The organism is Methylobacter sp. (genome assembly GCF_036845245.1).
Lineage (GTDB): Bacteria > Pseudomonadota > Gammaproteobacteria > Methylococcales > Methylomonadaceae > Methylobacter_A.
Genome location: NZ_DAIUEH010000002.1, coordinates 111708 through 168900, shown reverse-complemented (window position 1 = coordinate 168900; position 57193 = coordinate 111708). Strand labels below are relative to the sequence as shown.

The following is a 57193-nucleotide window of genomic DNA, read 5'->3' as shown; positions in this document are numbered from 1 at the left end:
AACAAGAGGTTATTGTTTCAATTGAAGAGTGGCAATTATTAAGAACTGCGCGTAATTTAGCCGCACATGACTATGAAATAGATTATTTTCAAATCGCTGAGCATTTCAATACTTTGAATGAATTAACAACGGTTTTATATGTTGCCGCAAATAAATTTATATCTTTTTGTGAAAATCAATTAGCCATTAGACCAATAACGCCAGACTTTACTAAAGAATTTTTGGCTGTTATTGCCAGTTATCAATGCCCTAAAAATTAAAAATCTTTTTACGCTTGCACAAACCGGGTCGTTCTTGGTTGGCATTAGTCATATACCCGGATCGCCGTACCGAAAAAGCAGCCAGCATCGAATTTGTACCGTTTATGAATTTGCCGCAATTACACCGAGTTTATCTCGAAGACTATCAAAACCAATCAGGATTAACGCCAACATTAGAATTGATACGCTTGATTGCCAGCCATAAACAACAGACAATAACTCTGGCGCGAGAATTATCAGGTCGACGCGATGAGATAGGCATGGAATGTCTGGATTTTATTGAAACTATTCTGGTCTACAAATTGCCGCATTTAAGCCGTGAGGAGATTAAAGCCATGTTAGCCTTAAACGATATTGAACTAAAACAAACCCGTTTTTATCAGGAAATTGCTGAAGAAGAACGACAAGAAGGCCTGCAAGAAGGCAGAAAAGAAGGCAGAAAAGAAGGCAGAAAAGAAGAATGCGTTGCGTTACTCACTCGTCAATTGCGTCGCAAATTCGGCGTACAACCGCAACTTGAGACCGCCTTGCAGCGTCTGCCCGAACTGCCGCTGGAACGATTGGAAGATTTGGCCGATGCGTTGCTGGATTTTACTAAAACTGATGAATTGCACGAATGGCTGCAAGGTATGCCCGACCTAAACAAACGGGCCTGCCCTCTTTATTTTGCATACTGACAATGCCTGAAATATCGCGTTTTTTGGGAATTATCATTTACATGAACTGGGCTGATCATCCCTTGCCGCATTTTCATGCTCGCTACGGTAATTACGAAATTTCGGTTGAAATCGAATCGGGTGTTGTTCGTGGCGAATTTCCCAAACGCGCCCTTCGCGCCGTATTGGAATGGGCTGATTTGCATCAAGAGCAATTGATGCAGGATTGGAATCTGGCCACTCAGCGCAAACCTTTAATGCCTATTGAGCCACTGGAGTAAATAATGACTTTTTTGCATACAGTTTCTGTTGAGCCACAAGAAAACTACCGTTTGCGTATCGCGTTTAATAACGGCGTAGCGGGTGAAATTAATTTGATTGACGAACTTTGGGGTGAAGTATTTGAACCACTGCAAGATTCTCAGATGTTCAAAACCGCACATCAGCACGCTGAATTAGGCACCGTTGTTTGGGCAAATGGTGCCGATTTAGCGCCGGAATTTTTATTCGATTTACTACAAAAGCAAGCAACGTTTGCCAATAAAGCCACAGACACTGAAAAGTAATATGAGTGCACAAAAATTTTATCGCATTTCAAAAATAGTCTAATGAAAAACACTATGACTCAAATAATCTGCATGATCGGCCTAGGCTACATCGGCTTGCCAACCGCCACCCTTTTCGCCGCTAAACAATGCCAGGTCCTGGATATCGATGTCTAAAGGCGAACTGGAGCGAGAGTTTTACCTGCGTGCTACTGCAAAATTTGGTTGGACCAAAAGCGTGTTGCAGCACCAAGTCGATAATAAGAGTTACGAAAAATATTTCCTCAATCAGACCAATTTCGATCAAGCCTTAGCGGCCGAACTACATACTCAAGCGGTTCTGGCGGTCAAAGATCACTACACCTTTGATTTTCTCGACTTGGCAGAAAAGCACAGCGATCGCCAATTAGAGCAGGCATTGGTGCAAAATTTGCGCAGCTTTCTTGCCGACATGGGCGGGACATTTGCATTTATCGGTCACCAGCACCGTCTTGAAGTTGGCGGACAAGAGTATTTTATCGATCTCCTGTTTTTTCACCGCCGCCTGCGTTGCCTGCTGGCGATTGAACTAAAAGTGGGTGATTTCAAGCCCGAACACAAAGGCAAGATGGAGTTTTATCTGGAAGCGTTGGATAAGCAAAAACGGCTCCCAGGGCTCCCAGAAGAAAGCGCCCCCATCGGCATCATCATTTGCCGCAGCAAAAACAAAACAGTAGTCGAATACGCACTCCGCAACGCCGTGCGTCCATTGGGCGTGGCCACCTACGCTGTCGTTCCGCAATTGCCCGACGACTACAAGGCTGAATTGCCGAGTCCTGAGTTGATTGCCGAACGACTGCGTCTTTGGGACAAAATAGACGATGAGGATAAAGGGGCGAACCATGCTTAACACATTCCGCAGTCTCCTGCGCCGCTGGACTGGCCGTCCGACCCACGGTCACGCTACGCCAATGCCTGCGCCGAGTCCCTACGCCGCGCCGGAAAAAACGCCCCCCCGTCCCTTCAAGTTTCCCGAACAAATACATCTGCACTGGCATGTTAGCGACATAACGCAAATACCCGCGCAATTAACTTGGCATTCTCCTTGGTCGGTTGAGTTTAATGGGTTAAAATCGTCGCCCCAACCGACTACCCAAAGCCCTGCTTATGATCCCCACCTGCTCGACAACTCCCGCACCCAATGGCAGTTTGGCGACTGGGACAGCTTGGTTAAATTGCAGCGCGACAGCCTCGAACAGCACCCCGAACGCGCTAAACTCGCCTTGTTGGCCGCAGCCGGACATCAGCAAGTGGGCGATATGAACGCAGCACGCGACTTTGTGCAACTAGCGCGGGACTGGGGTTGTGATAAACAGCTGATCAGTCGGGTGTTGGTGGCTGGGGTTTATAATACTTTGGGTAAGGCGGCGGCGATTGGAGGGCAAGAGCAGCGAGCAATCAATCATTTTGAAAACGCAATCGCTGTGGCGCTACCTAAATCTGACATTCGCCTCCTGGGGCAGACGCGTATTATTCGTGAAACAGCCAAACTTGGTTTACTGCCACAAGCCGCACGTTTAATGGGTAAAGAATTGAAAGTGCTGAAGAGCTCTCCAAATCTAAACGCATCTCGACTCAAAATATTTGAAACCGAGCTGGAACTGCTTCACAGTGAACTTTCACTCGCACAACAACGGCAACAGTTGTTTCACCCCTCGTCGGCAGTAATCAACACAACTACAGCCGAAGGTACCCCGGCTTGGATTGCAAGCCTTAAAAAAAAATCGGTCTCACAGCTTGGACAGGATTTATGGGTGCTGGAAAAAACCGGTTACAAGCGCAACGGCTATTTTGTTGAGTTCGGAGCCACCGACGGCGTATTGCTGAGCAATACCTGGTTGTTAGAAAAAGAATTCGGCTGGAAAGGTATCTGCGCGGAGCCAAACCCTAAGTTTTTCGCCAAGCTTAAAACAAATCGCCAATGCACAGTATCCGAGCAATGCATTTCGGGAGAAACTGGCAAGCCGGTCGAATTTGTCTTTGCTGATGCGTATGGCGGCAGCCAGGAATATGCCAAGGAAGACATGCACGGTGAAAAACGTGCCGCCTATCGCACAGTCGGGCAAGTTGCTACCCTACCTACCATCTCGCTCGACGATTTTCTAATAGAACTGGGGGCGCCACGCGAAATCGATTACCTCAGTGTTGATACCGAGGGCAGTGAATTCGAAATTCTTAATGCGTTTCCATTTGAAAAATGGCACATACGATTGCTGACTATTGAACACAACTTTACCGCCCGCCGCGCCGACATCCGTATATTAATGGAACGGCACGGCTACCGTTGTATTGAACAGCAGTGGGATGATTGGTATGAGCTAGGGTGGCTGAAATGATGTACGTCAACCTTGGAATCATTGAGGGCTGTCTCAGTATTCTCCTTAGTAATGAGCATGTTTTAACTTATGCAAGTTTACATTTGAGATGACCGATACAAAAGGAGTCAGCGTTTTAAGCGGCCTAAGTTATTTCATGCACGTTCCTTATCTGAATAAAAATCATGTTAATCGCAACATCAATTAATCCGCAAACAAGAATTCAGCATCAGATCGACTGCTATCGAAAATGGAAAAAACTCGGATATCAGTACCTTACTTTCAATTCTATAGAAGAGGTTGGTGAGCTGAAGAAGATGGGAGTAGATGATACAGATATCTACATTATTGAAGATGAATCTACTGCTCAAAAAATTCATGGTTTTAAAGCTCCACGGATCAAGTCAGTTTTAGACATATTAGTGAATAAGGTATCCCCAAACTTCTTAATACTGACAAACTCTGATATTTATCCAAATGCCCGTAAGCTGATGGACATGCTGCCAAATGTTGTTTTGTGCGCTGCATTTACCAGGCGAGAAATATTTTCTATTGATTTATGTGATTTTGGGCCAATAAAACAATATCGTGGTGGCCTGGACATATTTTCATTTGGTTTGACTCAACTGAAAAAACTATGGGCACTTATCAAAGATGACGTTCTGGCGGATAGAATGGCTTTTGGTGTCCCTGGTTGGGATTTCTATCTAGGCGGATTGATTTTGTCGGATGCAATGCAAGGAAAAATTCTCGATGGAACCGTATTTTGTCATGTATCACATTTGACAACTTATCGTCACGTTAAGGAGTTTGAACATTACGTGGCAAGAATGAAGGGCATGGGGGTGGTCGAGTTTTCCGTTCATCAAGATGCTGTGGCCGAATTTGCGGCTCGTATTGAGCAGGAGTGCAAACTAAACCACAGGCTGTCAACTTTATTGCATCTTATCTATCATGACAATTCGAAAAAAGATGGTCTGAATATTGAGTCAAGTGATATTGAATTCAATATGGCGGACTTGCTTAATGCGAATATTTTTCATAGGATGTCCGACGCCAGCCAATTGGTCAGAGAAGCCTTGACAGAAGAAATAAATCTTGTTGCCTTCAGATCATATTTTTGTAAAAGCCCATCTATCGAAATTCAATTTAGCCAGTATCTGGGCTGCCTGTATTTCTTGCTGTTTATAAAGAATAAAACTAAAACTCTGAAATTGACTTCAAAATATCCGCCTAATAATGCCCACAAAGCTGCAGTGAACAATGTACTCAAGTTGGTAAACCCATTGGAAGCTCGCTATTACTTAGTAGATATTTTTTGTACTGAAGTAATTGATAGTGGAATCTTTAACAAAAATCTTCTAAAAGCTGTCGCGCTCTCCTGCATTAATGATAGGGAGAGGTGGCTTGCTGCAGAAATCTCCAAATTAATCATGGAATATAGCTATGTTCGAACCGCTTAACCTTATGGCAAGACTTCCTTGGGAGTCCGATCTTTCAATAACTAGAGCTAATACAAACCTGCCTGGAGTTTCAATCGTTATCCCCATTTTTAATGCTGGAAATTTTCTAGAAAAGACATTGAGAAGTCTTCTTTGTAATGATTTGACGGGTTGTGAAGTGATCTTGATGGACGGCGGAAGTACCGATAATACTTCGAGTATACTCGGATACTATAAGGACATGTTCGACGTCTGTATTTCAGAAAGAGACGAAGGTCAATCTGATGCAATTAATAGGGGATTCGAGCTCGCTACTAAACCAATATTATATTGGTTAAATGGTGATGATATTATTCTTCCTAATGTTTTGACAGAAATGCGCGGCTATTTCGCAACCCATCCAGAGGCAGATGTTGTTGTTGGCAACGCATTCATGACTGAAATTGACTTTAAGCCGATTAAGCACTTCATATTTTGTGCAGAAAAGTTGAAATTCGAATATTTGATCGACTATGCATCCAATCACTTAATACAGCCTAGTGTCTTTTTTACAAAAGTGGCGTGGGAAAAATCAGGACCTTTGAAAAAAGAATTGCATTATGCGATGGATGCCGATCTTTTTATCGGCATGTCGAAGAACTTTACCTTTCATTATCTCGATTGTGATATTGCATACAGCGTTTACCACGAAGACTGTAAGACCCGAGGAAAGAGAGCGGAATCCATTACAGAGTTGGCGCTTGTACAGGCGCAACATGGTAGTTTTCAGTCAGCCCAAAAGACTCTTGATATATTAGTGGATATTTATCATCAGCTGGAAAGCTTAACACAATCAAGCGGCCAGGCTGGGGAATGCAAAAAATGTATTGTGATTGATGGTAAGCGAAAAGCACTTGACTTGGAATATAAAAAGAATCTGAACTTAGCTCTAATGGCAGAAATTGAAATACAATGAAATCTCATACCAAGATTGCCATATTATCCAGTGCCTCTGGTGGTGGGGCTGGTATCGCAGCTAAACGGATGTGTGACGCTTTGAGCCAACTAGAGGAATACAGTGCTGATTTTATTGATATAGCTGCTACTTGTGAGGTATTGCCAGATACTGTAACGCTAACGGAAAGTGCTTCAAATCGTGTTTTTACAGATACACATTTTACTGCTGAAAACACGGGGTTCGTTCGTGGTTGGATTGTTTCTCTGCTTAGTAATTACGATGTGATCAACGTACATTGGGCATCTTATCTTGTTACAACTTCAGAACTAATTGCATTGGCTAAAAAAGGAAAGAAGATTCTAATAACGATGCATGATTTTTATTACAGTACAGGCGGATGTCATTACCAAGCGGGCTGTACGGGGCAATTATTTTCATGTATTGGTTGTCCTCAGGTCGATACAAGATACTTTCCCTACACTTCGGTCATGGCAGCCTATAGGGAAAAGGTTGAACTGTTGAGCTATGGAAATGTTCACATCTCCGCGCCAAGCAAGTATCTTCTTGATGCGGTAGTGAACACAGGTATTATTCATCCAGCAAGTACTCATTTGATACGGAATATTTATACTGCAGAAGACCAGGATTTTACTGATAAGCAAGCGGTGAAATCACACATTATTCTTATTGCTGATTCGTTATCTGAAAAGCGTAAAGGTATGAGTTTGGCGATTGCCGCACTGGCTTTGGCTAACTCAAAGTACGATGGAGAAATTATTGTACATCTTGTGGGTCATGCTAATGATGATCTTAGACGACTTTGCACTGAGTTCAGAATTAATGCAATATTTCATGGTAGGATTGTTGAGCATGGGCAGTTAGTTGCACTCTACCGCAATGCTGGTATGTTGTTAACTTGTTCATATGAAGATAATTGGCCAAATATACTTGTTGAAGCTGGAGCTTATGGCGTGGTGCCAGTAGTTGGCAGCGGCCATGGATGTGAGGAATTTTGCAGATTTTTTAATATCGGTAGCATAGTAGACAACTACACGCCAAACTCATTCGCTGCTGAAATTCTAAATTGTATTGAGCTATATCCTAGCAATGAGATTTTGCATCAATTTTCCGTTGCTGTTCGAAATACGCATAGAGCGACGGACGTTATAAGTACATACACTGATGTGATTTCAAAAATTCCAACAAGCGAATGCTCGTTTATAAAACTAAATGATTTCTGTAAAGATATGAGTGTATTTTCAGAGAATTTTAAAGAATTTTCCCGTCTCCATGGTATCGTGAGACTTGAGCCAATTAAAGCTGGCCCTTTTTCGAGTCAATCACTTGAGTTCTCGGGCTACGGGTTCGCTTCCTTAACAACCACTCAGGTTACGAAATTGTAATTGTTAGTGCGAATTTTTTAAGCCTTTGATATTGTGGATTTAAGTAGATGCAAGATTATTCAGAAAACAAAAATTATTGGGACAATTTCTATGCCTCCACAAGAGCCAGTGAATTGAAGCCGCCATCGCAATTCGCAGCATTTGTTATTGGTGAGATACCCAAGGAGCAGGTGCTTATTGTAGACATTGGTTGCGGCACGGGTCGAGACACGCTCTTTTTTTCCAGTCAAGGAATCCCCGTAGTTGGCATAGATGGCTCCAAATCAGCAATAAACCACTGCGAGCAAGTAGCTAACTCCCTGAGGCTTCCAGCTATGTTTATCCATAGGAACGTTCACGACGCCGACCTCTGTCAACAAGTACAAGCTTTACCGGAATATCAGCTTGCTCAAACAGTAGTGATTTATGCTCGTTTTTTTATTCACGCTATTACAGAGGAAGATGAGAATTTTCTTTTTGCACTTGTGAAAAATGTTGGGCCTCAACTAAAGACATTATTTGCGGCAGAGTTTAGAACCCATCGAGATGCAACAATGCCAAAAGAAACAGCCATTCACTATCGAAGATTTATAGATCCACATGAGTTTCTGGTAAGGTCGATTAACCTAGGCCTCAATGTTGAATATTATGTTGAGGGATTTGGCCTCGCAAAATATAAGAGTGATGATGCTCACGTTGCCAGATATTTGCTTTCAATATGACTTTTACAGGCCTTAGGCAGTTCTTTGAGGTTTTGCGGATAACCCGCGTTCATTTATTTCCTGATATTTTTTTTCGTGGACATCGTTCGCAGCGGCCGCTTAGGTTAGCCCTTCCAAGTATGCCAGCAGTGTACGTTAGATTGTCGACCGTGGCTGATATAGTAATCAATTTGGAAACTATAGAAGTATTTTCTCAGATTGACGGGGATCTACGTAACGTCTCTATCGACGCGGATCTATCAATTTCCTCAATTTACCCAGGTACTGAATCACTAGTAGATTCAAAGAAATTTCTTGACCCCACTAACCAAACTCTAGGTATACATACTGAGAATTCAAGTAAGGAATGGATTTGCCTAAACTTACATGACGAGTTCTTCCTTTCAGAAATAATTTTATATAATCGAGATGATGTTTGTGCGTCACGTGCTTGGCAATTAATTATAGAAATTTCAGTCGATGGAGAAGATTGGACGCCAATCTATAGCCATCTTGGTAGATTGCAGCAATATTTTGAATGTGTTGCCCATGCAATACGTCATAATTCAATACCCTCATCAGACCGTCCCTTGGTTAATGCATGCTTGGATATTCTTAAGTCGTTGTTATTTCAGGAATATTATGAGGCAATTCGTTTATTAAGCTGTATTGAAGGGCTTCAAATCAATACTCTTAATGAAATCCGGAGTGGTTTTACACGAGAACTTTTGGTTCTAACCCAAAACCAATGGTCTGGGCACGGGATTAGCAGGTCTTTCAGATATTGGACTCTAGACGAAAAAAAAGATTATCTAACCCAATCCATGAATTTGATAGATGACCTTCGGATCTTAACACCCCATATTTGCTTAGGTTTCGGGTTTGTTCTAGCTTACGTTCGAGATGGTGATTTAATACCACATGATGATGACATTGACATAATACTAACGTTTAATAAAGTTGACTGCCCATCAATAAGTATGGCATTGGACATTGTCTGTGAATATTTAGAAAAACTAGGTTACACCGTTAGTAGTAAATATTTTAGTCATTGCTGGATAACTAAACCAGGGGGTAATGGGGTTGATGTTTTTGTTGGATTGGATGAGGGAGGGCTAACTTCATGGTATCCAAGCAGTCGTAATATTCTGGAAATGTCCGATATATTTCCTCCATTAGAGGTTGAATTATTTTCTGTAAAATGTTTAATACCTAGGAACCCCTTAAAGTATCTTGAACGCAAATATGGCGCAGAGTGGCGAAGTCCCGACAAGAACTTTTCACATCCGTGGAACGAATTAGAGTATGAAGACATAAGGTAACCATCAGAACTGAATTCGATCTATTGACATAAATTTTTGCTATTAATTTAAATGAGGATATCAATGGCTACCCAGATTGATCCATCTCGACTCGAACCAATGGGAATAAATTGTGAGTTGGGGTTTTTGCTCTTAGCTCTTGGATGTAACCAAGGATCACTTTTTAGATGGACATATTGCTCTTTTGACGCCGCACTCAGTTTGCTTAGAAATGATCTTAATAACATTTTTGATGATATCACTCTAGCAAAACATAATAAAAGCATGGTGCTAAATAAGAAAGTTGGAATTTATTTTCACGCATCGGAGCTAGCTAAAGTTATAGAAGAAAACCCTTACTTGGAGTCAAGTTTAGACATAACAAAAGTCACTGAATATGATGCTGAGGTAAAAAAATACTCTCACTTACGACAAAAGTTTTTAGAAAGAATATCTGATAATAAAACGATTCACTTTCTCACAGACCCAACAGGCTCTATAGAGCATGATGAAATTAAGCTTCTTGTTACTAACTTACGTAGGCTTGGAAAGCCAGAAAGTTCTTATACTCTCATAGTTAAACAATCTTTTGATCCCGATTTGATCGGCACTGTAAACATTCATGATGACAACGTATTGCTTGCTTATATTGATAGATTTGCTCCACCTGCATATGCAGATCAAATTAGTTTAGACAGTTGGAAGTTAACGCTTGAAACTGTTAACCAGTTAATACTAAAAAATCAAAAGGCGGATCCAACTATGAATCTTGACTTTTTTACCGGAAAATCCAAATTAATCATGAAAGAAAATACGGACAAGTTAAGTCAAATTCGCATTCATTACAAATTGTCCTTTAAGGCTGGTTTCAACATTGAAAGATACCTTCTAGATGGTTGGTCTGCACAAGAAGACATACATCGATGGACTGATGGAGGATGTGCGGGGCTGCAATTCCATCTGTCTGAGTTAGGCACTAAGAATATAATTATGCGTCTAGAGTGTTCGGCATATCTTGCTATTCCCAATGGAGAACTACATCATCAAACAGTTGAAGTGCTAGTAAATGAAAAAAAAGTAGCAATCTGGGAGATCAGACAAAAAGATTGGTATGAGGCAGTTATTCCAAATGGATTGGTTAAAAATGGTAGTATGATCGCCAAATTTTTGATAAGCAATCCAAGTGCTCCTATTGATTGTAATCTATCCGCCGATACTAGAAAATTAGGACTCCGCGTTTTTAATTTAGAACTCATAGATTCCAAATACCAGTGTCAATCACTCGTAACCTGAAAAAAAATGCAATCAATGGGGTCCAATCAATGGGGTCCAATCAATGGGGTCCAATCAATGGGGTCCCAATCAATGGGGTCAGATTAGATTGATTTTCAATTAAAAACCAGCTAAACTGCATCTAATTGTTTTTAGGATCAATTTTATGGCACGCCTCCCCAGAATCATCATTCCCGGCCAACCGCAGCATGTTATCGTTCGCGGTAACAATCGTTCCGAGATTTTTTGTTGTGAGGCGGATTACCATTTTTATTTGGAAAAACTTCAGGTAGCCTGCAAAAAACATGATTGCCATGTACATGCTTATGTGCTGATGACTAATCATGTGCATTTGTTGATAACCCCTTTTACAGACACCAGCTTAAGCAAAACTTTACAAATGCTGGGGCGGTATTATGTGCAATACTTTAATTACTGTTATCGCCGAACCGGTACGCTCTGGGAAGGCAGGTACAAGGCGGCGCTGATCGATAGCGAATCGTACTTGCTAACCTGTATGCGCTATATCGAATTAAACCCGGTGCGGGCGGGAATGGTTACCGATCCGGCTGACTATCCGTGGTCCAGCTATCGCTTTAACGCCTTGGGACAAACTGATAGTTTGGTCACGCCTCATTTTGAATGGCAACGATTGAGTAGTGACGATAGCAAGCGTCAAGCAGCCTATAGGTACTTATTCAAACACGCGCTTTCTGAGGTTCAGATAAATGATATTAGGGATGCCACCAACAAAGCTTGGGTATTGGGAGAGGGTATGTTTAAAGAAAGGATTCAATTGCAGTTGGCACGGCGAGTAGAACCCGCTGCCAAAGGAGGCGACAGAAAGTCGGCCCAATTTAAAATCAATCAAGTCTGACACCATTGATGCGCTACAGTTATGAATGAACCGCCCTTGGGAAACCGGGGGCGGTTTTTTATGACTGGATGGTAGAATTACGGCTTTAAATTCAAGGTCTCAAAACGAGGAAATATCATGATCAGCAGATACTTCAATCCGTACACAGATTTTGGCTTTAAAAAATTGTTTGGTGAAGAAGCGAGCAAAGACCAGTTAATTGATTTTTTAAATCAGCTGTTGCCGTTGCAACATCAAATCGCGGAATTGAGCTTTAAAAATCCAGAGAATATGTCGGACACCCTCGACGAGCGTAAATCTATTTTCGATATTTATTGCCAAAACAAAACGGGAGAGCGTTTTATTGTAGAAATGCAAAAAGCGAAAACGCAGTTTTTTAAAGACTGGTCGCTGTTTTATTCGACTTTTCCGATTCGTGACCAAGGCAAAAAGGGACTGTGGGATTTTTATTTACTTCCGGTTTATTTCATTGCGATTTTGGATTTTAAATACGACGAAAAGGAAGATGAGCGTAAATTTCGCCGCGATGTGTGTTTAAAAGACCAAGATGGCGATGTGTTTTATAACAAATTGCATTTCAAGTTTCTGCAAATGCCGCTGTTTAATAAGCAAGAACATGAATTGGTAACCCATTTTGACAAGTGGGTTTATTTTTTGAAACATTTGGAAGACTTCGATCATATTCCAGCGATTTTAAATGAGCCGATTTTTCAAAAAGGCTTTGACATTGCCGAGGTGTCTCACTTGAATAGCGATCAATACGATGCGTATTTGAAAAGCATTTTGTCATATAACGAAGCGAAGGCGGTGACGGATACGGCTTTTGACGAGGGCAAGCTTGAAGGTAAGATTGAAGGTAAGATTGAAGCGATGCACAGTGTTGCAAAGACACTAAAAGCTCAAGGCATTACTGTTTCAATCATTGCTTTATCAACAGGACTCACTGAACAAGAAATTGAGGAATTAAAATGAGCAACGAAATTTACAAGAGAAACCGCCAATGAAAAAAGCACTGATTACCGGCATTACCGGCCAGGATGGTTCCTATCTGGCCGAATTCCTGTTAGAAAAAGGTTATGAAGTTCACGGCATCAAGCGTCGTGCTTCTTCATTTAATACGCAACGGGTGGATCATATTTATGAAGATCCTCATGTTAATAATCAACATTTTATTCTGCATTACGGTGATTTAACCGATTCATCCAACCTAACTCGTATCATACAGCAGGTGCAGCCGGATGAGGTCTATAACCTTGGCGCACAAAGTCATGTTGCAGTGAGTTTTGAATCGCCGGAATACACAGCCGATGTCGATGCCATGGGTACTTTGCGCCTGCTTGAAGCCATCCGCCTGTTGGGGTTGGAAAAAAAGACGCGCTTTTACCAGGCTTCAACCTCGGAGCTCTACGGCTTGGTGCAGGAAACTCCGCAAAAAGAAACCACTCCATTCTATCCCCGCAGTCCGTATGCAGCAGCCAAGCTCTATGCTTACTGGATCACGGTCAATTACCGTGAAGCTTATGGCATGTATGCTTGCAATGGTATTTTGTTTAACCATGAGTCGCCGCGCCGTGGCGAAACGTTTGTAACGCGCAAAATTACTCGTGGGCTGGCCAATATTGCCCAAGGGCTGGAGCAGTGTCTGTATATGGGCAATATGGATGCGTTGCGTGATTGGGGGCATGCTAAAGATTATGTCCGCATGCAGTGGATGATGTTGCAAAATGAACAGCCGGAAGACTTTGTGATTGCCACCGGCGTGCAGTATTCGGTGCGTCAGTTTATTGAATGGTCGGCGGCGGAGCTGGGTGTCACGCTACGCTTTGAGGGACAAGGTGTCGCTGAGCAGGGTGTAGTTGCAGCGATTGAGGGTGACAAAGCGTCCGCGCTGAAGGTGGGCGATGTGGTGGTGATGATCGATCCGCGTTATTTCCGTCCTACTGAGGTAGAGACATTGTTGGGCGATCCAAGTAAGGCCAAGGAAAAGCTGGGATGGGTGCCGGAGATTACTGTACAACAGATGTGCGCTGAAATGGTGGCGACAGATCTTAGTGAGGCTAGACGAATTGCTTTACTTGAGAAAAACGGCTTTCACGTTCCCGTCTCTGTGGAGAATTAATGATGCCTCAACATCTGGAACAAGTTGTTTTTGTAGCTGGGCACCGTGGCATGGTGGGGTCGGCTATCGTACGTCGTTTGCAGGCATTGGGTTACAGTAACATCCTGACGGCCGAACGAAATGAACTTGAGCTTATTCGCCAGACGGAAGTGGAGTCTTTTTTCAAGAAACATGCAATCGGGCAGGTATATCTTGCCGCTGCAAAAGTAGGAGGGATCCATGCCAATAATACCTATCCGGCGGAGTTCATCTACGAGAATATGATGATCGAGGCCAACCTTATTCATTCTGCTCATCTTGCAGGGGTGAAAAAGCTGCTGTTTCTGGGGTCTTCTTGCATCTACCCAAAGCTTGCCGAACAGCCGATGAAGGAAGATGCGTTGCTTACTGGAACATTGGAGGCAACCAATGAGCCTTACGCAATCGCCAAGATTGCCGGCATCAAGCTGTGCGAGAGCTTTAACCGTCAATATGGGCGCGATTATCGTAGTGTAATGCCGACCAATCTTTACGGTCCGAACGACAACTTTCACCCCGAGAACAGCCACGTCATTCCAGCAATGATGCGGCGCTTTCATGAGGCGGTGCTGGCTCAAACCGATGAGGTGGTGATCTGGGGCAGTGGCACTCCAATGCGGGAGTTTCTGCATGTGGATGACATGGCGGCAGCCAGCGTGCATGTCATGAATCTGCCTTTGGAAACCTATCAGGCACATACTGAGCCTATGCTTTCTCATATTAATGTGGGGACAGGCGTGGATTGTACGATTCGCGAATTGGCGGAAAAGATGGCTAAGGTGACGGGCTTTACCGGTAAACTGGTTTTCGATGCTACCAAGCTGGATGGTACACCGCGTAAATTGATGGATGTTTCACGGCTCAACAGGTTGGACTGGCAAGCACGGATAGGATTGGAAGACGGCTTGCGAGAAACCTATGCCTGGTTCTTGGCTAATCAGGATCGTTACCGGCAGGCTTGAGAGTGCAGAAACTCCCGCTTGTTTCAGTGGTGATGCCTTCGCTTAATCAAGCGAGGTTTATCGACGCCGCAGTCGATAGCGTTCTGAATCAGGACTATCCGAACATCGAACTAATCGTTGCCGATGGTGGATCTGACGATGGTACTATCGATTGGCTGAAGAATCGACAGGCGATTGATGGTCGCATCCGTTGGTTTTCCCAGAAAGATAATGGACCGGCGGAGGCCGTCAATGCTGCGTTGTCCCAGGTACGGGGCACGATTGTGGGGTGGCTGAATTCGGATGACCTCTATGCACAAGATGCTGTAAGCAGGGCTGTTGATGCTCTGCAAGAGAATCCGGAGTGGCTGATGGTGTATGGTCATGGTCTACATGTGGATGGCGACGGTAAGTCGTTAAGTGATTATCCAACCTTGCCGCCGACAACGCCGCTCACCCAATTTGCCGAGGGATGTTTTATTTGTCAGCCGACGGTATTTTTTCGGCGCTCGATGTACTTATTGCTGGGCAAACTGGATGAGAATTTGAAGGCGGCATTCGATTTTGATTATTGGCTACGGGCGTTTCTTGTATTTCAGTATCGGATCGGTTTTGTGTGTGAGGTGCAGGCGTATTCGCGGTTGCACGAAGATTGCATCACGCTACGCATGCGGCGTACCGTTGCGCTGGAGGGAATGCAGGTATTAGCGCGGCATTTGGGTAGTGCGCCAAAGGAATGGTTGCTGACGTATGTGAATGAGTTGCGGGCTATGCAACCTAGCCAACAGGGTGTTGGCGATTTGAAGAAGCATGTTATTGATACGCTTGTCGTGGCCAGGCTATGGCTAAAGCAGGATGATTTACGGGAGCTGGAATTGAGACTTGATGAGATGCTGAAATGATTAGCCGAGACGATGTAATTTATGCCTACCGCCTCTTGTTTGGACGTGAGCCGGAAAGTGAAGAGGTTGTGATGCACTACGCTACGGAAGTCAGTGATCTTCGTGCATTGAGGGAGTTGTTTATCAATTCGGCGGAGTTTCATTCAAGTTTAGAGCGAATCCAAAGTCCCCGTCCACCCCGTCCACCCTTCAATGGGCCGCCGATGGAGGTGGAATTGATTGCGCCGGCAGAGAAGCTATCCGCCTTGTTCGCCAAGGTCAGCGCCCAATGGCATCATTTGGGCGAGACCGAGCCGCACTGGTCGGTGCTGACCAACGAGAGCTATTTTCAGCAGAATTTTCATATGAACCACGAGGCGTTTTACGCCAGCGGAGAATCTGAATTGAAAATATTTGATGCCACGCTGGCACGGGTTGGAATTGATCGGAGCGGGTTGCATCGTTGTCTCGAACTTGGCTGCGGTGTCGGACGGGTGACAGGATCTTTGGCAACGCGCTTTGCTGAAGTCAGTGCGGTGGATATCTCCGCTGCCCATTTGCGGGTGGCCGAAGACCGTTTACGCACCGATGGTATCGGCAATGTTAAGTTTCAGCACCTTGATTCAATTGATGATGTCGCCGGTTTGGGCAGCTTCGATGTGCTGTATTCGCGTATCGTGTTGCAGCATAATCCACCGCCGGTAATAGCGCGGATACTTGGTGATTTGTTGGCCCAACTGCAAGTGGGTGGGATTGCGTTTTTCCAGGTTCCAACTTACAAGGCTGGGTATCGTTTTCGAATAGATGAATACCTTGGTCACCAAAACTTGACCGATATGGAGATGCACTATTTTCCGCAAGCGGCACTGCTGGATCTTATTGCGCAACACGATTGCCGAGTTTTAGAAATTCGAGAGGATGATTCGATTGGGCTGTCAGCGATTGCGGTATCAAACACTTTATTAGTACAAAAATACTGAGTTGGATGAAAATAAAGGGGCATACCCGAGAGTGTCATTGATTGGGAATAATGCCGCGTACTCGCAAGACCGCCAGTACCTGCTCTACGCATTCATCCAGAGGCAAACTACCTGTGTTAATGGTCAAATCCGGATTGATAGGTATTTCATAAGGCGACGATATTCCAGTAAACTCTTTCACTTCACCTGCGCGTGCACGTGCGTATAGCCCTTTTACATCACGCTGCTCACATACTTCCAGCGGTGCGTCACAAAAAATTTCGATGAAATCATCATGAAGAAACAAATTGCGGGTGCGCTCCCGGTCTTGGCGATATGGGGAGATAAAGGCCGTTAACACGATGACTCCAGCTTCGACCAGCAGCTTGGAGACCTCGCCAATGCGCCGGATATTTTCGGAACGATCTTCCAACGAAAACCCTAGATCGGCGCACAAACCATGTCGAATGTTATCGCCATCTAATACGAAAGTTCGACAGCCATGCCCATACAGGCATTCTTCTACTGCATGCGCAAGCGTTGATTTACCGGACCCAGAAAGACCGGTAAACCATAGAACCACAGAGCGATGTGCATTCATTTGTTCACGTCTGACACGGGTAACCGTAGCATGGTGCCAGACAGTGTCGATGCTTTTTTTCATGCTTTTCTCATTAAATTAATTTATTGCCGGGCCATTCGAGCCAGTAGTGTGCAAATATTCTATCATAAACAATTTACGTCGTTTTTCGGTGTCGGCTATGAACTTTTTCGATCAAGACAAGATCTGGACTCTGTTTGTGGAAAGTGTATCTAATCTATAACTTGGCTTTCTATATTGTTATTGCTGTTTTTTGTGCTTGTTTGAATAGATCGTTACCTCACAAACGTATAAATATGTTGGTGTCGTCTGAAATCTGACCAGGAGTTTAGCTGTGCAGCCCACTACGCAGCATTGAATTAAGTCGATCGGACGGAGATGGTTGCTCTTTCCTGTCATGAGTAAGATTTAAGCGCTTTATTACCCAATTTCAAACCTAAATTGTTATTATAGGCAGACCTGATTAGTTAAAAAATCTTAAACTGCTCAAAATTAACTCATTATCAAGTTCTAGAAAATTGATTTTAAAGATATTTTTAAAAAGTCGAATACGAGTAGCTCTGATGATTACAACACAGCTTGATAAAAAAAATATATGAGTACTGTCATCTCAGCAATCATCGTCAATTATAACGCGGGTGAGTTGCTGCATAACTGTGTCGATTCGTTACTGAAGTGTCCACAGGAAATCGAAATTATCCTGATTGATAACGCCTCGACGGATGGCAGTCTGGATGCTGTTCAGGGATTATCGGGGGTACAGATAATTAAAAATCCGGTTAATGTGGGTTTTGCGGCGGCTTGTAATATTGGTGCGCGTGTTGCTTCCGCACCGTACTTGTTGTTCCTTAATCCGGACTGTTTCTTCAAACCGGGTACTCTGCTTAGTCTGTTGGAGGCTATGAGTGGGGATGAAAGTGTGGGCATGGCGGGAGGTTTGCTGACTAATTCGGACGGAACCGAACAGGCGGGCGGTCGACGGGCTGTTCCCACTCCGTGGCGTTCTTTTGTGCGCGCATTCGGGCTTGTACGTTTTTCGGACTGTTGGCCGCGCCTGTTTTTTGATTTTTACTTGCATAAGCAACCGTTGCCGGATCACGCGATTGAGGTGGAGGCGATTTCCGGAGCTTGCATGATGGTCAAGCGCGAGGCGATGCAGGATGTCGGGGAATGGGACGAAGGCTATTTTTTACATTGCGAAGATCTGGACTGGTGCATGCGCTTCCGGCAAAAAGGCTGGAAGATTCTGTTCGTTCCATCGGCGCAAATCATCCATGCATTAGGCGTTTGCGGTAGAGGTCGGCCTGTGTTTGTCGAATGGCACAAGCATAAGGGGATGATACGGTTTTACCAAAAGTTCTTTCGACACCAGTATCCGGGAGCGATGATGGGCTTGGTTACGGTTGGAGTCTGGCTGCGGTTTGGCCTTGTAGCCATTTATTACTCGGCCAAACGTGCCGGTCGGGCGTTGGGGATTGGGCATGGCTGACGATACGGATTTTCTCGTCTCAACACCTCTCCCGGAGGGCAAAAACCTTGTCGGTGTTTTCGGTGCGACCAGTTTGGTAGGAACGTGTTTACTGCCGATGTTGACTGAGGCAGGATGGCGGGTGAGGGCGTTCTCCCGGAAAGTAGTTGATCCGCTTGATGATAAGGTGGCTTGGCAGCTTATCTCCTCTTCCTCTTTTCCTCTGGAGGAGAGTGTTTCGTATTGGATTTATCTCGCGCCTATTTGGGTGTTGCCGGATTATTTTGCGTTGCTTGAAACGCAGGGCGTGAAGCGCTTGGTTGTGGTGTCTTCTACCAGCCGCTTTACCAAGGATGATTCGACCGACCCGGAAGAGCAGGCCATAGCGCTTCGGATTGCCGATGCGGAAGCGCGTGTTCAGGAGTGGGCAAAAAACCGTGGTGTGGAATGGGTGATTCTGCGGCCTACGCTGATTTATGGCTTGGGCTTGGATAAAAATATCTCCGAGATTGCGCGCTTCATCCGCCGTTTTGGTTTCTTTCCGTTGTTTGGCAAAGCAAATGGCCTGCGTCAGCCTATTCACGTGGCGGATGTAGCTGGCGCCTGCCTGGCCGCTTTGCAGGCTCCTTGTGCGGCGAACCGGGCGTACAATATTTCCGGTGGTGAGATTCTGGCTTATCGCGACATGGTCTCCTGTGTTTTTTCCGCCCTGGGTCGTCGTCTGTGCTTGCCGATTGTACCGCTCTGGGCTTTTCGGCTGGCGGTGACTGTATTGCGGTGTTTGCCGCGTTACCGGAAGTGGTCTACTGCGATGGCTGAGCGTATGAACCGGGATATGGTGTTTGATCACGCTGAGGCGGCGCGAGATTTTGATTTTAAGCCTAGGGCATTCGTTTTGTCGGCAGAGGATGTGGCAACTGAACACTCGTCTTGATAGCGGCACGCTGAACGGTTGCATTGACTGTAGCAAAATCCAATCATCGGGTAACGCGGCTTTAACTTGTGACTCGTTATGTTACCTGCCGGATGATATTTCCTCTGCTATCGCTGGTCTCGGGACAAATAAAAATACCACTCTGACTTTTTGGGTTGATTTACTTAAATTTATTTATAATTTATTCGGTTAATGAATGTTTGGTTATATTTGGAATAATAGGAAGCGATAAAACTTGATGAAAATCCTTATCGTTAGCCAATATTTTCGGCCTGAGTCTTTTCGTATCAATGATCTTGCTTTGACTCTTAAAGAATCCGGGCATGAGGTATCTGTTTTAACAGGAAAACCGAATTATCCCGAAGGCAACATTTTTCAAGGCTATCATGCCTGGGGATGCAGTACTGAAGATTGGTCCGGTATCAAAATTTATCGCGTGCCGCTTATTGCCAGAGGCAATAGAAGTGCAATTAAACTGGCATTGAATTATCTGTCGTTTATTGTTTCAGGGCTGTTGTTCGCACCGTGGTTATTGCGTCAGGAAAGCTATGACGTGATTTTTGTTTATGCGCCATCCCCGATTTTTCAGGCGATTCCGGCATCATTTCTGGGCTGGCTGAAACGCTGCCCTGTGGCTTTATGGGTGCAGGATTTATGGCCGGAAAGCGCACAAGCGACAGGTTACATCCACAACCCTTGGCTATTGAAATTACTTGGGCATATGGTGCGCTTTGTTTATCGCCATACCGATTTATTGCTGGTTCAATCAAGAGCTTTCCAAACGCCTGTTGCTGAGTTAGCGGGTGGTAAACCGATTGTGTATTACCCCAATTCGGTTGAGTCTGCATTCTATAATCCTCCCGACATACCCTTGCCGAATATTGCCGGTTTGGCGGGTGGGTTTTCCGTACTTTTTGCGGGCAATGTCGGCGTCGGGCAGGCAGTCGAGGTTATTGTTGGGGCCGCAGAACTATTGCGCGATTATCCCGATATCAATTTTGTGGTGTTGGGAACCGGCAGCCGGTGGGATTGGATGCGCGAGCAAGTTGAAACACGCGGCCTGAGCAATCTTCATCTGGCGGGAAGACACCCGGTAGAAACTATGCCGGGTTTAATGAGGCAGGCGGCCGCATTGTTGGTGACATTGGCCGATCAGCCTATTTTTGCTGCGACGATCCCAAGCAAGGTGCAAGCTTATATGGCGGTCGGTAGGCCGATTTTGGCATGCCTGAATGGCGAAGGCGCGAGGATAGTTTGCGAAGCCGATGCCGGGCTGGCTATTCCGGCTGAAGATGCCGCCGCCCTCGCCGAAGGGATATTGCGTCTATACAGGATGTCCGCACAAGAACGGGAAAAAATCGGGCAGAATGGACGCGCCTATTTCCGTGAACATTTCGATCATGACCGGCTGGTGGATCAATTAGTCGGTCATCTGCATGAATTAACGTTGTCTTTTGGGAAAGTGTAATGAGGATTTTGGTGTTGGGGGCGAGCGGCATGTTGGGCAGCACGACCTTCCGTGTATTAAGTGAACGGCATGATTGGGACGTCTATGGGTCGGTGCGCTCGGGAAGCGCAAAGCAGTTTTTCCCTCCTCAGCTTGCTGAGCGGCTGGTAGCCAATGTCGATGTAACTAACTACGACGCACTGGTGGATATTTTTGCCAAGGTGCACCCTGATGTGGTGATCAATTGCATCGGCGCCACAAAACATAAAGCCGACGGCAATGACCCATTAATGGCTATATCGCTTAATGCCTTGTTGCCCCAGCGGTTGGCAAGGCTGTGTGCTGCAGTGAATGCGCGTCTGATACATGTTTCCACGGATTGCGTTTTCTCCGGCAAGCAAGGCAATTATACGGAGCAAGATCAGCCGGATTCCGATGATGTGTATGGCCGGTCCAAGGCTTTGGGCGAAGTTGATTATCCGAATGCGATTACATTGCGCACGTCGATTATCGGCCATGAGTTGCAAAGCAACTACGGTTTGCTAGACTGGTTTCTCACGCAGGAGGGCAGTTGCAAAGGATTCAAGCGCGCCATATTTTCCGGCCTGCCCACGATCGAACTGGCGCGCGTGATGCGCGACGTCGTGATTCCGCAACCTGATTTGTATGGCCTCTACCATGTTGTCGGTCCGGCTATCGCCAAATATGACCTGTTGAAATTGGTCGCACAGGTTTATGGAAAAGCGATCGAGATTATTCCGGAAAATGAGTTTATTGTTGATCGTTCGCTAAATGGCGACCGCTTTCATGCGGCAACCGGGTACAAGTCGCCTGAATGGCCGGAGTTGATTGAATTGATGCACGCTCATCAATAGTTAATCAGGGATCGAATATGTTTAATGATAAAGTCTTATTGATTACCGGCGGGACAGGCTCATTTGGTAACGCAGTTCTTAAACGCTTCCTGGCGACAGATGTGCGCGAGATTCGCATCTTCAGCCGCGATGAGAAGAAGCAGGAGGAAATGCGCATTGCGCTGAATAACGACAAGCTGAAGTTCTACATTGGCGACGTCCGCAACTACGACAGCGTTTTCCAGGCCATGAAAGGCGTGGATTATGTGTTTCATGCGGCGGCGCTGAAGCAGGTTCCGTCATGCGAGTTCTATCCGATGGAGGCGGTGCGCACCAACGTAATCGGCACCGAACATGTAATGGATGCAGCCACCGCCAATGGCGTCAAGCGGGTCATACTGCTGAGTACCGACAAAGCGGTGTATCCGATCAACGCGATGGGCATTTCTAAAGCTATGGCTGAGAAGCTGCTGGTTGCGAAGGCACGGATGCAGCGCGAAGGCGAAACTGTTTTCTGTGCGACACGTTACGGCAATGTGATGGCTTCCCGTGGATCGGTCATCCCGTTGTTTATCTCACAACTGAAAGAAGGTAAGCCGCTGACGGTGACTGATCCGAATATGACGCGCTTTCTAATGTCGCTGGAGGATTCGGTGAATTTGGTGCTTTATGCTTATGAGCATGGTCAGCAGGGCGATATCTTTGTACAAAAGTCGCCGGCATCGACTGTTGCGGATTTGGCGCAAGCCCTGATAGAAATATTCGACGGAAAGGAAGCGCCCCGAATTATTGGTACGCGGCACGGCGAGAAACTTTTTGAATCGCTTATTTCGCGGGAAGAGATGGCGCGTGCTGAAGACAAAGGCAGCTATTACCGCATTCCTGCGGACAATCGCGACCTGAACTATGCGAAATATTTCAGTGACGGCGAGGAAAGAATTTCCGGCCTGGACGATTACACCTCTCACAATACCGAACGTTTGAATGTCGAGCAAGTGAAGTCTTTGTTGCGGAGTTTGGATTTTATTCAGGAGATAGATCGTGCTTAAGGTTATGACCATTGTCGGGACGCGCCCCGAACTTATCAAAATGAGCCGGGTAATAGTGGCGCTCGACCGGAACATGCAGCATATCCTGGTGCATACCGGACAGAATTACGATTATGAATTGAACCAGATTTTTTTTGAAGATCTGGAAATCCGCAAGCCCGATTACTTTTTGGAAGCCGTTGGGGAGAATGTCGCCCAAACTATTGCCCAAGTCATTCAAAAATCTGACGAAGTGATGGAGCGAGAGCAGCCGGATGCGGTGTTGCTGTATGGCGATACCAATTCCTGTCTGGCAGTCATCGCTGCAAAACGTCGCAAAATTCCTGTATTCCATATGGAAGCGGGCAACAGGTGCTTCGATCAACGCGTTCCGGAAGAATTAAACCGCAAGGTATTGGATCATTTGTCTGATATTAACCTGGTATTAACCGAGCATGCACGGCGTTATTTGATTGCGGAAGGCATCAGGCCTGAAACCATTATCAAGACCGGTTCGCATATGCGCGAGGTGGTGGATTATTATTTGCCGAAAATTTCGCTATCCGATGTTGTTTCCCGCCTGTCTTTGCAAGCCGGGAAATTTTTCCTGGTCAGTGTTCATCGGGAGGAGAATGTCGATTCGCCCGAGGCTTTGAAGGATTTGTTGGACACGCTGAATGCGCTTGCTGCGAAATATAACTTTCCGATCCTGGTTTCCACCCACCCGAGAACGCGCAAGCGTCTGGAAGAGCTTGATATGTCGACTATGGATCAGCGCATTATTTTTGCCAAGCCGTTCGGCTTTTTTGATTACATCAAATTACAGATGGAGGCATTTTGCATTCTTTCCGATAGCGGAACCATTACCGAAGAAACGTCTTTGTTGAATTTATGCGCGATTACTCTTCGTAATGCCCATGAGCGTCCTGAAGGGATGGATGCCGGTACTTTGATTATGAGCGGCTTGAAAAAAAACCGGGTGATCGAAGCTGTCGAGATTGTAACTTCTCAATATCAAAAAACAGCAAGCGCGGTTTTACCGATTGCGGATTATGAAAATCCTCATGTTTCGACACAGATCGTAAGGGTTGTGGCAAGTTACGTGGATTATATCAATAGGGTAGTATGGTCAAAGCCTTATGCAAATTAATATCAGTCGATATTCCCATTCTGTACTCATCACAGGCGCCAATGGTTTTGTAGGTAAACCACTTTGTGCCGAGTTGCTCAGGCAAGGGCAATCAGTTCGTGCCGCAATGCGTTTGGCGCGCGTTGAGAGTTTACCGCTCGAAAATATTGAGACTGTGCCAATCGGCGTTTTAGACGGTGAAACGGACTGGACGCAGGCATTGCAGGGTATCAATGTGGTCGTTCATCTCGCCGCACGCGTGCATGTCATGAAAGATAAAACGGCCGATTCGCTGGACGAGCTGCGCAGGGTCAATGTTGACGGTGCCTGGAATCTTGCTTTGCAGGCCGCTGAAGCAGGTGTACAGCGATTCATTTTTATCAGTTCGATCAAGGTGAACGGCGAAGGTACCTTATTGGGGCGGCCTTATACGGCCGAAGATCAGCCTGCACCGGTTGATCCTTATGGTATTTCGAAGTTTGAAGCGGAAGATGCGTTACGGCAGTTGGCTTATGATACCGGCATGGAAGTGGTGATTATTCGTCCGCCTCTGGTTTACGGGCCAGGCGTGAAAGCCAATTTCCACAGTATCATGTATTGGCTGGAGAAGGGGGTTCCGTTACCTTTGGGCGCGATTCATAATAAGCGCAGTTTTGTTGCATTGGATAATCTGGTTGATTTGATCGTAACCTGCATTGATCATCCGGCAGCTGCGAACCAGATATTTTTGGCCAGTGACGGCAAGGATATGTCTACTACCGAATTGCTGCTACGTTTGGGCGAAGCATTGAATAAGCCTGTCAAACTACTCCCCGTTCCTATCTGGGTATTAAAAACAGGCGCGATGTTGTTGGGTAAGCAAGATATGGCTCGGCGTTTATGTAATTCGCTTCAAGTTGATATTAGTAAAACATGCGATTTGCTGGGCTGGCAGCCTCCTGTGAGTGTGGATGATGCTTTAAAGAAAACCGCAGCGGATTTTCTTCAAAAATCATAGACTGTTTAATTCCGGTACTATTCAAGTTAATTCGGTTTGTTCATTCTGATGATTTCCTGCCGGAAAAGGTGGTTGGCATCCATCTCCAATAAACGTCTACATTATCGGGGGATTTTCGCTTCGGTAACTGTTCATGCGTCGTTAATTATTAACAGAGGTATAAATGATTTTTTGGTGGTTTCTTTTGCTAATGGGTGCCGTGTCTTGGGCGCTCACCGGCTTTTTGTATCGGTATGCCTTGGCGAAGAACTTAATCGATATTCCTAACGAACGCAGCTCGCACTCGGTGCCAACACCTCGCGGCGGCGGCGTTGCTATTGTGGTGGCATTTTTAGTTATTATTCCCATTTTAAACCTGTTTGATTTGCTTTCTTCTGCTGCATGCTGGGCTTTATGGGGCGCTGGAAGCGCTGTTGCGGTAACCGGTTTTTTGGATGATCACGGGCATATTGCCGCGCGCTGGCGTTTATTGGTGCATTTTGGGGCGGCAGCTTGGGGGCTTTATTGGCTTGGTGGTTTCCCCCCCCTCTCAGTTTTTGGACACATGCTGGATTTGGGATGGTTTGGTTATGTGTGCGCGACGGTTTATATAGTTTGGCTACTTAATTTGTACAATTTCATGGACGGCATTGACGGCATTGCCGGCATTGAGGCGATTACGGCCTGTTGCGGCGGCGCTTTGCTGGTTTGGCTTGTTGCCCCGGATTCAACCGCTTGGATGCTGCCGGTTTTTTTGGCTACAGCGGTTCTGGGATTTCTTTTTTGGAACTTTCCGCCGGCCCGTATTTTTATGGGCGATGCGGGCAGCGGTTTCCTGGGGATTATGTTGGCGCTGCTTTCACTGCAAGCGGCGTGGATTGAATCCCGGTTATTATGGGTCTGGCTGATTTTGCTGGGCGTGTTTATTGTTGATGCAACCGTTACCTTGTCCCGCCGCGTATTGCGGGGAGAGAAGTTTTATGAGGCGCATCGTAGCCATGCTTATCAATACGCATCTCGCATTTTGGGCGCTCATCGGCCTGTTACATGGGCAGTCTGCGCCATTAATGTTTTCTGGTTGACGCCTGTTGCAAGCCTGGTTGCGCTGGATAAGCTGGACGGTATTATCGGGCTGATGGTGGCGTATTTGCCGTTATTGTTGTTGGCATATCGTTATAAGGCAGGTGATTCGCAGGCTCAAGCCAAGCAGGACGCGTCATGAGATCAAATGCGCGGACTTGGTTTATTCTTCTGTCACGGCAAAAGAAAGCTTTTATCCTGATTAGTGCGGATATAGTTTTTGCCGTATTTGCCCTTTGGGCTGCTCTTTCTTTGCGTTGGGGATGGCTATATATCCCTAAAGGGGATGAGTGGTATCTATTTGCAGCGGCACCAATCATTGCAGTACCCATTTTTATTAAGCTGGGTTTATATCGTGCAATTATTCGTTATATAGAAGTCAGGGCGTTGTGGACCATTATTCAGGCGACTACGCTTTATGCGCTGGTTTTTGCTTTTGTCTTGTATGAGTCAGGCATCAAGGGCGTTCCCCGGACCGTGTTACCGCTAAACTGGCTTAATATCATGCTGCTGGTCGGCAGCAGCCGGTTTTTTGCGCGATGGTGGCTGGGCGAGGTTTATTTAAACTTGGGCGGAGGACGGGGGGCAAAAAGTCACAGCAAAAAAAATGTGGTGATTTATGGCGCGGGCAATGCCGGTGTACAGTTGGCGTCCGCATTAAGCTATGGGCGCGAATTCAGGCCTATCGCTTTCATTGATGATGACGTGTTGTTGCAAAAACAAAAGGTCAATGGTCTTCGGATTTATCCGCTCAGTTCCTTGAGGTACTTGATAGAAAGGCACCAGGTCTCGGATATTCTGCTGGCCATGCCGTCGGCTAACCGGGCGCGTAAAAGCGAGATTATCCGTTTGTTAGAGCCTTTTGCCGTTCACGTAATGTCTATGCCCGGCTTGTCTGACATTGCTCAAGGCAAAGTCACCGTTGATGCGCTACAGGAGGTCGATATTGCCGATCTTTTGGGGCGCGATGCCGTGGCGCCGGACCAGTCGCTTCTGCATGCCAATATTGCCGGGAAAGTGGTGATGGTAACCGGGGCCGGCGGTTCTATCGGTTCCGAGCTTTGCCGACAGATAATCCGCTTGCAGCCGAGTACGTTGATTCTTTTTGAAATAAGCGAATTTGCGCTTTATGCGATAGAAAAAGAGCTGCATCATTTATTAGCCAAACGCCTTGCCATTCCAGGCGAGATAAACAATGACGGGGAAATAAAGCTTATTGCTGTCTTAGGTTCGGTCACGAACGCTAAGCGTTGCGAAAAAGTATGCAATACTTTTAAGGTACAAACAATCTATCATGCGGCAGCTTATAAGCATGTGCCGATGGTCGAAAGAAATCCGGGCGAAGCGATCTGGAACAATATCTTCGGCACTTTATATACGGCACAGGCAGCGATAAAAGCGGAAGTTGAAACCTTTGTGCTGATTTCAACGGATAAGGCGGTCAGGCCGACTAACACCATGGGCGCGACCAAGCGCTTTGCCGAATTGATTTTACAGGCGCTCAGTTTGGATGCGGATAATAATGCCAAAACGCGTTTTACCATGGTGCGATTTGGTAATGTATTAGGATCTTCCGGGTCCGTCGTGCCATTGTTTAAAGAGCAGATCGCAAGAGGCGGGCCGGTAACGGTCACTGATGAAAGAATAATCCGCTATTTTATGACCATACCGGAAGCGTCGCAGCTGGTTATTCAGGCCGGTGCCATGGGCCATGGCGGCGATGTGTTTGTACTGGATATGGGCGAGCCTATTCGTATTGTCGATTTAGCCAAGAGAATGATCCATTTGAGTGGCCTTGAAATCAAGGATGCGGATCATCCTGACGGTGATATCGAGATTAGCTATACCGGCTTAAGGCCTGGAGAAAAGCTTTATGAAGAGCTATTGATTGGCGATAATGTTTCAAAAACCGATCACGCAAGAATTATGCGCGCACAAGAGCATGTCATTTCGTGGAGCGAGCTGGAGAAAATGCTGGCGACATTGGAACAGGCAACAGAAAACGATGATTTTGAGCGGGTCAGGGACATTCTGGCCGATGCGGTTACCGGTTTTGTTCCGCAGTGCGAAATTGAAGACGTGTTGTGGAAAGAAGATAAACGGCTTGTGAATGGATGAAGCGATTGATGTCGTCATTATGAAAGCATATTTGTTGGATACAATATAACGTATAATGTATTTATTATTTTAATTATAAGAAACAATTGGTTTCGTTAAATTAAGCCATGTTTTGCAATCCAAACTATTGAGTATAGAAAGTAGTGACCGTCAGTCATCCTTTTCCGGATTTAAAGAGAGAAGCAAATGGATAAATTAACCAGCATGAACGTTTTCGTTCGCGTGGCAAAGGCCGGAAGCTTTGCTGGTGGTGCGCGTGACCTGGATATTTCCAGAGCCATGGCAACCAAACATATCATGCATCTTGAGGGTGTGCTGGGTACACGATTATTCAACCGGACTACGCGCAGCTTGAGCCTGACCGACGTAGGCGCATCCTATCTGGAACGATGCCAGCAAGTGTTGCTTGAGGTTGAGGAAATGGAAGCCGCGGTAACGCATTTGCAGACTGAGCCCAGAGGGGTTTTACGCATCAGTGCGCCGCCGGTCATCGGTGCGACGCATATCGCCAGCGCCGTGTCTGAGTTTTTGAAAATACATCCAGATCTGACTGTCGAGATGATTTTGCAGAGCAGCCCCGGCGATTTGATCGATGAAGGGATTGATCTGGCTATTTCTTTAGGCGCACTGGATGATACAAGTATGTTCGCCCGGAAATTAGCCAGTTCGTCGCTGGTTGTGTGCGGGTCGCCCGAATATTTTGCGCAACATGGCATTCCCCAGATTCCGGAAGACTTGGAAGATCACAGCTGCCTGGTTAATTGGGCTATTGCGCCGAGGAATAAATGGCTGTTCAAAGGCGAAGCCGGTTATACCGGGATAACCGTTTCAGGGCGGATGCAGGCCAATGTTGCGGATCCGATACGAATCGCCGCACTGAACGGTTTGGGATTGGTGATGCTGCCCACTTATATTGTCGGCAGGGATATTGAAAAGGGTCGGCTGAAAGTGGTCCTGGAAGATTACACTTCGCCGCCTTTGGACGTTCATGCGGTCTATCCGCATCGAAAATATTTATCAGCCAAAGTCAGGGGGTTTATGGATTTTTTACAAGAATGGCTGGAGCATCGGGTTAGTCGGCCTGGAACGGAATAATAGCTGGACATTTCGGCGGCGGTTGCCTGATTTTTGACCGTAGCGATGGGTTATATAACGAGTTATACATAGCCGACAAAGCTTTCGCTTTTACTCAAGCACTTACCTATCCCCCTTGTAAGCAAGGGCTGAACATCAATGGTTTCCAAGAAAAACCATTGATAGTCGGATTGCTGATGGCATTGTCACGAGTTGGTTTCTTGACCGTGGCTTAGGGGATGAGATAATAGGCAACCATAAAACGGATAGATTGCTGATTTATTCGGCTTTTACGCAGATTAATAGCCCTGACGCATGGAGGCGGAGGTAGAGCAACGCAGGAAGTGCTTGTCGAAAGCGTCAAAAACGCAGATAGAGATTTAAACAATGATAGAAAATTTAGGTCCGCAACAGTCATGGGATTTATTACAAAATAATTCCGATGCGGTATTGGTGGATGTAAGAACAAAAGTTGAACATTCCTTCGTAGGACACCCTCCTGGTGCGATATCAATTCCCTGGAAGGAGGCTCCTGATTGGCAGGTTAATCCGCAGTTTGTTGCCGAAGTTAAAAAAATCGTAAATGATCGCAATGCGCCGGTTTTATTACTTTGCCGCAGCGGCCAACGTTCGCTGGATGCTGCAAAAGCGCTTGAAGAAGCCGGTTATCAGTTGTTGATTAATATTGTTGACGGTTTTGAAGGTGCCTTGGATGAGCATAAGCATCGGGGCAATCTTGGCGGCTGGCGTTTTCAGGGCTTGCCTTGGGAGCAGAGTTAATCTTATATCCAAATTGGACCAAGCAGGGTGCGTCCAACAAAATCTAAACAGCAGTCATGACGGCATGTCGTCCTTTCTTTCCCCGCAATTAACCTATTAGGGTGCATTTCGCACTCATCATGCTTAAAAGAATGCGTACAACGCATTCTACATTTATTTATTAAACCTTAGAGACCATAAAAGTGATCGAAAAATTAAGAAACATTGCAATTATTGCCCACGTTGACCATGGTAAAACGACCCTGGTTGATAAGTTATTGCAACAGTCTGGCACGTTTGCCGCTCATACTAAAGTGACTGAGCGCATTATGGACTCCAACGATATTGAAAAAGAGCGTGGCATCACCATTCTGGCCAAAAATACGGCGCTGGATTGGAACGGCTACCATATCAATATCGTTGACACCCCAGGCCATGCCGACTTTGGTGGCGAAGTGGAGCGGGTATTGTCGATGGTGGATTCGGTATTGCTGCTGGTCGATGCGGTGGACGGCCCAATGCCGCAAACCCGATTTGTGACCCAAAAAGCGTTTGCTTTGGGCTTAAAGCCGATTGTGGTTATCAATAAAATCGACCGCCCAGGTGCGCGTCCGGACTGGGTTGTCGATCAAACTTTCGATTTATTCGACCGTTTGGGCGCAACTGATGAACAACTGGATTTTCCTATTGTATTTGCGTCGGCAATCAATGGTTATGCCGGTTTAGAGCACACTGTCACCGGCGGCGATATGACCCCGCTGTTTGAGACGATTGTTTCCAAAGTAAGTCCTCCACCCGTTGATATGGACGGTCCTTTCCAGATGCAGGTTTCCAGCCTGGATTACAACACTTACACCGGCGTTATCGGTATCGGTCGGATTCAGCGCGGCACTATAAAGCCCAATATGCCGTTGGTTATCGTTAACCGGGAAGGTGTCGAGCGTAAAGGTCGTATGCTGCAAGTCTACGGCTTTCATGGTTTGGATCGCGTTGAAGTTCAAGAGGCTCGCGCCGGCGATATTATTGCTTTTGCCGGTATTGAAAAGCTGGAAATATCGGACACGATTTGCCATCCCGATGCCGTAGAAGCCATGACGCCGCTGTCAGTCGATGAGCCGACGGTTACCATGACTTTTCAGGTCAATAACTCGCCGTTTGCAGGACGCGAAGGCAAATTTGTCACGACACGCCAAATTCGCGACCGGTTAGACAAAGAATTGCAACATAACGTCGCGCTAAAAGTTGAAGACACCGGAGACCCGGATAAATTCAAAGTATCAGGTCGTGGTGAGTTGCATTTGTCGGTTTTGATTGAAAACATGCGCCGCGAAGGTTTTGAAATGGGTGTATCGCGTCCTGAAGTTATTCTTAAAGAGATTGATGGCAAAAAGTGCGAACCGTTTGAAATGGTCACCATTGAAGTGGAAGAAATCCACCAAGGTACGATCATGGAAAAATTGGGCGAGCGTAAAGGCGACCTGACCAATATGGTTCCTGACGGCAAGGGACGTATTCGTCTGGAATATATGATGCCGTCACGTGGTTTGATCGGTTTCCAAACCGAGTTTATGACGGCCACTTCCGGTTCCGGTTTGCTTTACCATGTATTTGACCATTACGGCCCGATGAAAGCCGGTGAAGTGGGCAATCGTTCACGCGGCGTGATGATTTCAATGGTTGCGGGCAAAGCCGTTACCTATTCGCTGCATCCGCTACAAGAGCGTGGCGAGTTATTGTTGGTCAATGGCGATGAAGTCTATGAAGGCATGTTAGTCGGCCTGCATTCCCGCACCAATGATTTGACAGTTAATCCGACCAAGCCTAAACCGCTGACTAACGTCCGCGCATCGGGTACGGATGAAAGCTTGGTGCTGGCAAGAATTCAAAAAATGACGCTAGAGCAAGCGTTGGAATTTATTGCTGAGGATGAGTTGGTTGAAGTCACGCCAAAATCAATACGTTTACGCAAGAAGCTGTTAACTGAAAATGAACGTAAGAGAGCGTCTAAAGGATAAGACAAAGAGGTAGTGTTATTGGCTTGCCTAATCGGGCAAGCCAATAATTATCTTGTTTAAAAAATATCAGTAAACAAGGGTGTCCGATCGGCTCACCCTTTATGTCTGCCTTTGATTGTAAAGGTAGTGTTGAATACCAAATCAGCCTGAATTCCCTTTAGGCAAATCCAATTCATAAACCTAAGAATTCAGTTGGTCTTCATCCTGCTGCAAACGTTCCTCAAGGCTTTCGGTTTTGTCCTTTTCAGCTCCTGCATCCATTTATAGATTAATAGTGTTTAGCATCCAAAATCCATCAAATCAGGTTGGTTTCCGGCGAACTTTTTATCCTTACACGCATAACGAGCCTATTTACATAGGTATATAATCGAGTCGAACTATACGCAGGAGGTTTTACAGATGAATCGATACGGTCAGGTTAAAGATAAAAAAGTTGGCGGAGGCGTGATCTCAGCGGGGGTTATTTTGATTGCTTTGGCGGGAGGTGCATGGTTTTATTTTAAGTATCTGCAAAGCAACGCGGTAACAGAACCTGAAACACGAATCTTGGTGCTTCCTTCCGGGGCCAAAGAGACGGGAGCAGTCGATCCTCTATCGATCAGTAAAGCGCTAGACGGAGCGCCTGCGACAGAAGCTACTCCTGTAACAGGGGCCGGCTCTACTGTAGAGCCACATCAGGATACTTCGGTTATTTTGCCCGATCTTGATCATAGCGATACGCTATTGCGGGAGGAAATGAGCGGTATTTCTCCAATGCTTGCAGGCTGGCTGAATACTGACCAGCTGATCAGGAAATATGTTGTTATTGCCAACGATTTTTCGCAAGGGTTGCGACTTGAAAAACATTTGCGCTTTCTTGAGCTGGACCAGCCGTTTGCAGTCGATCAGGATAATGGGGGCTTGTTTATCTCCCCTAAAAGTTATCAGCGTTACGACCGGCTGACCGCGGCAATTAATAAGCTGGATGTACAGGCAACGCTGGCAGTGTATAAAAAATTCAGGCCGTTATTGATGCAGGTTTTTAGCGAGTTCAGTTATCCGAATGAGTATGGTCTGGACGATATTTTTACAAAAGCGGCGGCGGTAATTCTTGCGGCACCTGTTAAAGACGGACAAATTGCATTGGAACGGCATTCGATACAGTATAAATTTGCCGATCCACAGCTTGAGGCATTAAATCCGATACATAAACAGATGCTGCGAATGGGACCTGATAATACCCGTATTATCCAAAATAAATTACGCTTGTTTGCTGAGGGTTTGGTTAATTTAAAAGAATAGGGTTGAACGGTTACGCCGTATGGTCGACCGTCCCGATACGAGCCAGGGATACATTCATGCGAAGAGCATTTAGGTCTGGAACCATCTTTAATGGAGTTTGCACTCTTGAGTGGAGGGTATTATCTCCAGGCGCTATCTTGTACCAAACACTACAATCGTTTTGCCGCGTGCAGTAATCAGTTTTTTATTTTCCAGTTCTTTTAAAACGCGCCCGGCCATTTCTCTTGAGCAGCTGACCATGCGGCCGATTTCCTGTCTGGATATATGCAGTTGCATACCGTCAGGGTGCGTTATTGCTTCGGGACTTTTACACAGGTCCAGTAAGGTGCGGGCAATGCGTCCTTCTACATCCATAAACGCCAGATCACGTAAATTACGGCTGGTATTTAATAATCGTGACGACAATTGTTCGCCAATCATGAATAGTATGTCATGTCCATGTTCCATAAGTTCTTTTTTCAAGACTTGACGGAATCGGTCATAGCTTATTTCAGCCAATTGACACTCGCCACGTGTTTTAACGCTGACTTTTCGTATTTCAGCCGATTTAAAAATGCCGATTTCACCGATGAATTCATTTTTATTTAAGTAAGCGAGAATCAGTTCATGCCCGCCGTCGGCGTCTTCCACGCAAACACTGACCGATCCTTTTATGATAAAATATAATCGGTCTCCTGTATCGCCAGGCCGAATAATAGTAGTCTTGGCGGGATATTTTTTGGTATGGCAAAAATGTAAAAAATGCTCCAGTGCTTCTTTATTATAGTTTTCTTGGATTTTAAGTGTCATAGCAACAATTTATTTGTTATCAGTGCTGTAGGTGATTTAACTTACAATGCAGGATTTTAACAAAAAAATCAACATTGTTGCTCTGGCAATAAGTGTTTTTATGCTACCCTATGCGTCATTTTTAACCGGGAAAAAAAATGCAAGTAACAGTTAAATGGGTCGATGGCGTGATGTTCGTCGGCGAAACCGGCAGTGGACATGCTGTAGTTATGGATGGTCCTCCAGACCACGGTGGTCGTAATATAGGCATGCGTCCGATGGAAATGCTTTTACTTGGCGTAGGCGGTTGTTCATCTTTTGATGTGGTGCATATTTTACAAAAAGGCAGAAACGATATTGTTAAATGTGTGGCTGAGGTCACCGCCGAACGGGTCGATGCAGTCCCGAGCGTATTTAGCAAGATTCATCTGCATTTTATCGTCACCGGCCATGATCTAAAGACCTCGGCTGTTGAAAGAGCGGTAAAACTATCCGCAGAGAAATATTGCTCTGCATCCATAATGCTAAGCAAAGCGGTGGAAATCACCCATGATTTTGAAGTTATCGAGGTTTAACTATTTTGAATAAATTGCAATTACACGGCTTTAACAATTTAACAAAGTCGCTCAGTTTCAATATCTATGACATCTGTTACGCACCGGCCGAACAACAGCAGGCTTATATTGAGTATATTGATGAAGCTTATAACGCCGATAAGCTGACCCAGATCCTTAAGGATGTTGCGGAAATTATTGGCGCGCAAGTTCTTAATATTGCCCGTCAGGACTATGAGCCGCAAGGCGCCAGCGTTACGATGCTGATTTCCGAGGGCGAAGCGCCGCCGCCGCCGAGCATGAACAGCCAATCGCCCGGTCCTTTGCCTGAAACGGTGTTGGCGCATCTGGATAAAAGCCACATTACGGTGCATACGTATCCTGAGAGTCATCCCGATAACGGTATCAGCACCTTTCGCGCCGATATTGACGTTTCGACCTGCGGCCGGATTTCGCCGCTGAAAGCGCTCAATTACCTGATTCACAGCTTTGAATCCGATGTGGTGACCATGGATTATAAAGTGCGCGGCTTTACCCGCGACATTTCAGGTAGAAAGCATTATATCGATCACAAAATCACCTCTATTCAGGACTACATTGCGCTGGATACGCAAGAAAGTTACCAGATGATTGATGTGAATGTGTATCAGGAAAACATTTTCCACACCAAAATGATGCTCAAGCAAACCGAGCTGGAAAACTATTTGTTCGAAAAGGAATGCGACTTGTCCGCCGAGCAAAAAGCGGAGATAGAAAGTAAGCTGCATAAGGAAGTGACCGAAATTTTTTATGGTCACAATTACCGTCAGCGTTATGAAGAAGTTAAAGCTTGATTCGGTGAGGGCGACTTTCGGTCGCCCTCAATCGTTCCGACTCGTTTAGCCGAGTTTTAATTGCCGGGCGATTAAAACAATTGGATGAAGCACTTCCAACGTTATCCCCCGTTCTCTGAGTCCCGCCGATATATGCAGGGCACAGCCGATGTTGGAGCTGACCAGATACTCTGGCCGATGTTCTAAAGCGGCTCCCAATAAATCATTTAACAACGCTTGCGCCATAAGCGGATGATCCAACATATAGCTGCCTGCCGAACCGCAGCATTGAATTGCCGCCGGCAGTGGCGTCATTTTAATATCAGGAATTTGTTGCAGCAGCTTTACCGCTCCTTGTTCTTCGCGCATGACATTTTTTAACGAGCACGGCGTATGCAGACACACCGATGCGGCCAATGGCGTCAGTTGAGTGCTGAAATCACAACCTGATTTGATTAAGAACTGGCTGATATCAACCACCTTGCCGGCAAATTCGGCCTGTTGATATTCCTGCATCTGGCTGCCGCAACCGCTGGCGATAGTCACTATCGCATCCAAGTTACTATCTGCAAAGGCGCTGCAATTGCTTGCAGCCAACTGACCGTAGGTTTGATTATCGCCGTCATGCAAATCCAACGCACCGCAACAGGTTTGCCGTTCGGGAATGGATACATTAAATCCCGCTGTAGTTAACACCTTGATCGCGGCCTTGACGGTCTCATGATCCAGCAATGAACCCATGCAGCCCACAAACAAGCCTACATTGCCCTTTACTTCGGTAGTTGCCGGATAATGCGGTGCCAACGATATTGATTCATGATAATCGGGCAACAGGCGATCGATTTTATCGAGTCTTAATAATTCGGGTAACTTTAGGAAGCGCGCCGTTTTTTGCAAAGCAGTGGTTTGATAAAGCTTTAAACCCGATTGCGCCAGACGACCGGCGGTTTTATTGTGGGACACTCTTTTGAGTAGCGACACCGCCAGCGTAGAATCCCGTTCGCCCTTTATTTGTTCACGAAAATCATTAATCAGTTGCCCATAAGGCACTACCGCAGGACAAGCCCGTTCACAGGAGCGGCATAATAGGCAGTTATCGATATGCTCGACCAGCTTTTTTGACGTTTCCAAGTGCCCGCCCGCCCAAGCTTGAATTAACGCGATGCGGCCACGGGGCGATTCGTTTTCGTTTTGGGTTTTATTGTAGGTGGGGCAGTGCGGCAAGCATAAACCGCATTTAACGCAGAGATCAGCGTCGGCTAATAAGTTATTCATGTTTTTGTGCAGCGATTGCGTCAATTATTTCCGAGTATTCATCGATCTTCGGCCGGTATAAAAATAGTCCCAGCGCCGATAGTCCGGTAAATATATATAGGGTGTTAAAACCATCGCCAAAAACAAACATGAGCAGGCCGAAAATCCCGACAACTTCAACCAACGACATCGAAACGATGATAGTCACCAGATAGCGGCTTTTTGCCTCGGCAACTGCTCCCTGCGTTGCTCTCGATTGCTGTTCCAGACGCAATTCTACCTCCCCCGTCCTTGGGGTCGTACCTCCTGCATCCATGCAGTCGTCGGCAACTGCTCCTTGCGTTGCGTGGGAGCTTGGCATGGTTTGATTCAGCCGAAGCTGAATATGCCGGATCAGGTTGGTCAGCGGAAAAGTCACAATGGCAATAACATAAAATATCGATCTAATCATTACCCGTCGGTCTTCCTGCAGCGGTTGTTGCAGTTGCTCGCCCATGACCTGACAAATGATGATATAAGCTGTCAGCATCACCAGCATCATGCCGACAATGACCCAGGGCAGGATAAGGTCAGACTGTAATTGTTCGCGTTCAACCTGGTTTCCCATGTTGTTTCCTGTAAAGTGGATTTAATTGTCTATGATACCAAACCCTGATGCCCATGGAGCTTGAATTTGTTGGTGCTGGAAATTGTTCGGTCCACAACAACATTCAATGAAATGTTAAGCTGTCGATGGCATGAAGGGCGTAATATAAAATCGAAAGGTAAAAAACAGGCTTCAAACTAAATCGTCTTTCTCTTTGATCTTAGAAAAAACAGTCGGTCCACGAAAAGCACGAAAGACACAAAATAAAGCCAGTATGCTACCCATTCATCATTTGGGCTTTTCGTGTTTTTCGCGTCTTTAGTGGACTAATTATCAGTTTTAAGTTGAGCCTTGAAATTCTTTCAATATAAAACCTTTTGACAAAATAAGACAACCGGTCGTATTATTCCGCCATGATTGAAGCCACAAAAAAACAAATAAACCGCGAAAACCTGTTAAATCAGGGTGTTGCCTTGCTTATGGAGCAGGGTTATCACGGCACCGGACTGAAAGAGATCCTGGATGCGGTGCAAATTCCAAAAGGCTCTTTTTATAATTACTTCGGCAGCAAAGAAAATTTTGGTGCGGAAGTCATCCAGCACTATATCGAACCGTTTATTAAACAATTGACCGGGCATTTGCAGCAGTCTGAAGATGACGCGCTCGGTGCATTAAAGCGTTATTTTAATGAAGGCATTGCCGATCTTGAGAAAGCTAACTTCAAAGGCGGCTGCCTGCTGGGAAATTTAATGGGTGAAATCGGCGATACCAGCGATATTTGCCAAAAATCCCTGCAATCCGCCCTTAACCGTTATCGCGATTTATTGCAGTCGGGCCTGGCCAAAGCACAGCAACAAGGCACGATAAGAACCGACAAATCGGCTGAAGACATGGCCGACCTGCTGGTGAATACCTGGCAGGGAGCTTTATTAAGGATGAAAATCGAAAAATCATCGGCACCGCTAACACAGTGTTGTCAGGATTTGTTAGGGGATTTTTTTAAAGCGAAATCTTGATCGCGCTTTAAAAATCCGCCCCATTATTTTTACAATCAACCAGGAGACACAGATGCCAAAATATATTATCGAACGCGAAATCCCAGGTGCAGGCTCATTAGCCTATCGCGAGTTACAAGACATCTCGCAGAAATCATGCGGCATTCTTAATGAAATGGGGCCCAAAATCCAGTGGGTGGAAAGCTACGTGACCGACGACAAAGTCTATTGCGTCTATATTGCACCGGATGAAGAAATGGTTAGAGAGCATGCCGAAAAAGGCGGATTTCCGGCCAACCGTATTTCCCAAATCAGATCCATGATTGACCCTACCACTGGGGAATGATCCGTTAGCCTACCCGCAGTATATCGGCCGGTCGCCTAGGTGCGGGCGACCGTCGGTTAACTTATCAAATCAGAGGTACTACGATGAAAACAAAAAATATAATAAAAGCCATCTGCTCCGTGCTGGCGTGCACAGCGCTGCTGAGCCCTTTAACGGCACAGGCGCAAATACTGGCCATGGCCAATTACGAAAGCAAGCCAGGCCAAACGCCAAGACGCGAAGGCATCGCGATAATCGATGTCGACCCGGCATCGAAAAGTTTCGGCAAAATCCTGAACGACATCCCGCTGCCGGACGATTTGGTCGCCCATCATATCTTCTATAACAAAGACCTTAGCAAAGCCTATATCACTTCGCTGGGCAACGGCGCGCTGCACGTGATGGACATGACACATGTGCCGTACCGCCCTAAAAAAATCGACATGCCAGACTGTAAAGTCGCCGAGGACGTGGTGTTCTCCAAGGACAATAAAACTTGGTTTATGACCTGCATGGGCTCCAGCAACGTGATCGTCGGCGATGCGCAAACCGACAAACAGATCAAAGTGATTGCAGCGAACGAAAAAGACGCGTTCGTCCGTTATCCGCACGGCATCACCCTCAATGACGACATCGACCGCATCATCATTACCAGCACGGTCAGCCCGGATTTGAAAGACGCCGGCGAAACCGTCACTGTCATCGAAGCGTCCACCGGCAAAGTGTTGTCCAGCCATAAACTGACCGACAAACCGTCCCCGTCCGGCGTATCCCCGGTCGAAGCGGTCTTCCTGCCCGGTTCGTACCCTCCGCTGGCTTACATCAACACGATGTTCGGCGGCGAAGTGTGGACCGGCACCTGGAACGCGGCCGACAAAAACTTCGATTTTCAGCAAGTGTTTGATTTCAATTCGGTCAAGCAAGGCGTACCGCTGGAAATCTATTTCAACGACGAAAACGACCGTATGTACATCACCACCGCGAATCCCGGTTATTTCAACATCTTCGACATCACTGACAAGCAAAAGCCGTCGTTGATCAAAGCGATCCCGACCGCGGGCGGCGCGCATCATGTCGTGATCACCCCGGACGAGCATTACGCAATCGTGCAAAACAGCTTTATAAACCTGCCGGACATGAGCGACGGTTCGATCACTGTCGTCGATTTGAAAAAGCTGGAAGTTAAAGCGACTATCGATACGTTCAAGAAGCAGGGGCTTAATCCTAACTGCATTATCATGATGCCGAAGTGGCATCATGATACCGCGCATTAGAATACGTTGCGGTTTTTTGGTAGGGCGCGCTGCGCGCGCCTTGCATTCACCACTAAGGGTACGGAGAGTACGGAGTTTTTCTTGTTTTTTTGAGGCAAAAAAGAGGCGGTATATAATCCAGATAGGGATGATATACAGTTAAATATTGCGGATTAGCGACTGAGTTTATTGTCTAATATTTCGTAATCTGGGATGATGTACTGAAACTATATAATCATTAGTTAGCACCTAAACACAAGAAGGAGAAAAGCCATGGAAATAGAAATTATTGAGTAGAGTACGGGCAAAGTTATTGCTCGCTACAAAATCAATCAAGGAAGCCTGAATTCTGAAGTAACCGAAGAAGAGTATTTTTCTGAGGCATGGCAGTGCGCAGTGGAAGATAAGATCGTTGAATATAATGAAAAGCAAAAATACAGTTTTCGGATTGCTGAATAGCTCGCTGTGTGCTTTTACAGCCGTGCTAACAAACGCATAAACACGGACCACAAAAAGCTGTGCGGCGCTCCGCCTTTTGTGTCCGGTTATGCTCATCGTTATATGCAATTTAGGAGAAAAAAATGGAACTCGATGTGTTCATAAAGGAGGCGTTGGTTCAAATATCCAATGGAATCAAGTCTGCCAATGAAGAATTAGCACCAAATCGAAAAAAAGACGATGGAACGGATTTGCCTAAGCTTTATTTGCTTTCCCCTGGAAAAAGCCAGGATCAGGGGAATGGTATTCATTTCGACGTTGCAATAACATCTCGAATGGAGGATGAGGGAAAAGGTGGTGCCAAGGTTAAACTGGCGGTCGTAGAAGTTGATCTTGGTGGAAAAATTAAAACGGCTGAGGAGGCCGTTTCACGAATCCAGTTTTCGGTATCTGTAAATCAATGGCACGGATAGGGCCGTAGGATGCGGTGACGATAGGAACAGCATTGCTCGCGAAAGATGCGCTGCACTGCGTTCACACATCCTATGCTATTTTTCCCGCTTCCTGCTTGGGAACTCTGTCCCGGAAGCTTAGCTTCTCACAGCCCTCAATTAGAAAGCGTAACGTGAAGCGGCGTTGAAGCTTGCCTGTGATCCTAAGGATTCAGTTTTCGCTTCTCAACTAAACATTGCGCGAGTCCAGGCGTTTCAGTCCAGCCGCACTGGCCGGAAGATTGCCTTTCGCAAGCCGCCGTCTTGTAACAGGCATACTCCTCCCGATACTCGCAGGTCGTTGCGATGCCTTCGCCGGACGCCTCGACGCAGAGCTGTCCGCTGCATCCTGAGACGATGCATCCACCCAGGGGAAGAATATTATTCGTGGCAAACCTGTTATCCTTGGTTAATGTAAAGGTGCCGGTATAATCGCCACCGTTAATACTGTATTCGTAACTTCCGGCTGCCAAGTCATAAACGGACAAAGGAATATTTTTATCAAAAGCGCTTACATTAGCCGTACAGATAAAAGTGTTCGGTGGCACATCAGGGTTTTCGGCATGGACAGTAACTTCAAAGCGATTAGCAATAAGTCTTTGATTAATTTGTCCTAAAGTAAGGCAGCCTCCTATCCAACCTTTAACGTTTAAAAACACCTGGATGGGAAAAGAATCCGTGACGATGAGTTTAACTTCCGTTATCGGGGCTTTTTGCAATGGGTATCGATTTGCTGTTTTAAAACTCAGCAGCTCCCAGATGCCTTGTTCGTTATTTTTAAATACCGCACTCAGGAAATTTCCAGGTTGATCAGACGTATCAATGCGTGGAATCGTCAGGATTCTGTTCTGGTAAGTCGGATAGCTGTCGTTAGAATTGTTATCAATCGATTCCGCAAAGGAGGAACCGATTGATAACAAAACGGCCGCTATTGCTAAGTAAAAAATATTGAGTAAACGCATTGAAATTCTCCTTGTTAAAATTGAAAAAAGTGGAGAGAAAATGGATGGGTTGAGTTTTTTGTCTTTGCGGCTGAGTATACTCGTTACCATTTACAAATGCCGATGTTTTTCACGCTGGTTCCCAAGCTGGAACTCTCGTCGTTATACACAAGTCTATAAAAGCACGTCATTCCGGCAGGGATTGCCGGAATCCAGAGCACAGGGATGTGAATGCTCGTCATTAGGCAATTCCCGCGTTGCATGACTTACTGCCAGCTTGGACATTGCCCATTCATGGCTTCTGGATCCCGGCAATCCCTGCCGGGATGACGTTGTCACCCAGACACTTGTGTATAACGACGAGAGCTGGAGCTTGGGAACCAGAAAAATGATGGGAGTGGATTGGGCGACTGGACCCACCCAGATTCTCGCAATTACTTCTGCAACAACGTCAGCGAATCCGAGCCGTTTTACTTGTTACTCGCAACCGTCATCATATGGCGCTGCTTAATGGCCTGCGCCAATTGATGCACAGCCATCGCATACTTATCGCTGTTATTGTATTTCTTGATCACTTTAAAATTGGGATGAACGTGCCAGTATTCACTACCTTTATTCAAGCTCAGCTCAATAGTCGATCCGTTGCTGAAGCTTTTGGTTTGATTGGCTACCGGCATACTGTTTTGCCAGCCATTACGCGAGAAATAATGCGCTACGCTGCCGATCGCATCGCACTGGTCCCACAGGTTGCGATGCCCGTCGTTGTTGAAATCGACCGCCAAGGTGCGGAAACTGCTGGGCATGAATTGACCGAGGCCCATTGCCCCGGCCCACGAGCCGACCGGTTGCAGCGGATCGTAGTCTTCCTCGCGGGTCATCAATAAGAAGTTTTCCAGTTCCGCAGTAAAAAACTTGGCGCGCCGCTGGGTATCGAATGCCAATGTCGTCAGCGCATCGAGAATACGCGTTTTGCCGACATTGCGGCCGAAGAAAGTTTCCACACCGATAATCGCAACGATATATTCCGGGTCAACACCGTAAGCGGCGCTGGCTTTTTGGATGGTATCGGCATTGTTGCTCCAAAACACGGCGCCATTATTGATATGCGCTTCGGTAAGAAATTGCTGGCGGTAGCGCGTCCAGCCTCCGACCTTGGGCACGCCGGGTTTAGGGCCCTGGTATGGCGGCGGGTTTTCCAGGCGAATCACATAATCCAGGCGCTTGGCTTGGGCGAACAGGCTGTTTAAAAAGCTTTCCGAAAATTTGTGTTCCTGCACCATATGCCGGATAAAGTTTTTTACCGGCAGCCTGTTGCTGTAAGTCCCTGTCGTTAAGTCCTGAGTTTGATATTCAGGGACATTATTAGAAATATGATCGGGGATAGCGGTGCTGTTTTGATAGGGTGCGTCGGTCTTGACTGCCGGATTGTTCGCGCATCCGGCAAGGGCCAGTGTTAAAGCCAGTTTTAATAAGCGTTTATAGCTTGTGTTGTTCACTGTTATCTCTTTAGTTAAATATATTCATCTAGGGAATTGTTCTTTATTACGAGCTTTACTTCATTTTTATCTTTAAGCCGGCACTGCAAAAAAATACGTGGTCGCAATGCTGGCCCATTAATTGGGCGGCTTTGCCTGACAGGTCGACAAATTGTCGGGCCAGGCGGTTGTCGGGAATGATGCTCAACCCGACTTCGTTATGCACTAATACGATGTCGCAAGATAACTGTAGCACTGCCTCCAGTTCTTGCAAAATTTCCGTTTCGGGAATTTGGTGATAAAGCTGGTTGTTCAGCCACATCGATACGCATTCAACCAATACCGGTCCTTGGCATTTTTGCAATACATCGAACAGTTTAACGGGTTCTTCGATAGTGACAAATAAATCTTGGCGGCGTTGTTGATGAATCAGGATTCGCGCCCGCATCTCGTCATCAAAGAACTCGGTAGTCGCCAGATAATAAGGCTTGGCGGCTGGCGCTTGCTCTAAAATATAGGCCTCCGCCAGCCGGGACTTGCCGCTTTTGATGCCGCCTATGAACAGTGTTTTCATCACAGCAAGGCTCCGGCTGTCAAAAGACTTAGAACGATCAGATTAATGCCTGTTTTCATTTGCAATGCTTGGGCTAAAGTAGATTGATCGACCGGGTTGATCGGCAAGCCCAGCGTCGGTTTATGTTTGATTTTGCCGTGATAACTGGCATCGCCGCCCAGCGCAACGCCCAAGGCGCCAGCCATTGCCGCGATGGGGTAACCGGCATTGGGGCTTTCCAGTTTATTGCCATCCCGCAATAAGCATTGCCAGGCGCGTTGTTTGTCTTCTGCCAATAACACAATCAGCAACGCGGTCAGCCGTGCAGGAATGTAATTGGCAATATCATCCACTATCGCCGCCGTTTTGCCGAAATAAAAATAGCGCCCGGTTTTATAGGCAATCATCGAATCCATGGTGTTGATGGCTTTATAAACCGCAATCCCCGGCAATCCGAGCAACAGTAGGTAAAACAGCGGCGCGATCACGCCGTCGCTGAGATTTTCCGCCCAGGTTTCCAATCCGGCTTTATAGATTTCGGTTTCGGTCATGTTTTGGGTGTCGCGGCTGACCAGATAGCTTAAGGCCTGCTTGGGTTGCTCGGCAGTCAACAATGCGGCGACGCTTTCATGCAGCATATTCATCGCCAGGCCGGTGGAAGCAAACATCGCCAAAACTATCAGCGACAGCCGGCTTGGCAAAAGGCCGCACAGATAAACCAGGGTGACGCTGATCAATAAAGCCAGCGTAATTAAGCCAATCACCAATAATGCGCCGGGAAAAATGTGGTTGTCATAAAACCGCCGTTCAAACGCAGAGATAAAGTCCCCCATTAGCACCACCGGATGTTTGCAGGGAAATTCGCCAAAAAGCATATCGAAAAGATAGGCAAAAGCCGCTAATTCAAAAAACATCAGCTCGCCTGTAGCGCTTGCAAAATGGCGGTAATATCCAGATTTTCCGCGACCATATCGGCAAAGCCCTGAATTTCGGCCTCGCGATAATCGGCATAGGTATAGCCCCGATACTGCGGATTGATGGCTTTAAAATAACCGGTGCGAAACGCCTCATGATCGAACACACCATGCACATGGGTCCCGGAGCTTTGATTGCTCTGACAATACAGCGGGTACTTGTCCATACGGCCGCAATGGATTTCATAGCCGATGATGCCGGTGTATGAAAATAGCTGATACTGCCCACGTGCAAGGATTTTAGGGCTTTGATAAAGCACCTCATCGTCAATAAAACCAAGGCCTGTTTCGACAATGGCGATTTCATGTTCAATCGCATCGGGATCGTGCAAAGTCCGGCACAGCATTTGATAGCCACCGCAGATGCCGAACACCGGCTTGTTGAATTGCAAAATCTGCTCGAACAAGCCCTGATTTTTCAGCCATTGCAAATCGTGAATCACGGTTTTGCTGCCCGGCAGCAGCACCATATCGAAGCTTTCCAGTGGGCGGTAGGCGTGGATCAATTCGACATAAAGCTCGGGATCGGCCATCAACACATCGAGATCGTTATAATTGCTCAGGCCCGGATAGGCGATTACCGCGATGCGGATTTTGGCTTCGTCCAGGCGTTGCTGGTAATTGCGTAGCGACTGGGAGTCTTCCATGTCGATATTCAACGGTTTAAACGGCAGCACACCTAAAACCGGCACGCCGAAGCGCTCGGCGATGATTTTTTCGCCTTCGTCGAAGAAACGCCGGTCGCCGCGAAATTTATTGATCACCACGCCGATCAGATTGCTACGCATAACCGGGTCCATCAGCTCCAGCGTACCGTAAATCGACGCAAACACGCCGCCGCGCTCAATGTCCGCGACCAGGATATTTTTGGTATTAAAGCTATTGGCGACAAAGGTATTGGACAAATCCTTGTTCAGCAAATTCAACTCGACCGGCGAGCCCGCGCCTTCCGCAACCACCAGGTCATAGTCCTGCTGTAACAATGAAAAGGCCTGCTTGACCTGCTGTTTCAAGTTGTCGATTTCAGCATAATAAGCCGCAATCGACTGGTTTTGATAAACAAGCCCGTTAACAATCACCTGCACCGAACCGTTGCCGTGCGATTTAAGCAGCACCGGGTTGAACAGGTAGCTCGGCTCGACGCGCGCGGCTTCCGCTTGCAGACATTGCGCCCTGGAAATCTCCCGGCCTTCTTTGGTAACCGCAGAATTATTGGACACATTTTGCGCTTTAAATGGCGCGACTTTCAAGCCTTGATCGGCAAAAATCCGGCACAAGGCCATGACCAGCGTAGTTTTTCCGGCATCTGAACTGGTGCCGAATACGGCTAATGGTTTCATTGATAGTTTTGTTAAATGAGAAGAGCTTTGCACCACGAAGACACGAAGGACACGAAGAAAAAAATATAAAACTTCGTGCTCTTCGTGTCTTCGTGGTGAATTTTTTTATTTTTTAACGTTTTTAAAACTGTGAGCAAGTTGGGCAATTGCTCGCTCATCCTTGACCGCAAAACGCACATGGCTTTTATCCAGGCCTTCGAAATTGTCGCAGACGCGGATTAATATACGCGACGCTTCCAATTGCCCTTGCAACTGATAGCCATCGCCGCTGGCCAATCGTGCCAGCAAAAAATTAGCCTGCCCCGGATAAATCTTATCGAACAAACCGGAATCATGCAGCGCTTGATACAGTAAACCGCGTAAATGCGCGGTCTGCTGACGGGTCTGTTCGATGAATGCGGTATTTGCCAATGCCTGCTGCATATAAGTCATATCCAGGCTGGACAACTTCCATGCCGGTTCAAAGCGATGCAGTTCCTTGATCGCCGCTGTCGCCGCCAGAATGAAGCCGATGCGGATACCGGCGCAGCCGTAAAACTTGCTTAACGATTTGATTACATAAAGTTTATCGTAATGCGCTATGTGTTCTGTAACCGAGTCTGCTTGGCAGAAATCCAGGAACGACTCATCGATGATGATCGTGCAATCCGCGGCCTGCCATTTTGCCAACAACTCCTGCATCTCATAAAGCTGTCCGTCCGGCGTGGACGGATTAACAAAAATCACCGTGCTGTGTTCGGGAATATCCGACACTAACCGGTCGAACCGATTGACGTTATGCACAGTACAACCCAGCTCCCCGGCAATATGCGCATATTCGCCATACAAAGGCGCATATAAAGCCAAATCTTTCGGTTGCAAGCTGCGCAACAGGGCGAAGATCGCAGCACTCGCGCCATTATATAGTTCAATATCAACGCCCGAAGGAATCGGATAGCGCTGCCTGATCGCCTGTTTTAACAAGCCGTAATCAGGGTCGGCATACGGTGTAAGCTGAACATTTTGTAAACAGCTCAAGTCGACCGCTTGCACCGGGTTAATGTTGGCCGAAAAATCCAGCACTTGTTCCGGCAGGCAGCCGAGCCGCCGGGCGAACTGATAAATATTACCGCCGTGGTTCATTATAAATTGATGTATTCGATATAAAGATAATCGTCAGCCCGGCGCATTTTATGCACAGAGCCGGAGTCAATCCGCAATTGAAACGAATTGGCTAAAGGCAAGTTCAATGCACGCGCCAGCAAGGCTCGAATAACGCCCGCATGGGTTATCACCAAAACCTGCTCTGCTTCTGTGGCTAGTAAATCCTGCCAAAAGCTGTCTGCACGCCGATATAAATCTTCAAAATTTTCGCCGTTTGGGGGAGCTGCGCTAACGAAGTTATTCATCCAATGCTGCAAAACATCGGCCTCAATGTCGTCAAAGCGCTTGCCTTCCCAATCGCCGAAATCAAGCTCCTGCAAACGCTGATCGGTGGTCACCGTATCTGAAAAAGTCTCCGCTAATTGCAGGCAGCGGGTTAGCGGACTGCTGTAAACTTTGCAGTCTTCAGCAAACTCGGGCAGCTTGTCATGCAGAGCCGCCATTTCGTCGGGAAAACTATCCGCCAAGGCCACATTGCTTTGACCGTAACACAGGCCCGGATCGGTAGCCGTTTGGGTGTGGCGAATTAAATAAATATCCATAAGGCACTCACGCTTAAGTAAAAAACAGTTTCGGCAACTTGCTGGCTTGCGCCCAAGCAATCGCCGGTATAGCCGTCGATACGGCGGTAAAAATAATGCCCCAGAACTAGGGTCGCAAGCAGCACAGGAATGATTGCCAGCACAGATAAAGTCGGCAGCAATGCCAACGGCAATAACGCGGCGGCAGCGGCAAAAGCCAGCTCCCGGAGATTGGGCTTATAAACTGCTCCGGATGCTTTGCTGTCATTTCCGCGTGCGTATTCATAACGCTGCATCAGCAACAACGGCGACAAACGGCTGATGCTGTGCCCGGCCATTAAGATTAAAGGCACGGCGGCGGCAGGGATTGCGCTTAGCACGCTGATTTTCAGTAACAGCAACAATAATAGCCCTAGAAATCCGTAAACTCCGGTATGGGAATCTTTCATGATTTCCAGAATGCGCTGTTTATTCATGCCGCCGCCGAAGCCGTCGCAGACATCGGCAAAGCCGTCTTCATGTAATGCGCCGGTCATCAAAATACCGGCGATTAGCGCCAGGATCACAGCCGTAGTCTGCGGCCAAACTAAATCCGCCAAGTAAAAGCTTAATGCCGCGACGCCGCCAACCAGCCAACCGATCAACGGCAAGTAGACGGCCGCATAAGGCAACTGCTTGAAGTCCAAGGCTTGAGGATGAGGTAAGTGGTCGCATCGGTTCCCTACCGCTTGCGACACTTCCGCCATCCCTGGCAGTCGGGTGTAGAAACTGAGGGCTAACAGGAATAGTTTTAGATGGGACATGATGCTGGGTATGTTCCATCTATCCAATTCAATTTGAGCGGTTTCGAGCTGTTGATCTTCATTTGTATTTTTTCATAACCGTTTTATGACTTACTGTATTTAGCTCAACTGCTTTATAGGCTTGCCATTTTTTTTGCGTTTCTTCACGCCAGAAACCGTGAATCTTTCTCTTTTAATCCTTCACCTGATTTTTTAATGGTCAACTCCGGCCTCAGCGAATGTAGCCATCTCGTTCAAAAACGCCACAGCCGATTGCAGCAGCGGATAGGCCAGGGCAATACCGGAACCTTCGCCCAAGCGCAATTCCAGGTTCAGCAAGGGCTTTGCGTTGAACTGGTTCAATAAAGCCTGATGGCCCTGTTCGCTGGAAATATGGCTGAATACGCAATAATCCAGCACATGAGGATAGAGCTTGCTGGCAACCAGCAGCGCGGTGCCGGCAATGAAGCCGTCGACTAAAATAAGCATTCCGAGTTCGGCGGCTTTAAGATAAGCCCCCACCATCATTGCGATTTCAAAACCGCCGAAAGTGGCCAGTACGTCTAAAGGTTCTGTTACATCTTTATGCTTATTTAACGCTCGCTGCAATACGATTACTTTATGTTGCAGCTGCCCATTGTTTAATCCGGTGCCGCGACCTACGCAGCGCACCAAGGACAGGCCGGTTAAGCGATGCATCATCACTGCTGCGGATGAAGTATTACCGATACCCATTTCACCAAAGCCGATGCAGTTACAGCCGCTTTGATGTTGCCGCAAAACCTGATCCGCTCCAGCCTGCAAGGCTTTGGCGCATTCCTCGGCTGTCATTGCAGGCTGGGTCAAAAAATTTTGGGTGCCTTTGCCGATCTTTGCATCAATCAGTTTAGTGTGACTGTTCAAGTCGGCGTTGACGCCGGCATCGACAATCAATAATTCTATGTCGTGTTGGCGAGTAAGAACGCTGATCGCTGCGCCACCGGTCAAAAAGTTGGCGACCATTTGCGCGGTAACGGTTTGCGGGTAAGCGCTGACTCCGGCTTCAACAATGCCATGATCGCCGGCAAAAATGAGCATGCATGGTTTGTTTAAACTCGGGGTCAGGCTGTTCTGGCACAGCCCGACATGTAACGCCAGCGATTCCAATTGACCCAAAGAACCCCGCGGCTTGGTTTTTTGGTCGATTTTAGCCTGTAAAGCGGAACGCAATGTTGAATTGAGCGGAGAGATGGCAAAATTTAGCGGCACGGTGTATTCCAAACGTTTTCAAATAATAGGTCTTTAAGGTCTTTACGATCGGCCCAGTGCTCTTGTTCCAGCATCGGTTTGTCGTAGAACTTGTCCACATGGCCGAGACATAAAACCGCAAACGGCTGACTGTCTTCGGGCATTTTTAACAGGGTTTTCAAGGCTTCGGGTTCGAACATCGATACCCAGCCCAAGCCGATGCCTTCCGCCCGTGCCGCCAGCCACATATTTTGTATTGCGCAGGCCAGGGAGGCCAGATCCATTTCCGGCAAGGTGCGACGGCCGAATATATAGTGTTCCCGCTGTTCGCACAAGGCCGCAACCAGCACTTCCGGGCATTCCAGTATGCCTTCCACTTTCAGCCTCATGAACTCGTCTTCGCGTTCGTTTAAAGCTTTGGCGGTATGGATACGTTCCTGTTCGACCTGTGCATGTATGGCTTCGCGAAGCTTCGGACAGCTGATGCGCATAAACCGCCAGGGCTGCATAAAACCGACGCTGGGCGCATGATGCGCGGCATTCAGCAGGCGGAGCAACAGCTCGGGATCGATAGGATCGGGTAAAAAATGGCGCATATCGCGACGCTCATAAATAGCCCGATAGACGGCTGCGCATTCCGCGTCAGAGTATCGGTTTTGATTATTTTGCGGTAGGTGCATCGCACTCAATTGTCATCGTGGGTGAAGCAATAAGGAAAATTGAATAAGTTTCGGCAGCATGTAAATAATGTTACGCCTCAATCCTGGGCTGTCCATTGGGGGTTCCATACAATCTCCCATAGATGCTGGTCAGGGTCCTGGAAGTAACCGGCGTAGCCGCCCCAAAAAGTGTCGTGGGCAGGCTTCACAATAACGGCTCCTGCATGTTCCGCCTGCGCCATAACTGCGTTAACTTCCGCTTTTGACGAGACGTTATGTCCCAGTGTAAATTCAGTAGGGCTTGCACTGCTTAGAGGAAGGCCTGAGTCGTGAGAAATGCTTTTGCGCGGCCAAACGGCCAGCTTCAGACCGGCCTGTAAGTCAAAAAAGGCCACCGCTCCCTGTTCGAATTCCTTACCGATAATGCCTTCCGTCATCAAACCAAGGCCATCACGATAGAAACGAAGCGATATCTCGATATCGTCCACGCCTATGGTAATGACAGTAATTCTAGGTTTCATGAGCATCTCTATGAGGTCTAAACATTATACGGATGAGCCGCTTCAAAACCATGCACTTTGGCTTTGGTCGTAAAAACCGGCGGGGTCCAGCTATCTTGTTTTTGTCCGGCCAGAAATTCCGCCAGCCATAAGGCCTGGTTGCGTATCGGCAAAATGAAGGCGTAAAGCTTCCCGTTCGGCAACTCGGCGACATCGCCCAGCGCGTAAATGGACTCGTCACTGGTCTGCATCTGCTGGCTGACCTTGATGCCGCGGCCTACTTCCAGGCCTGCATGTTCCGCCAATTCGGTACGCGGTTTAAATCCGCAGGCGACTATCAGTCCGTCAAACTCGGCGGTCACGTCGGTTCTTACGCAGACCTTGTCTTCCTCTTTGATAAATTCCTTTACCGCTTGATTTAACAACACCTTAACGCTGGCGTCTTGCAACACTTTAAGTAATAAAGCCGAATCTTCGGCTACCAGTTGACGCTCCATTAATCGATCCATCGCATGAAACAGGGTGACATTATCGCCTGCCACCGCTAAATCGGACGCCACTTCGCAACCGATTAAACCGCCTCCGACCATCGCCCAGTTAGGCCGTTGGTTCTGACTTAACAGCTCCTGCCGAAATTTACGCAGCGCTTTCAAATCGACCAGACTGTTCAAGCAAAAAAACAGCTTTTCGTACGGTCTGAACGGCGGCGGAATGAACGCGGAAGATCCCTGTGCAAGTATCAATTTATCGTACTGCAGCTCTTTTTCCTGACAGGAACCATTGATGGCAATGGATTTATCGGCGCGATTAATAGCCGTTACTTCCGCCCCGCACAGCACATTGATATTATTTTCGCGTAGTCTGTCAAAGGGCTTCAGGATGATCGATTGCTCAATATCGGTCTTGGTAAAACCACGAGACAGTAACGGCCGCGAATAATAGCCGTCATGCTCCCTGGTCACCAGCGTAACCTCGTCCTCATCGCTTGATAACGCGCGGTACTTCTCGGCAAAGCTGACTCCGGCTACGCCTGAGCCGATTATAACAATATGCATACTTTTCCCCGGTAAGGATTGATTAGCCCAGCAAATCGTATTCGCTTTTTTCTACGCCGCATTCGGGGCAACGCCAATCATCAGGGATGTCTTTCCATAAAGTGCCTGGTGCAATACCGGAATCAGGATCGCCTTCCGCTTCATCGTAAATGTGACCGCAAACGCCGCACTGGTATTTTTTGTAATCAGGCATGATTATTCCTTGGTTAATGTTTAAAGAACGGCTGACTTTAACAGGTCTATGTTAATTTTCAATCCGAATCTACGGCTTTCAATCTATACAACGCCGAAATATCCTCATCGCCGTAACCTTCAGCCATTAACCGCTCGTAATCTGCAATCGTCATATCGACCAGCGTGCTCGATGCGCCGGTTTGTTTCGCCATGCTTTGGCAGATAAGCAGGTCTTTATGGTGCAATGCAAGTTTAAAGCCCGGAGCGAAGATACCTTGGGTCATCGTGGAACCGCGATGCTGTAAAAACCAATTGCCGGATGCACCGCCGGAGATCACTTCGATCACTTTCTCCATCGGCAAACCCTGAGCTTGCGCGAAAGCCAGCGCTTCAGTCACCGCCTGATTGATGCCCGCGCCCATGATTTGGTTAACCGCCTTGGTGGCTTGGCCCGAGCCGGTTGCGCCCATGTGCATAATGCAACGGGTCATGGTTTCCAGTACCGGGCGGGCTTTTTCCAGTACTGCCGAACTACCGCCGACCATCATCGCCAGCGTGCCGTTTTTAGCGCCCTCAACGCCGCCGGATACCGGCGCATCGAGAAAAGCCGCATGTTTTTGGGCCAAGATAGCGGCCGCTTGTTTGGCGGTATCGCTGCTGACCGTAGACATATCGACGACAATTGTGCCGGGCTTTATGGTATTGGCTATCGCCTCAACCATTGCCAGCACATCCTGGTCGGCCGATACGCAAATCAGCACGATATTGACGTTTGCCGCGAGGTCTTCCGGCTGGTCGAACGCGATGACACCCAATTCTTCGGCCAAGCTTTGCGTCTTTGCTGCGGTGCGGTTATAAACGCCGGTTAAGTACCCGGCCTTAGCGATATTCCTGGCCATGCCGATGCCCATCGCACCTAAGCCGATCATGCCTGCTTTCATAGTATTTCTCCAAGGTTGTATACGCCTAAAAAATCAGTGGAAGTATATGGAAACCGTTCGTGCTGAGCTTGTCGAAGCATGGGCGGTTTTCACTCCACCCTATTTGGATGCTCAACTGATTTTTTAGGTTAAAACTATTAGTTTAACCGACTCGTATTACTTGGGGCAGCCTTCCATTTTATAAATAGCATAACCGTTCTTGTCGATGTCGGCTCTGATGGCTGCCGGGGCTTCGACGCTATGATAGAAGAAGCAATTCTCAGGGGTAACGATAGCATCTTCCAGACCAATGCCGGTTAGCCATTGTTTGGCGTAGGCTATCGCTTTTTGCTGGTCCTGTTCGTCTAATACGACATTAAAATGCAGTTTCTTGCCTTGAGCGGTTTTTGCGTAGGTGTCGAATACATGTGAGATGGGCATCGGTTTTCTCCCTTGTTACTGAATCGGGTAGCGTGCTCACGTAACTTTGAATAAAGCATTGAGCTAAGAAAAGATACTATTTTGCTACCAAATAGTGCTGACAGGATACTGAGCAATTAACTTATCCGATGTCAGAATAGTCAAACCATGTTCTATTGCTTGGCATACCAGCATCTTATCGAAAGGATCTCTGTGATGGTTAGGTAGATGGCTCAGATGGTAAACAGACTTGTCGTCGAGAGATAGAATTTCAATGAAATGTTGATTGCATTGCTGGCTGATAAAATATTCCGGCTCACTGGGCAAAGGCGGTTTTCCCAACTGATATTTTACAACGATTTACCAGATCGATACGCTGCTTAGATAAACGGAATTGTCGGTGTTTTGGAACAGTGTCTTTGCTTGATCGCTTAAAGCCTGATCATCGTTGTCAACCATAAAAAAGCACAGGTATCCAACAGCAGTTTCATTTACTTGCCTTCAAAAGCATCAAGGACTTCATCCTGCAACGGCTCAAAGAAACTGTCCGGCGTTTGGAAAATCTCTTTTGCCAAACCGATAGGGCGCTGTTTAGGTAAAGCATTGGCTTCATGCTTCAAGCCCAAGCGGAAATAATGTATCAGATCATAGACTTCGGCTAGTTTCTCGCTGGGAATTTGTTTGATTTCATTGATGATTTGTTCTTGCAGCATGATAGCCTCGCGTAGCATTTTTCAAGTATCACAAAAGCTTAACCAACGTAGCAATAACAGCCGCTTGAGCGATTAATGACCCTGCCATCCATTTAATAAGATCGACCTTAAGATCGGACGTTACCTTGTCTATTTTCGCTTCCAAACGCAATTCCATTTCCCGCAGGTCTCGGGCGCTGACCAAGTCGGTTTCGCCTTGCGCGGTTTTAAAAGCATCGGAAACCGCTTCGGCTTGCTTGGCCTCAAAGCCGGCAGCAATGAGCTTGCTGATGAATTGGTGAGTGTCGAATGTTATAACAGCCATACAAGCTTCCTGAAATGGTGATGTGTTTGGTGTAGGTAAATCTACATTTAATGGATGGTGTACGCAACCTGTTCCGTCTATATAACACTGTGCCATAGGAGCCGATGAGTTCATGAATCACGTGACCCGTATCGTAAGCGGCTTATGGGACTGAAAATTCAGCAAGTTTCCGGCAATCTTTCGGCAAACGCCATCCCGCATTTTTATAAGGTCTATCCTGATTCAACAACTCGCAACTATATATTCGGTAAATTCCGTTGCGATGAAAACGCTTCAAACCCACTCCGCCTCAATCCCATTATCTTCGCACCATTCCCCGGCCAGACGCGCCAGTTCCTGCTGCTCGAACGCGTACCAAGCATCGCTTAAATCGGTGTGATCGTGCAAAGTGTCCTTGAACTGACGGAACGGTTTGCGGCGGTTAAGCGCGTCCCTGAGCTTATCCGCCTGCTTAGTCTCGCCGAGGCTGTCAACGAAGTCTTCCATGATTTGGAAAGATTCATGGGAGGCCAAGGGATCGATCTGGCGATAACGCGGATTGTCTTCCAAGTCTTCCGGCAGGTCGCCTTCGTCGATACCTTCGGTGCTGAGCAGGATGTCGCCGGTCTCGGTGTCCAGGTAAAAGCCGCCTTCCACCATGTCGAAACGTGTGGTCAGGGCTTGGATAATGTCGTCAAGATTGATTTTTAGGGAAGTCATGAGGTTTCCACTTTCTTTCAATTTGAGTTTTGTTGATTACGCTCAGCAAGCGGTTTAAGGCTAAACCGACGGGTGTCGCTCAACATACTCCAGGGCCGCTTTCGCTAGCAGGCCGGAACGGGTGTCTCCGAAACGGGTTGCTGCTTGATCGATTGCAGTCAAAACCCGCTCCGGCAGGGTAATATTTACGCGTTTGGCTTTGCCGGACAGCTTGGACAAATCCACTTCCACAACGGCCCAAATCCAGCCGGCAAACTCGGGGTCTGCTTGATGCTTGGCAATGGGCGCGGCTTCCGGAATAGGTTTACCATCCTCGATAACCGATTCCATCCATAATTCGATAGCTTCCTTGGCGTTGACGATTGCCTCGTCCAAGCTATCGCCCGCCGAAAAGCAGCCCGGTAGGTCGGGTACAACGACTCCATACGCATGGGTTTCATCGCCTGATTCAATTGCAATTGGGTATCTCATTTCAAATCCGCCTGTTTCAATAGTTTGTTCACCAGTCTAATCTTAATTTTCAAGCATGTTTTGATTTCCCCTCACCCAACCCTCTCCCTTTGGAGAGGGCTTTGCATTGCTTAATCGTTCTAGCGCAAGACCTGAAAAACAAGCGCTCTCCTATTTCTCCAAATAAGTATAAGACGTCAGCCCCGCAACCAGCTCCTGCTCATATTCCTGCCGCTGTTGCTCACTCAGATCGCTGTTAGCCAGTTTTTCCCGGTAGGCGGTTTTCAAATCTTCACTATTAATATGTACATAATCGAGCAATTCAGAGACATGTTCGCCTTCATGCAGATCATTGAAATGGTAGCCCTGGTCATTGAGTTCTATGTTAATCGAATGGGTGTCGCCAAACAGGTTGTGCATGTCGCCTAAGATTTCCTGGTACGCGCCGACCATAAAAAAGCCGATCAGGTACGGCTCATTACTGTCGATTTGATGCACCGGCAGGGTTTTTTCAATATTCTGCCCGTCGATATATTGATCGATGCGGCCATCGGAATCGCAGGTTAAATCCTGGATAACGGCGCGGTGCGTAGGTTGCTCGTCCAATCGGTGAATCGGCATGATCGGAAAGATTTGATCGATGCCCCAGATGTCGGGCATGGACTGGAACAGCGAGAAATTACAAAACACCTTGTCGGCCAATTTCTCGTTCAGCTCCTGCAAGATGGCGTCCTCGCTTTGATTATTGGGATTCAGTTTGGCCTGGAGCTGGCGGCACAGCAGCGCATAATTGTTCTCCGCTTCGGCCAGTCCGGTAATGCTGAGTTTGTCCTGGGTGAACTGGGCTCGGGCTTCGGATAAATCGAATTGCGCATCGTGAAAATGCTCGACCAGGTTGTGCGGCTCCGGTAGGGCTTGCAGTTCGGCATGGTTGGTGTAAACCGATTCGATATCGGTCACGTTGGTGATTAGCACCGCGTGATGAGCGGTCAGCGCGCGGCCCGATTCGGTGATGATGTCCGGCTGCGATACCTGTTTTTCGGCGCAAATATCGGCAAAACTGCGCACGATATTCTGCGCGTATTCATCCAGGCTGTAGTTGATTGACGATTCGCGCCGCGAATGGCTGCCGTCGTAATCCACGCCCAGCCCGCCGCCGGCATCGACGACTTTGATCCCTGCACCCAAACGATGCAGTTCAACATAAAACTGTCCGGCTTCTTTCAAGGCTATTTTGATGTCGTGAATGTTGGCGATTTGCGAACCCATGTGAAAGTGCATCAGTTTCAAGGTATCCAGCAAACCGGCCTGCTTAAGGCGCTCGACCAGCAACAGCAACTCATGGGCGTGAAGCCCGAATTTGGATTTTTCGCCGCCGCTGTTTTGCCATTTTCCGGCGCTGATGCTGGACAGCCTGACCCTGACGCCCAATTGCGGCTTGATGTTAAGGCGCGCCGC

The 57193-nt window shown here is 47.0% G+C and carries 63 protein-coding genes (2 of these 63 only partly in view); 38 read left to right on the top strand and 25 right to left on the bottom strand.

The window, feature by feature from the left end:
* From V7051_RS01760 to V7051_RS01675, 19 genes are all read left to right on the top strand, one after another.
* Positions 1 to 260: the final stretch of a hypothetical protein gene (locus V7051_RS01760; protein WP_333873168.1), read on the top strand. 286 nt of this gene lie to the left of the window's left edge; only the last 260 of its 546 coding nucleotides appear in the window; its start codon lies off the left edge, out of view; its stop codon occupies positions 258 to 260.
* 38 nt (positions 261 to 298) lie between these two features.
* Positions 299 to 937, top strand: a complete 639-nt coding sequence (locus V7051_RS01755) for a DUF2887 domain-containing protein (RefSeq protein ID WP_442919723.1) — start codon at positions 299 to 301, stop codon at positions 935 to 937.
* A gap of 2 nt (positions 938 to 939) precedes the next feature.
* Positions 940 to 1197 (top strand): DUF4160 domain-containing protein, encoded by a 258-nt coding sequence (locus tag V7051_RS01750; RefSeq protein WP_333873167.1) that lies wholly within the window; start codon positions 940 to 942, stop codon positions 1195 to 1197.
* A 3-nt stretch (positions 1198 to 1200) separates the two neighbouring features.
* Positions 1201 to 1482, top strand: coding sequence for a DUF2442 domain-containing protein (locus tag V7051_RS01745; protein WP_333873166.1), 282 nt, complete (start codon positions 1201 to 1203; stop codon positions 1480 to 1482).
* 54 nt (positions 1483 to 1536) lie between these two features.
* Positions 1537 to 1638: a hypothetical protein gene (locus V7051_RS24575; protein ID WP_442919612.1), complete on the top strand. Its 102-nt coding sequence runs from the start codon at positions 1537 to 1539 to the stop codon at positions 1636 to 1638.
* On the top strand, positions 1631 to 2350 hold the full coding sequence (locus tag V7051_RS01740) for a PDDEXK nuclease domain-containing protein (protein ID WP_333873165.1): 720 nt from the start codon (positions 1631 to 1633) through the stop codon (positions 2348 to 2350). The genes V7051_RS24575 and V7051_RS01740 overlap by 8 nt, the downstream gene beginning before the upstream one ends.
* Positions 2343 to 3836, top strand: a complete 1494-nt coding sequence (locus V7051_RS01735) for an FkbM family methyltransferase (RefSeq protein ID WP_333873164.1) — start codon at positions 2343 to 2345, stop codon at positions 3834 to 3836. The genes V7051_RS01740 and V7051_RS01735 overlap by 8 nt, the downstream gene beginning before the upstream one ends.
* 164 nt (positions 3837 to 4000) lie before the next feature.
* Positions 4001 to 5278: a hypothetical protein gene (locus tag V7051_RS01730; protein ID WP_333873163.1), complete on the top strand. Its 1278-nt coding sequence runs from the start codon at positions 4001 to 4003 to the stop codon at positions 5276 to 5278.
* Positions 5262 to 6212, top strand: a complete 951-nt coding sequence (locus tag V7051_RS01725; RefSeq protein ID WP_333873162.1) for a glycosyltransferase — start codon at positions 5262 to 5264, stop codon at positions 6210 to 6212. The genes V7051_RS01730 and V7051_RS01725 overlap by 17 nt, the downstream gene beginning before the upstream one ends.
* Complete coding sequence (locus tag V7051_RS01720) at positions 6209 to 7597, top strand: glycosyltransferase (protein ID WP_333873161.1); 1389 nt, start codon at positions 6209 to 6211, stop codon at positions 7595 to 7597. Before V7051_RS01725 ends, V7051_RS01720 begins: the two co-directional genes overlap by 4 nt.
* A 47-nt stretch (positions 7598 to 7644) precedes the next feature.
* Complete coding sequence (locus tag V7051_RS01715) at positions 7645 to 8298, top strand: class I SAM-dependent methyltransferase (protein ID WP_333873160.1); 654 nt, start codon at positions 7645 to 7647, stop codon at positions 8296 to 8298.
* Between the two features lie 149 nt (positions 8299 to 8447).
* Positions 8448 to 9599 carry a discoidin domain-containing protein gene (locus V7051_RS01710; RefSeq protein WP_333873159.1) on the top strand — a complete coding sequence of 384 codons (1152 nt, stop codon included), beginning with the start codon at positions 8448 to 8450 and terminating at the stop codon, positions 9597 to 9599.
* Positions 9600 to 9662: 63 nt separating this feature from the next.
* A complete protein-coding gene (locus V7051_RS01705; RefSeq protein ID WP_333873158.1) occupies positions 9663 to 10871 on the top strand; it encodes a hypothetical protein in 1209 nt (402 codons plus the stop codon).
* A gap of 145 nt (positions 10872 to 11016) precedes the next feature.
* Positions 11017 to 11727: an REP-associated tyrosine transposase gene (locus V7051_RS01700; protein WP_333873157.1), complete on the top strand. Its 711-nt coding sequence runs from the start codon at positions 11017 to 11019 to the stop codon at positions 11725 to 11727.
* Positions 11728 to 11844: 117 nt separating this feature from the next.
* Positions 11845 to 12699 (top strand): Rpn family recombination-promoting nuclease/putative transposase, encoded by an 855-nt coding sequence (locus V7051_RS01695; RefSeq protein WP_333873156.1) that lies wholly within the window; start codon positions 11845 to 11847, stop codon positions 12697 to 12699.
* A gap of 28 nt (positions 12700 to 12727) precedes the next feature.
* Positions 12728 to 13846, top strand: coding sequence for a GDP-mannose 4,6-dehydratase (gene gmd / locus V7051_RS01690; protein WP_333873155.1), 1119 nt, complete (start codon positions 12728 to 12730; stop codon positions 13844 to 13846).
* Entirely contained in the window at positions 13846 to 14826 is a 981-nt protein-coding gene (gene fcl, locus V7051_RS01685; protein ID WP_442919611.1) for a GDP-L-fucose synthase, read from the top strand. The genes gmd and fcl overlap by 1 nt, the downstream gene beginning before the upstream one ends.
* Before the next feature lie 2 nt (positions 14827 to 14828).
* Positions 14829 to 15707: a glycosyltransferase family 2 protein gene (locus tag V7051_RS01680; protein WP_333873154.1), complete on the top strand. Its 879-nt coding sequence runs from the start codon at positions 14829 to 14831 to the stop codon at positions 15705 to 15707.
* Positions 15704 to 16666 carry a class I SAM-dependent methyltransferase gene (locus V7051_RS01675; protein WP_333873153.1) on the top strand — a complete coding sequence of 321 codons (963 nt, stop codon included), beginning with the start codon at positions 15704 to 15706 and terminating at the stop codon, positions 16664 to 16666. The genes V7051_RS01680 and V7051_RS01675 overlap by 4 nt, the downstream gene beginning before the upstream one ends.
* 34 nt (positions 16667 to 16700) lie before the next feature.
* Here the strand turns inward: V7051_RS01675 and cysC are convergent, their stop codons facing one another.
* Positions 16701 to 17309: an adenylyl-sulfate kinase gene (cysC, locus tag V7051_RS01670; protein ID WP_333873152.1), complete on the bottom strand. Its 609-nt coding sequence runs from the start codon at positions 17307 to 17309 to the stop codon at positions 16701 to 16703.
* Between the two features lie 532 nt (positions 17310 to 17841).
* Here cysC and V7051_RS01665 point away from each other — a divergent pair.
* The 13 genes from V7051_RS01665 (at position 17842) to V7051_RS01605 (ending at position 33409) form a co-directional block, all read left to right on the top strand.
* Positions 17842 to 18735 carry a glycosyltransferase family 2 protein gene (locus V7051_RS01665; protein ID WP_333873151.1) on the top strand — a complete coding sequence of 298 codons (894 nt, stop codon included), beginning with the start codon at positions 17842 to 17844 and terminating at the stop codon, positions 18733 to 18735.
* Positions 18728 to 19648 (top strand): NAD-dependent epimerase/dehydratase family protein, encoded by a 921-nt coding sequence (locus V7051_RS01660; RefSeq protein ID WP_333873150.1) that lies wholly within the window; start codon positions 18728 to 18730, stop codon positions 19646 to 19648. The genes V7051_RS01665 and V7051_RS01660 overlap by 8 nt, the downstream gene beginning before the upstream one ends.
* A 238-nt stretch (positions 19649 to 19886) precedes the next feature.
* On the top strand, positions 19887 to 21116 hold the full coding sequence (locus tag V7051_RS01655) for a glycosyltransferase family 4 protein (RefSeq protein ID WP_333873149.1): 1230 nt from the start codon (positions 19887 to 19889) through the stop codon (positions 21114 to 21116).
* Entirely contained in the window at positions 21116 to 21970 is an 855-nt protein-coding gene (locus tag V7051_RS01650; protein ID WP_333873148.1) for a dTDP-4-dehydrorhamnose reductase family protein, read from the top strand. The genes V7051_RS01655 and V7051_RS01650 overlap by 1 nt, the downstream gene beginning before the upstream one ends.
* 17 nt (positions 21971 to 21987) lie before the next feature.
* Positions 21988 to 22998: a polysaccharide biosynthesis protein gene (locus tag V7051_RS01645; protein WP_333873147.1), complete on the top strand. Its 1011-nt coding sequence runs from the start codon at positions 21988 to 21990 to the stop codon at positions 22996 to 22998.
* The gene (wecB, locus tag V7051_RS01640) at positions 22991 to 24127 is read left to right on the top strand and encodes a non-hydrolyzing UDP-N-acetylglucosamine 2-epimerase (RefSeq protein WP_333873146.1); all 1137 of its coding nucleotides are present in this window, start codon (positions 22991 to 22993) and stop codon (positions 24125 to 24127) included. The genes V7051_RS01645 and wecB overlap by 8 nt, the downstream gene beginning before the upstream one ends.
* Complete coding sequence (locus tag V7051_RS01635) at positions 24117 to 25103, top strand: UDP-glucose 4-epimerase family protein (RefSeq protein ID WP_333873145.1); 987 nt, start codon at positions 24117 to 24119, stop codon at positions 25101 to 25103. Before wecB ends, V7051_RS01635 begins: the two co-directional genes overlap by 11 nt.
* 163 nt (positions 25104 to 25266) lie before the next feature.
* A complete protein-coding gene (locus tag V7051_RS01630; RefSeq protein WP_333873144.1) occupies positions 25267 to 26304 on the top strand; it encodes an MraY family glycosyltransferase in 1038 nt (345 codons plus the stop codon).
* Positions 26301 to 28280, top strand: coding sequence for a polysaccharide biosynthesis protein (locus V7051_RS01625; RefSeq protein WP_333873143.1), 1980 nt, complete (start codon positions 26301 to 26303; stop codon positions 28278 to 28280). Before V7051_RS01630 ends, V7051_RS01625 begins: the two co-directional genes overlap by 4 nt.
* A 186-nt stretch (positions 28281 to 28466) precedes the next feature.
* Positions 28467 to 29375, top strand: coding sequence for a LysR family transcriptional regulator (locus V7051_RS01620; protein WP_333873142.1), 909 nt, complete (start codon positions 28467 to 28469; stop codon positions 29373 to 29375).
* A gap of 366 nt (positions 29376 to 29741) precedes the next feature.
* Entirely contained in the window at positions 29742 to 30134 is a 393-nt protein-coding gene (locus tag V7051_RS01615; protein ID WP_333873141.1) for a rhodanese-like domain-containing protein, read from the top strand.
* Positions 30135 to 30316: 182 nt separating this feature from the next.
* Positions 30317 to 32128, top strand: coding sequence for a translational GTPase TypA (typA, locus tag V7051_RS01610; RefSeq protein WP_333873140.1), 1812 nt, complete (start codon positions 30317 to 30319; stop codon positions 32126 to 32128).
* Between the two features lie 399 nt (positions 32129 to 32527).
* On the top strand, positions 32528 to 33409 hold the full coding sequence (locus V7051_RS01605; RefSeq protein WP_333873139.1) for a DUF3014 domain-containing protein: 882 nt from the start codon (positions 32528 to 32530) through the stop codon (positions 33407 to 33409).
* Positions 33410 to 33541: 132 nt separating this feature from the next.
* On the opposite strand, the gene crp is transcribed toward V7051_RS01605, so the two are convergent.
* Positions 33542 to 34198: a cAMP-activated global transcriptional regulator CRP gene (gene crp / locus V7051_RS01600; RefSeq protein WP_333873138.1), complete on the bottom strand. Its 657-nt coding sequence runs from the start codon at positions 34196 to 34198 to the stop codon at positions 33542 to 33544.
* 137 nt (positions 34199 to 34335) lie between these two features.
* Between crp and V7051_RS01595 the strand changes: the two genes are divergently transcribed.
* On the top strand, positions 34336 to 34752 hold the full coding sequence (locus V7051_RS01595; RefSeq protein ID WP_333873137.1) for an OsmC family protein: 417 nt from the start codon (positions 34336 to 34338) through the stop codon (positions 34750 to 34752).
* A gap of 5 nt (positions 34753 to 34757) precedes the next feature.
* A complete protein-coding gene (gene speD / locus V7051_RS01590) occupies positions 34758 to 35564 on the top strand; it encodes an adenosylmethionine decarboxylase (protein ID WP_333873136.1) in 807 nt (268 codons plus the stop codon).
* Positions 35565 to 35609: 45 nt separating this feature from the next.
* Here the strand turns inward: speD and V7051_RS01585 are convergent, their stop codons facing one another.
* Both V7051_RS01585 and V7051_RS01580 read right to left on the bottom strand, forming a co-directional pair.
* Entirely contained in the window at positions 35610 to 36818 is a 1209-nt protein-coding gene (locus V7051_RS01585; RefSeq protein ID WP_333873135.1) for a (Fe-S)-binding protein, read from the bottom strand.
* Positions 36811 to 37404 (bottom strand): hypothetical protein, encoded by a 594-nt coding sequence (locus V7051_RS01580; RefSeq protein ID WP_333873134.1) that lies wholly within the window; start codon positions 37402 to 37404, stop codon positions 36811 to 36813. The genes V7051_RS01585 and V7051_RS01580 overlap by 8 nt, the downstream gene beginning before the upstream one ends.
* Before the next feature lie 392 nt (positions 37405 to 37796).
* Between V7051_RS01580 and V7051_RS01575 the strand changes: the two genes are divergently transcribed.
* The 4 genes from V7051_RS01575 (at position 37797) to V7051_RS01560 (ending at position 40867) form a co-directional block, all read left to right on the top strand.
* Positions 37797 to 38399 carry a TetR/AcrR family transcriptional regulator gene (locus V7051_RS01575; RefSeq protein WP_333873133.1) on the top strand — a complete coding sequence of 201 codons (603 nt, stop codon included), beginning with the start codon at positions 37797 to 37799 and terminating at the stop codon, positions 38397 to 38399.
* 52 nt (positions 38400 to 38451) lie between these two features.
* Positions 38452 to 38724, top strand: a complete 273-nt coding sequence (locus V7051_RS01570) for a DUF4242 domain-containing protein (protein ID WP_333873132.1) — start codon at positions 38452 to 38454, stop codon at positions 38722 to 38724.
* 83 nt (positions 38725 to 38807) lie between these two features.
* A complete protein-coding gene (locus V7051_RS01565) occupies positions 38808 to 39977 on the top strand; it encodes a YncE family protein (RefSeq protein ID WP_333873131.1) in 1170 nt (389 codons plus the stop codon).
* Between the two features lie 560 nt (positions 39978 to 40537).
* Complete coding sequence (locus tag V7051_RS01560; RefSeq protein ID WP_333873130.1) at positions 40538 to 40867, top strand: hypothetical protein; 330 nt, start codon at positions 40538 to 40540, stop codon at positions 40865 to 40867.
* 182 nt (positions 40868 to 41049) lie between these two features.
* Here the strand turns inward: V7051_RS01560 and V7051_RS01555 are convergent, their stop codons facing one another.
* The 21 genes from V7051_RS01555 to speA form a co-directional block, all read right to left on the bottom strand.
* Complete coding sequence (locus V7051_RS01555) at positions 41050 to 41847, bottom strand: hypothetical protein (RefSeq protein ID WP_333873129.1); 798 nt, start codon at positions 41845 to 41847, stop codon at positions 41050 to 41052.
* Between the two features lie 449 nt (positions 41848 to 42296).
* Positions 42297 to 43322: a lytic murein transglycosylase gene (locus V7051_RS01550; RefSeq protein WP_333873128.1), complete on the bottom strand. Its 1026-nt coding sequence runs from the start codon at positions 43320 to 43322 to the stop codon at positions 42297 to 42299.
* 55 nt (positions 43323 to 43377) lie between these two features.
* Positions 43378 to 43875: a bifunctional adenosylcobinamide kinase/adenosylcobinamide-phosphate guanylyltransferase gene (locus V7051_RS01545; RefSeq protein ID WP_333873193.1), complete on the bottom strand. Its 498-nt coding sequence runs from the start codon at positions 43873 to 43875 to the stop codon at positions 43378 to 43380.
* Positions 43875 to 44768: an adenosylcobinamide-phosphate synthase CbiB gene (gene cbiB / locus V7051_RS01540; protein ID WP_333873127.1), complete on the bottom strand. Its 894-nt coding sequence runs from the start codon at positions 44766 to 44768 to the stop codon at positions 43875 to 43877. The genes V7051_RS01545 and cbiB overlap by 1 nt, the downstream gene beginning before the upstream one ends.
* Positions 44768 to 46168 (bottom strand): cobyric acid synthase, encoded by a 1401-nt coding sequence (locus tag V7051_RS01535; protein ID WP_333873126.1) that lies wholly within the window; start codon positions 46166 to 46168, stop codon positions 44768 to 44770. Before V7051_RS01535 ends, cbiB begins: the two co-directional genes overlap by 1 nt.
* Before the next feature lie 105 nt (positions 46169 to 46273).
* Positions 46274 to 47290, bottom strand: coding sequence for an aminotransferase class I/II-fold pyridoxal phosphate-dependent enzyme (locus V7051_RS01530; protein ID WP_333873125.1), 1017 nt, complete (start codon positions 47288 to 47290; stop codon positions 46274 to 46276).
* Positions 47290 to 47853: an alpha-ribazole phosphatase gene (gene cobC / locus V7051_RS01525; RefSeq protein WP_333873124.1), complete on the bottom strand. Its 564-nt coding sequence runs from the start codon at positions 47851 to 47853 to the stop codon at positions 47290 to 47292. Before cobC ends, V7051_RS01530 begins: the two co-directional genes overlap by 1 nt.
* Positions 47838 to 48635 carry an adenosylcobinamide-GDP ribazoletransferase gene (gene cobS, locus V7051_RS01520; protein ID WP_333873123.1) on the bottom strand — a complete coding sequence of 266 codons (798 nt, stop codon included), beginning with the start codon at positions 48633 to 48635 and terminating at the stop codon, positions 47838 to 47840. Before cobS ends, cobC begins: the two co-directional genes overlap by 16 nt.
* A gap of 192 nt (positions 48636 to 48827) precedes the next feature.
* Positions 48828 to 49862, bottom strand: coding sequence for a nicotinate-nucleotide--dimethylbenzimidazole phosphoribosyltransferase (gene cobT / locus V7051_RS01515; RefSeq protein ID WP_333873122.1), 1035 nt, complete (start codon positions 49860 to 49862; stop codon positions 48828 to 48830).
* Positions 49853 to 50521, bottom strand: a complete 669-nt coding sequence (gene bluB, locus V7051_RS01510) for a 5,6-dimethylbenzimidazole synthase (RefSeq protein ID WP_333873192.1) — start codon at positions 50519 to 50521, stop codon at positions 49853 to 49855. Before bluB ends, cobT begins: the two co-directional genes overlap by 10 nt.
* Positions 50522 to 50598: 77 nt before the next feature.
* Positions 50599 to 51021 (bottom strand): VOC family protein, encoded by a 423-nt coding sequence (locus V7051_RS01505; RefSeq protein WP_333873121.1) that lies wholly within the window; start codon positions 51019 to 51021, stop codon positions 50599 to 50601.
* 17 nt (positions 51022 to 51038) lie between these two features.
* Positions 51039 to 52055, bottom strand: coding sequence for an NAD(P)/FAD-dependent oxidoreductase (locus tag V7051_RS01500; protein ID WP_333873120.1), 1017 nt, complete (start codon positions 52053 to 52055; stop codon positions 51039 to 51041).
* A gap of 22 nt (positions 52056 to 52077) precedes the next feature.
* The gene (locus V7051_RS01495) at positions 52078 to 52248 is read right to left on the bottom strand and encodes a rubredoxin (RefSeq protein ID WP_333873119.1); all 171 of its coding nucleotides are present in this window, start codon (positions 52246 to 52248) and stop codon (positions 52078 to 52080) included.
* 58 nt (positions 52249 to 52306) lie between these two features.
* Complete coding sequence (locus tag V7051_RS01490; protein WP_333873118.1) at positions 52307 to 53170, bottom strand: NAD(P)-dependent oxidoreductase; 864 nt, start codon at positions 53168 to 53170, stop codon at positions 52307 to 52309.
* A 156-nt stretch (positions 53171 to 53326) separates the two neighbouring features.
* A complete protein-coding gene (locus tag V7051_RS01485; RefSeq protein ID WP_333873117.1) occupies positions 53327 to 53590 on the bottom strand; it encodes a DUF2024 family protein in 264 nt (87 codons plus the stop codon).
* Between the two features lie 84 nt (positions 53591 to 53674).
* The gene (locus V7051_RS24570) at positions 53675 to 53896 is read right to left on the bottom strand and encodes a type II toxin-antitoxin system VapC family toxin (protein ID WP_442919610.1); all 222 of its coding nucleotides are present in this window, start codon (positions 53894 to 53896) and stop codon (positions 53675 to 53677) included.
* Positions 53897 to 54060: 164 nt separating this feature from the next.
* Positions 54061 to 54282 carry a hypothetical protein gene (locus tag V7051_RS01480; RefSeq protein WP_333873116.1) on the bottom strand — a complete coding sequence of 74 codons (222 nt, stop codon included), beginning with the start codon at positions 54280 to 54282 and terminating at the stop codon, positions 54061 to 54063.
* Between the two features lie 28 nt (positions 54283 to 54310).
* On the bottom strand, positions 54311 to 54586 hold the full coding sequence (locus tag V7051_RS01475) for a DUF1640 domain-containing protein (RefSeq protein WP_333873115.1): 276 nt from the start codon (positions 54584 to 54586) through the stop codon (positions 54311 to 54313).
* Positions 54587 to 54859: 273 nt separating this feature from the next.
* A complete protein-coding gene (locus tag V7051_RS01470) occupies positions 54860 to 55285 on the bottom strand; it encodes a UPF0158 family protein (protein WP_333873114.1) in 426 nt (141 codons plus the stop codon).
* 60 nt (positions 55286 to 55345) lie between these two features.
* Positions 55346 to 55756, bottom strand: a complete 411-nt coding sequence (locus V7051_RS01465) for a type II toxin-antitoxin system HicB family antitoxin (protein ID WP_333873113.1) — start codon at positions 55754 to 55756, stop codon at positions 55346 to 55348.
* 150 nt (positions 55757 to 55906) lie between these two features.
* On the bottom strand, positions 55907 to 57193 hold the 3' portion of the coding sequence (gene speA / locus V7051_RS01460; RefSeq protein ID WP_333873112.1) for a biosynthetic arginine decarboxylase. The gene runs 552 nt beyond the window's last position; 1287 of the gene's 1839 nt are visible here — the last part of the coding sequence; its start codon lies off the right edge, out of view; the stop codon is at positions 55907 to 55909.

Bases quoted from the DNA above. Each gene is read 5' to 3' on its own strand.
- V7051_RS01750 (WP_333873167.1), top strand. From the start codon at position 940: ATGCCTGAAATATCGCGTTTTTTGGGAATTATCATTTACATGAACTGG.
- V7051_RS01745 (WP_333873166.1), top strand. From the start codon at position 1,201: ATGACTTTTTTGCATACAGTTTCTGTTGAGCCACAAGAAAACTACCGT.
- V7051_RS24575 (WP_442919612.1), top strand. From the start codon at position 1,537: ATGACTCAAATAATCTGCATGATCGGCCTAGGCTACATCGGCTTGCCA.
- V7051_RS01740 (WP_333873165.1), top strand. From the start codon at position 1,631: ATGTCTAAAGGCGAACTGGAGCGAGAGTTTTACCTGCGTGCTACTGCA.
- V7051_RS01735 (WP_333873164.1), top strand. From the start codon at position 2,343: ATGCTTAACACATTCCGCAGTCTCCTGCGCCGCTGGACTGGCCGTCCG.
- V7051_RS01730 (WP_333873163.1), top strand. From the start codon at position 4,001: ATGTTAATCGCAACATCAATTAATCCGCAAACAAGAATTCAGCATCAG.
- V7051_RS01725 (WP_333873162.1), top strand. From the start codon at position 5,262: ATGTTCGAACCGCTTAACCTTATGGCAAGACTTCCTTGGGAGTCCGAT.
- V7051_RS01720 (WP_333873161.1), top strand. From the start codon at position 6,209: ATGAAATCTCATACCAAGATTGCCATATTATCCAGTGCCTCTGGTGGT.
- V7051_RS01715 (WP_333873160.1), top strand. From the start codon at position 7,645: ATGCAAGATTATTCAGAAAACAAAAATTATTGGGACAATTTCTATGCC.
- V7051_RS01705 (WP_333873158.1), top strand. From the start codon at position 9,663: ATGGCTACCCAGATTGATCCATCTCGACTCGAACCAATGGGAATAAAT.
- V7051_RS01700 (WP_333873157.1), top strand. From the start codon at position 11,017: ATGGCACGCCTCCCCAGAATCATCATTCCCGGCCAACCGCAGCATGTT.
- V7051_RS01695 (WP_333873156.1), top strand. From the start codon at position 11,845: ATGATCAGCAGATACTTCAATCCGTACACAGATTTTGGCTTTAAAAAA.
- gmd (WP_333873155.1), top strand. From the start codon at position 12,728: ATGAAAAAAGCACTGATTACCGGCATTACCGGCCAGGATGGTTCCTAT.
- fcl (WP_442919611.1), top strand. From the start codon at position 13,846: ATGATGCCTCAACATCTGGAACAAGTTGTTTTTGTAGCTGGGCACCGT.
- V7051_RS01675 (WP_333873153.1), top strand. From the start codon at position 15,704: ATGATTAGCCGAGACGATGTAATTTATGCCTACCGCCTCTTGTTTGGA.
- cysC (WP_333873152.1), bottom strand. From the start codon at position 17,309: ATGAAAAAAAGCATCGACACTGTCTGGCACCATGCTACGGTTACCCGT.
- V7051_RS01665 (WP_333873151.1), top strand. From the start codon at position 17,842: ATGAGTACTGTCATCTCAGCAATCATCGTCAATTATAACGCGGGTGAG.
- V7051_RS01660 (WP_333873150.1), top strand. From the start codon at position 18,728: ATGGCTGACGATACGGATTTTCTCGTCTCAACACCTCTCCCGGAGGGC.
- V7051_RS01655 (WP_333873149.1), top strand. From the start codon at position 19,887: ATGAAAATCCTTATCGTTAGCCAATATTTTCGGCCTGAGTCTTTTCGT.
- V7051_RS01650 (WP_333873148.1), top strand. From the start codon at position 21,116: ATGAGGATTTTGGTGTTGGGGGCGAGCGGCATGTTGGGCAGCACGACC.
- V7051_RS01645 (WP_333873147.1), top strand. From the start codon at position 21,988: ATGTTTAATGATAAAGTCTTATTGATTACCGGCGGGACAGGCTCATTT.
- V7051_RS01635 (WP_333873145.1), top strand. From the start codon at position 24,117: ATGCAAATTAATATCAGTCGATATTCCCATTCTGTACTCATCACAGGC.
- V7051_RS01630 (WP_333873144.1), top strand. From the start codon at position 25,267: ATGATTTTTTGGTGGTTTCTTTTGCTAATGGGTGCCGTGTCTTGGGCG.
- V7051_RS01625 (WP_333873143.1), top strand. From the start codon at position 26,301: ATGAGATCAAATGCGCGGACTTGGTTTATTCTTCTGTCACGGCAAAAG.
- V7051_RS01620 (WP_333873142.1), top strand. From the start codon at position 28,467: ATGGATAAATTAACCAGCATGAACGTTTTCGTTCGCGTGGCAAAGGCC.
- V7051_RS01615 (WP_333873141.1), top strand. From the start codon at position 29,742: ATGATAGAAAATTTAGGTCCGCAACAGTCATGGGATTTATTACAAAAT.
- V7051_RS01605 (WP_333873139.1), top strand. From the start codon at position 32,528: ATGAATCGATACGGTCAGGTTAAAGATAAAAAAGTTGGCGGAGGCGTG.
- crp (WP_333873138.1), bottom strand. From the start codon at position 34,198: ATGACACTTAAAATCCAAGAAAACTATAATAAAGAAGCACTGGAGCAT.
- V7051_RS01595 (WP_333873137.1), top strand. From the start codon at position 34,336: ATGCAAGTAACAGTTAAATGGGTCGATGGCGTGATGTTCGTCGGCGAA.
- V7051_RS01585 (WP_333873135.1), bottom strand. From the start codon at position 36,818: ATGAATAACTTATTAGCCGACGCTGATCTCTGCGTTAAATGCGGTTTA.
- V7051_RS01580 (WP_333873134.1), bottom strand. From the start codon at position 37,404: ATGGGAAACCAGGTTGAACGCGAACAATTACAGTCTGACCTTATCCTG.
- V7051_RS01575 (WP_333873133.1), top strand. From the start codon at position 37,797: ATGATTGAAGCCACAAAAAAACAAATAAACCGCGAAAACCTGTTAAAT.
- V7051_RS01570 (WP_333873132.1), top strand. From the start codon at position 38,452: ATGCCAAAATATATTATCGAACGCGAAATCCCAGGTGCAGGCTCATTA.
- V7051_RS01565 (WP_333873131.1), top strand. From the start codon at position 38,808: ATGAAAACAAAAAATATAATAAAAGCCATCTGCTCCGTGCTGGCGTGC.
- V7051_RS01560 (WP_333873130.1), top strand. From the start codon at position 40,538: ATGGAACTCGATGTGTTCATAAAGGAGGCGTTGGTTCAAATATCCAAT.
- V7051_RS01555 (WP_333873129.1), bottom strand. From the start codon at position 41,847: ATGCGTTTACTCAATATTTTTTACTTAGCAATAGCGGCCGTTTTGTTA.
- V7051_RS01545 (WP_333873193.1), bottom strand. From the start codon at position 43,875: ATGAAAACACTGTTCATAGGCGGCATCAAAAGCGGCAAGTCCCGGCTG.
- cbiB (WP_333873127.1), bottom strand. From the start codon at position 44,768: ATGTTTTTTGAATTAGCGGCTTTTGCCTATCTTTTCGATATGCTTTTT.
- V7051_RS01535 (WP_333873126.1), bottom strand. From the start codon at position 46,168: ATGAAACCATTAGCCGTATTCGGCACCAGTTCAGATGCCGGAAAAACT.
- V7051_RS01530 (WP_333873125.1), bottom strand. From the start codon at position 47,290: ATGAACCACGGCGGTAATATTTATCAGTTCGCCCGGCGGCTCGGCTGC.
- cobC (WP_333873124.1), bottom strand. From the start codon at position 47,853: ATGGATATTTATTTAATTCGCCACACCCAAACGGCTACCGATCCGGGC.
- cobS (WP_333873123.1), bottom strand. From the start codon at position 48,635: ATGTCCCATCTAAAACTATTCCTGTTAGCCCTCAGTTTCTACACCCGA.
- bluB (WP_333873192.1), bottom strand. From the start codon at position 50,521: ATGCACCTACCGCAAAATAATCAAAACCGATACTCTGACGCGGAATGC.
- V7051_RS01505 (WP_333873121.1), bottom strand. From the start codon at position 51,021: ATGAAACCTAGAATTACTGTCATTACCATAGGCGTGGACGATATCGAG.
- V7051_RS01500 (WP_333873120.1), bottom strand. From the start codon at position 52,055: ATGCATATTGTTATAATCGGCTCAGGCGTAGCCGGAGTCAGCTTTGCC.
- V7051_RS01495 (WP_333873119.1), bottom strand. From the start codon at position 52,248: ATGCCTGATTACAAAAAATACCAGTGCGGCGTTTGCGGTCACATTTAC.
- V7051_RS01490 (WP_333873118.1), bottom strand. From the start codon at position 53,170: ATGAAAGCAGGCATGATCGGCTTAGGTGCGATGGGCATCGGCATGGCC.
- V7051_RS01485 (WP_333873117.1), bottom strand. From the start codon at position 53,590: ATGCCCATCTCACATGTATTCGACACCTACGCAAAAACCGCTCAAGGC.
- V7051_RS01480 (WP_333873116.1), bottom strand. From the start codon at position 54,282: ATGCTGCAAGAACAAATCATCAATGAAATCAAACAAATTCCCAGCGAG.
- V7051_RS01475 (WP_333873115.1), bottom strand. From the start codon at position 54,586: ATGGCTGTTATAACATTCGACACTCACCAATTCATCAGCAAGCTCATT.
- V7051_RS01470 (WP_333873114.1), bottom strand. From the start codon at position 55,285: ATGACTTCCCTAAAAATCAATCTTGACGACATTATCCAAGCCCTGACC.
- V7051_RS01465 (WP_333873113.1), bottom strand. From the start codon at position 55,756: ATGAGATACCCAATTGCAATTGAATCAGGCGATGAAACCCATGCGTAT.